This is a genomic window from Bifidobacterium santillanense (genome assembly GCF_018555385.1).
Taxonomy (GTDB): domain Bacteria; phylum Actinomycetota; class Actinomycetes; order Actinomycetales; family Bifidobacteriaceae; genus Bifidobacterium; species Bifidobacterium santillanense.
This window is the reverse complement of the sequence record NZ_JAFEJS010000006.1, coordinates 1-56,841: the sequence shown is the minus strand read 5'-3', so window position 1 is coordinate 56,841 and position 56,841 is coordinate 1. Positions and strand designations below refer to the sequence as shown.

Genomic DNA, 56,841 nt, shown 5'->3' with positions numbered 1-56,841 from the left:
AGCCGCCCTGCGGCCTCTTATTGCGTCCGATTCTGTAGTATCGGACGAAATGCCCTTCCCAGCACACACCCATAACGTCCGTTCCTATAGGATCGGACGTCGGCGGGCGCGTTTGCACACGCTATCGGATTTTGGAATACCCTGATTCGGCCGTGTGCGGTCAGCACGTTTGCGCACTGCTGATCGCACACGGTACTGTGGTGCGCCGTTGGGGAAGTTTCTGATACGCAATGCGTGAATGTGGTGTTATTTGCGCGATTCGAATGAGGGGAAGCGGGCTATGTCGTTCAGCAGTCGCAAGAACACAACGAACACGGGAGACAACGGCGGGCACATTGATGGACACGGCGGTCCGTCATCACATCGGTTCGGCCAGATCAACCAGTCGGGGCAGCTCGACCGATCTGACCAGTTCGACCGACCTGACCAACTCAACCGGTCCGACCAGTCGTGGCGACTCGATCGGCACAACCAGTTCGACCGACCGGGCCAATTCAACCGGTCCGACCAGTCGGGGCAGCTCGATCGGCACAACCAGTTCGACCGACCGGGCCAATTCAACCGGTCCGACCAGTCGGGCAGCTCGATCGGCACGACCAACTCAACCTACCGGGCCAACTCAACCGAACCGATCAGTCGGTCCAACCCAATCGGCACGGCTCGTTCGACCGGCCCGACCAATCCGACCGGGCAAATCACCCCGGTCATCCGCGGATCCTCGCCCGACTGACGCGAGGCGCCGCGGCGCTCGTCGCGGCGACCGCACTCGTCGCGACGGCGGCCTGCGGCACCGCCGGATCGGGAGTAACGGACACCGACCCCGCAGGCGCGGGCGGCACCGCGAACGGCGCGAACCCGTCCGACCGGGCGACCACCGGGCGGGAATCGTCCATCACCGTCGGCACCACCGACAAGGTCGTGAGCCTCGACCCGGCCGGCATCTCGGAGCTCGGCTCCATCCAGACGGCGTACCAGATCTACGCGCCGCTGTTCGCCCAGCGCGGCGGCAAGTCCGACATCACGCCGAACCTCGCCGCGGACGGCGGCACGTGGAACGCCGACGGCACGACCTTCACCGTCAGGCTCAAGCCGAACCTCAGGTTCGCGAACGGCCACGCGCTCACCAGCAGCGACGTGAAGTTCAGCATCGACCGCATCAAGGGCATCGCCTCGCCGAACGGCGCGTCCTCGGTGTTCGCGAACATCGCCGACGTGGCCGCGCCGGACCCGACCACCGTGGTGTTCACCACCTCGGTCAGGAACGACGTGACCCTGAAGCCGGTGCTCAGCATGACGGCATCGGGCATCGTCGACGAGCAGACCTACCCGAAGGACAGGCTCGCCACCGACGCGCAGGTCGTCAAGGCCGACGGGTTCAGCGGCGCCTACGCGCTCAAGGAATACAAGGCGAACGACCACGCGCTGTTCGTGCGCAACGCCGCCTACCGCGGCATCGAACCGGCGCGCAACCGGCAGGTGACGACCGCGTACTACGCGGATTCGTCGAACCTCAAGCTGGCCGTGCAGCAGGGCGACGTGGACGTGGCGTACCGCTCCCTGACCCCCACCGATCTGACCAGTCTCAGGAAGGACGGCGAGCTCAGGATCGTCGACGGCAACGGCGGCGGCGGACGCTACCTCGCGTTCAACCTGCGCACGCAGCCGTACGGTTCGAAGCAGTCGGACGCCGATCCGGCCAAGGCCACGGCCGTGCGCCGGGCGGTCGCGGACCTCGTCGACCGCGAGGCGCTCGCGAAGAACGTGTATCAGGGCACGTACAAGCCGCTCTACTCATTCATCCCCGCCGGCCAGGCCGGATTCGTCGACACGATCAAGGGCGCGTACGGCGACGGCTCGGGCAAGCCGGACGTCGCCAAGGTGCGCGAGACCCTCGCCAAGGCGGGCGTCGAGACGCCGGTGCAACTCAACATCCAGTACAACACGGACCACTACGGGCCGTCGTCCGCCGACGAGTACACGGCGATCAAGACGCAGCTCGAGGACGGCGGGCTGTTCTCGGTGAACGTGCAGCAGTCCGAATGGGTGCAGTACTCGAAGCAGCGCGTCGCCACCGACTCGCAGGACGGCTCCTACCCCGCCTACCAGATCGGCTGGGCGCCCGACTACCCCGATCCGTCCGACTATCTGACGCCGTACTTCGCGTCCGACGGATTCGTCAGCAACGGGTACGCGAACGACGAGGTCGCCGCGCTGCTCAAGCAACAGGCCGGACAGACCGATCCGGCGCAGCGTCTCGAGACCATCAAGAAGGCGCAGGAGGTCGCGGCCGGGGACCTGCCGATCCTGCCGCTGCTGCAGAGCGTGTCCCAGGCGGTGACCGGCGACGACATCACCGGTGTGGTGATGGACACGAACTTCGTGCTGCGCTACCCGTCGCTCGAGCGCAAGTAGCGGTCACTGCGCGTCGGCGAGCAGGTCCGGCAGCGCATCGGCCAGACGCTGCTTGACGCGGCGCACGAGAGCCGGGTCGATGCCCTTGCTGGAGACGGTGAAGATGAGGTTGCCGTGCTCGACGACGGCCACATTGAAGAAGTCCGATTCGCTCGGGTCGCCGGTGTTGTTCACCAGCTGGCCGGGCTCCGCGTCGGCGACGACCCGATGGTTCACGTCCTGGTCGTCGGTGCAGGCGATGACGATGCGCGCGCCGTCGAGGTCGCCGGTCGCGTAGGGCTTGCACCTCCAGTCGATCGCGCCGTCGTCCGCCTCCGCCGCCAGTCGTTCGTCCAGTTCGGGCGCGACGACCGTGACCTTGGCGCCGGCGGCCAGCAGATGCGTGACCTTGCGCGTGGCGACCCTGCCGCCGCCGACCACGACCGCGCGCTCGCCCTTCACGCGCAGGTCGACCGGGTATGGGCTCGGCGCGAAGGCATCGGCCTCGGGCTCGGCCTCGAAGGCCTCGGATTCGAGGGTTTCGTCGGATCCGTTCACATTCATATCGCTCATATCATGCTCCAATCACGCGTCGAGCAGTGAGGCGACGCCGCCGACCACGATCAGCGCGGGGGCGCCGAGACCGGCCGCATCGACCTCGCGCTCGATCGTCTCCAGCGTACCGCCGACCGCGCGCTGGTTCTCGCGCGTGGCCCATTGGATCACGGCGACCGGCGTATCGGCCGGCTTGCCGTTGGCGACGAGGTTCGCGACGATGCGCCCCAGCGACTCCATGCCCATGAGGAATACCAGCGTGCCCTCCATGCCTGCGATGTTCGCCCAGTCGAGCTCGTGCCCCTCGCGCTTGCGATGGCCCGCGATCACATGGAAGCTCGACGCGAAGTCGCGGTGCGTGACGGGGATGCCGACCGCCGCCGGCCCCGCGATCGCGCTGGTGATGCCGGGCACGACCTCCACTTCGACGCCCTGCGCCCTGAGGTACGCGCGCTCCTCGCCGCCGCGTCCGAAGACGAACGGATCGCCCGATTTGAGCCGTACCACGCGCTTGCCGTCCTTGGCGAGGCGCGCGAGCAGGTCGTTGATCTCGCGCTGTTTGACCGGGTGATGGTGCGGGGACTTGCCCACGTCGATCCGCTGCGCGTCGGGCCGCGCGAAGTCGAGGAGCTCGGGGTTGACGAGCCGGTCGTAGACGATCACGTCGGCCCGTTCGATGCGGTCTCTGGCGCGCAGCGTCAGCAGGTCCGGGCTGCCCGGCCCCGCCCCGACCAACGACACCAATCCGCTCATGGTTGTCTCCCCTTCTCGGTCATGTTCCATCACATTCGGGAACGTATCATCATCATTGTGCATGATTCATCCGCCATGACATCGGTTCTGTTCACCATCGAGGGGACGCGCGTCGATGCGGGGACTCGACGCGCGCTGGTCGAGGCCGGGGTCGCACCCATATATTGCCCGTTGCGCGAGCTGCGCGCGGTCGAGCCGGATGCGGACGGTTTGCGCGCGATGCTCGCCGCGGACACGGTGATCGTCACCAGCGGATTCGCGTTGCAGGTCTACCTCGCGCATCCGCGGTGGCGGACGGAAAGCAGGAACCCGAACTCACCCACGTTGATCGTGCTGAGCGCGCGCATGGCGCGGACAGCCCGGGCGGCGGGGATACGGAACGTACTGGTCCCGGACGAGGAGAGCCAGCGCGGGGTCGCGGCGCTGCTACGGAGGATGCAGGGCGTCACGTCCATCGACGAATCGTCTCGCGCGGGGACGGCCGCCCCGATATCGATGACGGACGACAGCCCCAGGATTCCCAAGGTCATAGCCCCCATCGTCGCGCCTCTCGTCGGACGTTGCGCGGTGCATCTGTGCGGCTCGCTGTCGGTGCCGCACGACGCGCTGCCGCCGGGCGTCGCACGCGTGCAGGTGTACGAGAATCATTGGGACACCACGTGCGAGGACCGTGCGTGCGGGTTCATCACCGAATCAATCGCGGGGCGTGGAGGCTCAGATGACATGGCCGGCATGGCCTTCCCCGACATATACGGTCTCCCGACCGATCGCACCGGATGTTCCAAGGAAACGGCGACGGACCCGCACCGCATCGGGCGGATTCTGGTGACGAGTCCGTCGGCGTACCGGCGGCTGCGGGCCATCATGAAGCGGATTCCCGAATGCTTCACGGCCCAGCCCACGTACTACACGCTCGGGCCCAGCACGACGGCGGTCGTCGAGGCCGACGGGAACGTCGCCAAATCGCCGGGGACGCGCACGGATGTCCTGCACGCCGCGATCAGACGGCTGGTCGATGACGTCACCGCCGACTGATTGGGCGGCTCATTAGCGATCGGACGGTCAGCCCGCAACAACGGCCAGCCCCAACCCCACGTCCGGCGCGTCTACAGCATGCCCCAGGAGCGGGCGTATTCGACGTGGACGAGGAAGTCGTCGGCGTCGAATCCGGCGTCGGTCAGGCGCTGCTCGAGCTGCTCGAACGGCTCGCCGTCGCGTTCGGCGCGGATACCGTGGCGGGTGATCGACACCTGCCAGTCGTCGGCGTCGGTGAGGCGTCGCAACGTGGCCAGCACCGCCTGGGCACGGGCCAACCGGGCGGAGCGACGGCGCAGTTCGGCGGCGGCGTCCTCCAGCGTGGCGCCGGTACGACGCAGCGGATCGTTCGCGAACGGGATGTCGACGATCACGTGCCACACGACCGGAAGGCCGGAATCAGAGGATGTTGTGGTCGTCTCCGCCTCGGGCTCCGACGCGCCCCGGACATTCGGACGCACGATAGGCGCGTCATCGATGATGGTGGGTGCAGCGGGGCGACTTGGACGTGGGCGAACAAGCAGGTCGGCGAAGGACATGGGAACTCCTTTACGGGATATGCGGACGAGGTATGCGGACGCGGGACAACGGGGCGAAGCCGCAGGCGTCATTCGACAGGAACGGGAACGGCACCGCACTCATCCGGGATACCCCGGACGGGCCGGTGCCGTTCATGGCGTCAATGGCATGACCGATCGAGCGACCGGGCAATCATCCGGTCGCGGCGGCCGTCGGACCGGCCGTCCGTGGCTCAGGCCGTGGCTCGGGCCGGCGTCAGGCGGCGACGGAGATGGTGGACCAGAAGCCGGGCAGCAGCACGGCGGAGAGGATGAAGCCGAGGATGATGTTCACCACGGCGCCGATGCTGAAGGCGGCGACCGGCTTCCATCCGAGGTTCGACAGCTGCTTGAAGCGGGTCGTCAGACCGATCGAGAGGAACGTGAACGTGAACGCCCAGGTGCGCAGCTCCTTGACCGGTGCGATCAGGTCGCTGGTGATGCCCGCGGAGGCGCCCGCGCCGGCCGACGCGATGACGATCGTCAGGAAGATCGAGGCGACGAAGAAGCCGATCACGAACTTCGGGAAGCGGTGCCAGATCTGTGCGACGTCGACCTTCTGTCTAGGCAGGTCGTTGACGTCGCGGCCGGCGGCCTTGGCCTCGGCGACGCGGTCCTGACGATCCCAGTAGGTGATGGCGATGAACGCCAGGATCAGGCACCACACGCCGATGAAGATGTCGCGGCCGACGACCTTCATCAGGGTGAACGCGGCGATGCCCTGCTCGCCGAAGCTGGCGGCGGCGGTCACGCCGGCCGCGTCGGCGAACTCGGAGGTGCCGACCCACGCGCCGGCCACGCCGTCGGGCAGACCGAACGCCTTGGCCAGGCCCGTGAGCAGGAAGATGGAGATGATGGCCCAGACGACGACGATGGAGATCACCGCGGAGACCTGCTCCTTGCGGGTCTTGACGGCGGAGCCCACGGCGATGCCGGCGGAGACGCCGCAGATCGAACCGCCGGCGCCGAGCGTGGCAGCGAAGCGCTTGTCGAGGTCGAAGCCCTTCGTGGCAACGAAGTAGATGACGAGGAACGTCGAGACGGCGATGAACGTGGCCTGCAGGAACGCGACCGGTCCGGCGGAGATGATCGTGGTGAACGGCAGCGTCGCGCCGAGCAGGACGATGCCGACCTTGACGTACAGTTCGGTGCGCAGCGCGCCGCCGAAGAATCCTTCGGCGTTGACGACGTTGCCGATGATCAGGCCGATGACCAGCGCGACGAGCGGCGCCTCGAGGTTGTACGAGGAGGAGAACTTCGACGTGCTGAACACGTTGACGGCGAAGCTCAGGACGAACAGCGCGACGAACCCGCCGAGGAACGCCGGCACCTTGAGCTTGAGGAAGTACGCGGCGAGCGAGAACACCGCGGCGAACAGGACGAACAGCAGGACGATGTTCGGCCAGCGCTCGGCCAGTCCCGCCGCGTGCGTGGTGGCGCCGTTCTTGGTGACGTCGCCGCCGCTGAACAGGAACGACCAGGAGTCCCAGCTGGGGATCTTCGCGGCGAACACGTTGAGCGTGCTGCCCGCGGCCCACAGCACGAAGCCGAGGACCACGATGCCGAGGCCGATGAACACGGCCCACCAGTCCTCGCTGCCCAGGATCCTGCGTCCCTCGGCGGCCGCCGGGACGGCCTCCCTCACCTTGGTTTTCTGCGCCGAGCCGGCCGCCGCTGCGGTCGTCGGCAAAGTCGATGCGGTCACGATTGCTTCCCTTCTCCTTCCCATCGCCCCGTGGCGTTCCGTGTCGCCGGGACGCTCCCGGTCGTCGGCCGATGACCGGCCTGCGGCGGTGCGTCCTCTCCTGCGACGGGACAGCGGATGCGATGGCACGCAGCACGCATGATGTATGCGTGCTGCGTGATTGGTTGCTGATTGATGGATATGGACCACGGCACGCATCACCGGCCGGCTGGGTTCGCCGACCGCCCCCGATCGGTGCCGGATGTCCCCCGACATCCTCATGGCCCCGATTCGTTCGTCGCGGTGCGCCGTGTTGGTTCGATTGTATGCGATGCGACATGGCGACATCGCGGTCCCATTGAAGACGTTGCTTATGACGGGCTATATCCCGTCGTCTGCCTTAACGTCGAGATACCCCGGTCATCCGCGCCCGATCCTATAGGAACGGACGCGAGGACGCGCAAACCCAGCCTCCCGTTACTCGTGCAGGGGCTGCTTGCGGTCGGGGTAGAGCTGCTCGGCCAGGTGGTTGACGGCGCGCGGGACCTCGCCGAAGCCGGCGGAGATGAGCTTGACCTTGCCCGGGTAGGTGACCGCGTCGCCGACGCCATAGATGCGCGGCACCTCGGTCTCGAGGTACTCGTTCACCTCGAGGTCGCCGCGTTTGACCGGCAGGCCCCATTCCTTGAGCAGGTGGTTGTCGGACGTGAAGCCGTAGTTGACGAGCAGCGCGTCGACGTCGAGCGCGAGCGTCTCGTCGCTCTTGATCTTGGCGAGCTCGATATGCAGGCCGTCGCCATCGGGCACGCCGGTCACGGACGTGAACTTGTAGGGCGTGAGGATCGCGACGGTCGACTCCTTCAGGCGCGCGACGCTCGACTCGAGCGCGCGGAAGTTGTCGCGGCGGTGGATGAGCACGACCTTGCCGGCGATGCGCTCCAGCTCGAGCGCCCAGTCGATCGCCGCGTCGCCGCCGCCGGCCACGGCGACGGTTTTGCCGGCGAAGTCGGCCAGACGTTTGACGAAGTAGAAGACCTTGTGGCCGTCGAGGCGCTCGCGGTCGTAGTCGATGGCGAGCGGGCGGGGCGTGAACGCGCCGGAGCCGATCGCCACGATCACCGAGCGCGTGCGGATCTCGCGCGCGGACGTGGTCAGCGTGAACGTGCCGTCGGCGAGCTGCTCGAGACCGCGCACCTCTTCGTTCACGTGCACGGTGATGCGCTCCGGGAACGTGTCGAGCTGCGCCTTGAGGTTGGCGACGAGTTCGGCGCCGGTGCCGGAGACGAATCCGGCGATGTCATGGATCGGCTTCTCCGGGTAGAGCGCCGCGACCTGCCCGCCGAGCTCGGGCAGGCTGTCGACGAGCGTGACGTCGAGATTGCGCATCGCGGAGTAGAACGCGGCGAACATGCCGACCGGTCCGCCGCCGATCACGGTCACGTCGGTGATGGCGGGCTCGGCGGCCGCCGTTCCGGCCGTCGCCCCGTCCGCGCCGGTCACGCCGGTCTCGTTCGTCCCCACCTGTTCGATCACTGCTTCGGTCATATGGAATCCCCCAGATTCGTCGGACGACGCGGCGCTCGCCGGCCGTCGGATGGTCGATCGATGAATCGCCGCCCGTCGCCGCGGACCGGTCGGATGACCGGAGCCGCGCCCCGATGACGGACGTCGATAGTGGCCAAGTATACGGTCGCGCGCCGTTCGGACGAAGCGTCGCGACAGGCTGGAAATCGGCGGAATACCGCCGATTGATAACGGCTCACAAGGAGAACCATCAACCGGAAATCACGCGGGGTGTCATCCGGCGACGGCCCGAAAACGGCGGAATCGCAACGTTTTCGTCCGCACATGACCGAACGGGACCGGATTGACACCGCAACACGGCGTTTGTAGGCTCCCGACTCATCAGGGGGTACGGCGCTTCGGCGCCACAACGCAGACTTATCCGATTGGGGGAAGCGCTATGAGCGCCGGCTACATCGCCACATGGGCGGATCAGAAGCTCAACGGCAACGAGATCGCCAAGCTCAAGGAAGACGGCCTTGATGTGTTCAAGGATCTTCCGGAGCTGGTGAAGAAGCCGTTCTCGGAGATCGATCCGAGCTACTTCATGTACTTCAAGTACGCGGGGCTCACCGTGCAGAAGCCGCAGACCGACGGCTACTTCATGATGCGCATCAAGATCCCGGGCGGACGCATCACGGTCAAGCAGGCCGACCACATCGCGTGGATCGGCGAGCACTACGGCCACGGCGTCATCGACCTGACCACGCGCCAGGCGGTGCAGTACCACTGGATCCCGTTCGCCGAGCTCGTCGACATCTTCGCCGGCATCGAGAACGTCGGCCTGACGACCAAGGGCGCCGAGGGCGACATCACGCGCAACATCGTCGACAACACGCTCTCCGGCATCGACCCGGACGAGCTGTTCGACACGCGTCAGGCCGTGATGGACGTCTACCACCGCTTCCAGGGCAACTACGACTACTCGAACCTGCCGCGCAAGTTCAAGATCTCGATCAGCAGCAACGTGTACAACTCGGCCGACGCGCAGATCAACGACGTGGCGTTCACGCCCGACACCAAGCGGATCGGCCGCCACACCATCCAGGGATTCAACGTGCTCGTGGGCGGCGGCCTCGGCATGAAGCCGTACCTCGCGCAGCAGCTCAACATCTTCGTGCCGCCGAACCGCGTGGCCGACGTGGCCGAGGTGATCTGCCGCATCTACCGCGACTACGGCTACCGCCGCAGCCGCTCCAAGGCCCGTCTCAAGTTCCTCGTGGCCGACTGGGGCGCCGAGCAGTTCGAGGACAAGGTGCGCGAGTCCCTGCCCGACCTGCAGACCAAGGGCCGCAGCAAGGTCAAGGGATGGAACAGCGGCAACGCACTCGGCGTGCATCGCCAGAAGCAGGACGGCTACTACTACGTGGGCGTCTCCGTGCCGTCCGGGCGCATCTCGTCCGACGACTTCCGCGCGCTGACCGACGTGGCCCGCAACTACGGACGCGACGAGATCCGATTCGACCACTGCCAGAACTTCATCATCCCGTGGATCCCCGAGGACAAACTCGCCGAAGTGGAGGCGCTGCCGATCTTCGAGCGCTTCTCGATCCACCCGCACCTGCTGGCCGACTACGGCAACACCTGCACGGGCGCGGAATACTGCAATCTCGCGAACGCGCACACCAAGACCGTGTTCAAGCCGCTGATCGAGGAGCTCGACAGGCGGTTCGCGTTCGACCGTCCGATCAACGTGACGATGACAGGCTGCGGCAGCAACTGCGCGCACCGATCCATCGCGGACATCGGCATCGAGGGCGTGCACGCGCGCACCCCCGACCGTCAGCACGTGGAGGGCTACAAGCTCTCCGTTGGTGGCAGCCTGCTGGGCGAAGGCCACTTCAACGAGCCGCTCAAGGGCGTGTTCTCCAAGGAACAGCTCGCCGACGCGGTCTCGTCGATCCTGGCCGACTACCGGGACCACCACGAAGGGGACGAGACGTTCTACGACTACTACAACCGTCAGGGAACCGATCATTTCCAGGAAGTACTCAACCAATTCATCGCAACCCTACCGGAGGTACTGAAGTGAGCACCAAGATCATCTACACGAGCGCGACCGGCAACACCAAGGAGGCCGTCGAGACCCTGCAGGAGGCGCTGGAGGATCTCGGCGCGGACGTCGAGGTGTTCGACGCCGAGGACGGCGTGGAGGTCGACGAGTTCTTCGACGGCGCCGACAACTACGTGATCGCCAGCTGGTCCGACGGCGCGAATGGCGAGGTACCCGGCGGCATCGTCGACTTCTTCGACGATCTGGACGGCGCCGACCTGTCCGGCAAGAAGGTCGCGGTGATCGGCACCGGCGACACCAGCTACCCGCACTTCTGCGCGGCGGTCGACATCTTCGAGAAGCTCGTGACCGACGACGGCGCGGAACTGGCCGCACCGAGCGTGAAGATCGAGCTGGCTCCGGACGACGACGCGATCGCGCGCCTGAAGGACCTCGCGAAGACGCTCGCGGCCTGACCCGACCATCATGACCACCGCATATCTGTACGTACTGCACGGCCGCAGGGGCAAGATCCCCGAGTCGAACCTCGAGCTGCTGGCGGGGTTCATCGCCGACGAGGGGCAGCTCGGGCGCATCGCGTTCCTCGAGGGCGACGAGCAGACGCTCGAGGACGGCATCCGCGACCTGCAGGGACGACCCGGAGTCGACCATCTGGCCATCGTGCCGGTGTTGCTGTATTCGGCCACGCACATACGCTGGGACATCCCGGAGCGTTCGGCCAAGGTGCTCGATCCATCGATCACGGTCACGGTGACCGAGCCGCTGGCCGGGACGGCGGCCGTCGAGCGGTATCTGGAGCGCACGCTCGGGGCCGCCGTGACGGCGTTCCCCGGGCGGCGCGTGCTGCTCATCGCGCACGGCACGCCGCACTTCCCGGAGCCGTTCGAGGAGCTCAAGGAGCTCGCGTCCCGCGTGGGGCGCACGATCGGCGTCGAGGTCGTGCCGACGAATCACGTCGGACACCCGACCATCGAGGAGACGCTGGCGGACGAGCACGGACCGTTCATCGTCGAGCGCCTGTTCCTGACGGACGGACGTCTCGCCGCCAAGATGAAGGCGCGCGTCCAGGCAATCGAGTCGGGCGACGTCTTCCTGCCGACGCTCGAGGACGATCCGGTCATCATCAACGCGATCCGCGAGCGGCTCGCCGAGGCCGGCGTCTAGGCGCGCATCACGTCACGTCACATCCGCACGATGCGCGCACCCAACGCCTCGACGATGTCGTGGTGGTGGGTGGAGAGCAGCACCGTCTTTCCGGCCTCGACGTAGGCCTTGAGCACGCGCACGACCAGCGCGGTGTTCGCCTCGTCGAGGCCGTCGGTCGGCTCGTCGAGGACCATGAGGTCCGGGTTGAGCGACATTACGCACGCGACGGCGACGCGCTTCTTCTCGCCGCCGGACAGGCGGTAGGGCGCACGGTCGACGTATTCCCCCAGATCGAACAGGTCGACGATGTCGTTCACGCGACGGTCGATCTCGGCGTCCGGCAGACCCATCTGCATGGGGCCGAACGCGATCTCCTCGCCGACCGACGGGCAGAACAGCTGGGTGTCGGAATTCTGGAAGACGAAGCCGATGCGCTGGTGCAGCGCCTTGGCGAACCGGCTGTTGCGTTTCTCGACGGCGGCCCGCGTGACGGGCTCGCCGCCGAAGCGGTATTCGCCGGCGGTCGGGAACTCGAGCGCGTTGATGATGCGCATCACCGTGGTCTTGCCGACGCCGTTGGGACCGAGCAGGGCGACGCACTCGCCGCGCTCGACGGTGAGGTTGAAGTCGTCGAGGACCTTGCGGCCACCTGAACCAGGCCCGGCAGGCCCAGCGGAGTCGACCGGGTCGCCGGCGCGGTCGGCATCGACGTCCCCATACGTGAAGTCGATATGGCTCAGTTCCACCAAAGGGTTTCCGTCAAACATCATTGCTCCATTCTCGTATGACCCGGGCATCCGGTCCGCCCGCCCGAGAATTCACCGTCGCGTCATTCCACACCGTAGCCCACCACACGCACCACCCGTCCCGTCGGTCATCCGCAGTAGATGGCGAACGCGATCATCGCGGCGACGGCGACGGCGTACACGGCATTGGGCCAAGTGAACAGCCGGTCGCGGCGCACACGATACCGCCCGTCGAAGCCGCGGCAGGTCATCGCCTCGGCCATCTGGCGGGCCTGCGTGTTCGCCCGCAGGAACAGCGCGCCCATCACCCGGCCGGCGGACATGAGTTTGCGCGAGTCGCGGCCGACGCTGCGCAGCTTGAGCGCGTCGAGCAGCGAGACCATCGACCGGCCGAGGATGTCGATGAACTGCACGGTCACGTCGCACACGTAGATCACGGAGTCTGGGCATCCGACGCCCTTGAGTCCGGCGATCAGACGGTTCCACGGCACCGTGCGGGCGAGGGCGATCACCGGCGCGACCGACACGAACGCCTTGACGACGAGCCGCACCGGTGCGTCGGCCTGTCCGATGAACACGGCCGGCAGCCCCAGCACGAGGCTCAGCGCGCACACGACGAGCGTGGGCTTGAGGATCGCTGCGATCAGGCGGGCCGGGCGCAACGCGAGCATGACGAGCACGACGGCGAGCATCGCGTACGCGAACAGCATGTTGCGCGTCGCGTTGACGCACACGATCGCGGCGGGCACGCCGATGATGCGCAGCGCCGGCGCGACCGCGCACAGCGCGCGATCGACCGGACTACGCGCGATCGACAGCGACGAGCCGACCTGTTCCAGCATGCCGCCGACGTGCGCGAGATTGCGCTCGACGAACGACGAGCGGTCATCGAGCGGCTCGTACCGCTCCGACTCCCCCAGCCACGCGGGGATACGGACCGTGGACGCCGTTCCGACACGGCCGGACGCCGCCGTCTCACCCACGTCCGCACCCATCGGCGACCCGTCCGTATTCCGTTCCGTCACGTTTCCCCTCATCCCTATTCTTCCGCGCACCGGTTCATGCCGAACGTCACCGGCCGGCGATTGCACCGGCCCCGGTCGACGACTACCCCCGACGCACCTTCCCGGAACCGGCGCCTCGCACGGCAAGGGCAAGCAGGCGGAAGACGATGGTCGTCAGGGCGATGCCGATGACGGCGGAGAGGACATAGCCGACGACGTCCGGCAGGCCGGCGAGCGAGTAGTCGGGCAGCAGGGTGTTCCACGTGAAACCATGGGCGATGAACTGGGGCACGTAGTCGAGACCGGTCGCGGCCATGAAGTCCTCGGCTCCCCATTCACCCCAGGCGTCGCCGGTCGCCAACAGCCCCAGCGGGGACAGCAGCGCGACGATCGCCAACGCAACCCACAGCGGGCGCCGCGTACCGGATGTTCCACGTGAAACAGACTGCACGACGCCCGTCTGCGTTTCACGTGAAACAGGTCGCGACGTTCCACGTGAAACATTCGCGATGGGGCCCGCGATCTCCCCGACGGACACCTCCCCGCGACCGCGTACGCCGATGCCGGACGTCACGATCTCGGGAGCCGACCGGCGCACGAAGTCGACGACGACCACGGTCGCCAATCCCTCGACCACGCCGGCGACGGCGAGATGCGGGATGAGCATGGCGGGGATCGTCACGGCCAGAGGGAACGGGAAGTAGAGCGCGCGGCCGGCGGCGTCGTGGAACAGCATCGGCTGGACGCCCAGCTCGACCGCGACGCACAGCGCGGCGAGCGTCAGGCCAATGTACCCGCCAAGGAACACGGCGACGCGATCGGCAATCCTCCCTGAGGCGTAGGAACCTGCGGCACGTCCACGACTTCCGACACGGCCCATCGCCGACCCGGTGCCGGCGACATCGTCTCGCCCGCCGGCCGCACCAGCGGATCCCCGTCCGCGGACATCGCCGGACGTCGCGACCGATCCCCCTGCCCGACCGACGCCCCCGACGAACCGCGCGATTCCGCGAATTCCCATGTAGATGCCATACGCCGTGAACGGCAGGACGACGGCCATGTTGAAGCAGTTCGCGCCGAGCGTGATGAGTCCGCCATCGCCGAACAACAGCGCCTGCAGCAGCAGGGCGACCGACACGGCGACCGTCGCGTACTGCGGTCCGAGCAGCAGCGCGATGAGCGCACCGCCGACGCCGTGCGCGGTGGTGCCGCCGGGCGTGGGCACGTTGAACATCATGATGAGGAACGAGAATGCGGCGCCCGCGCCGAGATACGCCATCCTCTCCGGGCCGGCATTGCGGATCATCGACCGGAAGCACAGCACCCAGATCGGAATCATGACCGCCCAGAACACCGCCCCGGTGGACGGCGAGATGAAGTTGTCGGGGATGTGCATCGCCAGCGTCGCGGCCTGCGGTTCGTACAGCTCGTACATATCGGGTCCCTTTCGTCGGTCGCATGGGCCGGCGCGGAGGACGTCGCCGCGGAACCGGGCCGTCGCAGGCCGGAAGCGCGGGCCGCCGGACGTCGGATACCCCCGGTCCGGACCAACCGCGACCGGGACCGCCTCGCTTCCCGGACCCGGAACCACGGCCGTCCTCCGTCACCCGACCTCGCGCGGCGTCCACATTGCGAACACCACCTATAGGCCGACACCGCGACGACGGCGCGATCCGCCGCCCATGCGTTGGATGGATACGTAATATCACAGGCGTGATGCGTTATGTAAACGACGCCGCACGACCGGTTGGAATCGCTGCAAACACGCCGTATGCGACCGGTCCGCGAATCGGTCCGGGACCCACCCTGCCGCCGGCTTCAGCCGGTATTTTCCGAAACACTCGCCACATCGCCGTTACAAACGGACGCATCGCGGACCGTACACTGAAGTCCACACAGCGGACACCATGGGCCGCACGCGGACGTGAAAGGGAGGGTGGATGATCGCCAAGGAGATCACCGGCAACATCATCAGCCAGCAGTATGACGACGGCAAACTCGAGGTGCCGGTCGCCTTCGACTGGTTCGAGACGGACAAGAAGCGCATGATGAAGGTCGCCGAGGACGGCACCGAGATCGGCGTGATGGTCGGACGGACCATCAAGGACGGAGACGTGCTCGCCGAGACGGACGACAAGCGCTACTTCGCACGCATCCGCACCGCGCAGCTCATCGAGATCCCGGTGAGCTCGATGAAGGAGATGGGTCGCCTGTGCTTCGAGCTGGGCAATCGCCACCTGAGCCTGAAAGTGGAGAACGACCGCGTGCTCGTGCCGTACGACCATCCGACGATGGAGTACACGAAGAAGATCGGCTACGAGCCGCACATCATCGAGGGCGGGTTCGACGGCTTCCTCATCGTCAAGGCGCACGCCGGCTCCGGCACGATCATCCCGGGCACCAACAAGACCACGGGTGACGTGGCCGAGGAGGAGCAGGAGGCCGAGGCCGACGCGGCCTTCGCCGACAGGACGAAGACCGACCATCTCGACGTCCACGCGCACGAAACGGGTGCGAAGCACGACCACGACCACGACCACGACCACGACCACGACCACGACCACGACCACGACCACGACCACGAGGATCATCCCCACGGCGAGCACAGTCACCACCATCACCACGTCGTCGAGGAACCCGGCGTCGACGCGGACCATCCGTACCAGCTCAAGCCCGGCGAGTACGAGTCGAACGGCGTGCTGCATCGCCCGGACGGCTCGCACAGCCACGACGGCGGCCGCACCTGGCACACCCACTGAATCGCCGCCGGCCTCGGAAACCCCGTCCCTTCGGACTCCCGGAGCCCAGCGGGTCACCAATGCACCGACCCACCACGCGACGCCACCCGACAGTGAATCGAGGACACATCGATGACCATGAAGACCGCCGACATCGCGGCGCTCAACGACGCCCAGGCGCGGCATCTCGCCATGCTGCAGGTGTGCGACAGCGTCTTCCCGGTGGGTGCGTTCGCGCTGTCCAACGGCATGGAGACGTTCGTGCAGCGCGAGTTCCTGCGTCGCGGCGCCGATTTCGAGCAGTACGTGCGCGACTATCTGGCCGTCGCCCCGTACAAGGAGATCGGACAGATGACGCTGGCCGGCAGGTACGGCACCGACGGGCGTCTCTCCGCGGCCGGGCTCGAGCGCAAGATCGTCGCCCTCGACGAACTTGCCTCCGCCCTGCAGTCGGCGCGCGAGATCCGTGAGGGCAGCGAGCGCATGTGCACCCGTCTGATCAAGCTCGTACGCCAGATGGACGCAGCCGGCGCCAACCGCAGTCAGGCCCCTCACCGAACCAACGCCGGCTCATCGGCCGACACCATCGCCGTCACCGAGGAACGCCCGCAGGCCGGACGCCCGGCACCCGCCGACCGCTCCCCCGATGACGAGATCGTCTCCGTCCACGAGCACCGCACCGAACGGCGCCGGCTGGAGGGCGCGACCGACGCGCTGTACGGATCACCCAAGCTCGACATGTACGCCCGGCTCATCGACGAAGGCCGATGCCGCGGCGTCCACGCGATCGCGATGGGCCTGTACGCCGCCGACCACGCCACCGACGTGCGCAGCGCGGCCGTCACCTACGGCTACTCCCTGCTGAGCGCCCTGACGATGTGCGCCGCGAAGGCGATCCCCCTGAGCCAGTACGTCGGCCAGGTCGCCCTGCACGACTCGTTCCCGCGTCTCGTGCGCGCCGTCGACATCGCGATGACCCTCCACCCCGACGACCTCGGCATCTCCGGCGCCTACCTAGACATAGCCGCCATGCAGCACGAAACCCTCTACTCCCGCCTCTACATGAGCTAATCGCTCATCCCACGCTTAACCCACTCCCCCACGTAGGACATCCCTACGTGATCTTTTGATTCAGCGGAGGCGGGAATCGCGATATACGATGCGCGACCGTAGGCTTGGCCGAGCGGCCTTGAGCGTGTCGCGCATCGTATATCGCGATTCCCGCCGGACACCAGACCAACCCAACAAAGGAGAGCAAACCAATGTCCTACGTACGTATCGGCGTCGCCGGGCCCGTCGGCTCCGGCAAGACCGCCCTCATCGAGCGCCTCACCCGCAAGATGGCCGACGAGTACAGCATCTGCGTCGTGACGAACGACATCTACACCAAGGAGGACGCCGAGTTCCTCATCGAGCACAGCCGCCTCTCCCCCGACCGTATCGTCGGCGTCGAGACCGGCGGCTGCCCGCACACCGCGATCCGCGAGGACTGCTCGATGAACCTCGAGGCGTGCGAGGAGATGGCCCGCACGCATCCGGACGTGCAGATCATGTTCGTCGAGTCGGGCGGCGACAACCTGTCCGCCACGTTCAGCCCGGATCTCGCCGACGCGACGATCTACGTGATCGCCACCGACGAGGGCGACAAGATCCCGCGCAAGGGCGGTCCGGGCGTGACGCGCTCCGACCTGCTGGTCATCAACAAGTCCGACCTCGCGCCGCTGGTCCACGCCGATCTCGACGTGATGGCCCGCGACTCCAAGAAGATGCGCGGCGGCCGTCCGTTCGTCTTCACCGACCTCATGGGCGGCGCGGGCGTCGACGACGTGATCGCGTGGATCAAGAAGAACGTCCTGTTCGAGGGCATGTGATCTTCCGGAGGTGATTCATCCATGGGCAGCAGCACCTTCCGGCTGGCCACCGCGTTCCGTCACGGTCGCACGAAGATCGACGACGTCTATTTCGAGGCGCCGTTCAAGTTGATGACGCCGTTCACGAACGGCCGTCATTCCGATTTCATCGTGATGCTCGCCTCCCCCGGCTTTTTGAAGGGCGACGAGGCGCACATCGCGATCGATTTCGGCCCGGGAACCGATTCGACGATCAAGACGCAGAGCTACGAGAAGGTGCTGGACACGGCCGACGGTTCGGCCTCGCGCACGATCGACCTCGTGACGCGGGGCGACGCGAAGGCCGTGTTCCTGCCGTTCCCGGTGATTCCGTTCCGCGGCAGCACGTTCGAGAACCTGACGACCGCGCGTCTCGATCCGGCGTCGACGTTCGTCTACGCGGACGTGGTCACGTGCGGACGCGTCGGCATGGACGAACGGTGGGCGATGCGCCGGTTCACGAACCGCATGCGCGTGTTCGTGGACGATCGGCTTGCGTTCGCGGATCGCATGCTGCTCGAGCCGGACGCGTTCGACTACACGGGAATCGGGATGTGGCGCGAGTTCACGCACTGCGGAGTGCTGTACGCGCATCTGCCGGAGGGCGGCGAGGCCGCGCGCATCGCCGCCGAGGACGCGCTGATCGACCGTATCCGCGCGCATGCGGATGCGGTCGGGTTCACCGGCGAACTGGGCGCGAGCCGCGCGGTGAACGGCGTGTGCGTGCGTCTGCTCACCACCCGCGGCGACGACGCGTTCGATTTCATCAGGGATATCGCCGATATGGTCTGAAGGTTCCGGTTCCCGATTTTCGACGTCGCGAAATCGGGAACCAGCGGCCTGTTCATACGAACACGAGAATCGTTGGAATATAGCGGAATCGCACGAAACCGCATGTGCGATTCCGTGCGATCCTGGTTCCCGATTTTCCGAGCGTGAAAATCGGGAACCGGCCATCCTCAGAACAGGAAGTACCGCTGCGTCAGCGGCAGCTCATAGGCCGGGTCGGAGTGGACGAGCTCGCCGTCGACCGTCACCTGGAAGGTCTCCGGGTTGACCTGGATGTCCGCCAAGGTGTCGTTGAACTTGAGGTCCTTCTTGCCGATCGTGCGGCAGCCGTGCACCGGCAGCACCTGACGCGCGAGCCCCAGCTTGCCCTTGATGTCGTCGTCGACCGCGGCCTGCGAGACGAACGTCGCGCAGGAGCTCGACAGGGCGCGGCCGAGCGCGCCGAACATGTCGCGGTAGTAGACCGGCTCCGGGGTCGGGATCGACGCGTTCGCATCACCCATGCGCGAATACGCGATGGAGCCGCCCTTGATGACCATCTCCGGCTTCGCGCCGAACATCGACGGCTGCCACAGGACCAGATCGGCCATCTTGCCGACCTCGATCGACCCGACGTACTCGTCGATGCCGTGCGTGATGGCCGGGTTGATGGTGAACTTGGACACGTAGCGCTTGACGCGGAAGTTGTCGTTGCGGTTGTTGTCGTGCTCGTCCTCCGGCAGGGGGCCGCGCTGCTTCTTCATCTTGTCGGCGGTCTGGATCGTGCGGGTGATGACCTCGCCGACACGGCCCATGGCCTGCGAATCGGAGCTCATCATCGAGATGATGCCGAGGTCGTGCAGCACATCCTCCGCGCCGATCGTCTCGGGGCGGATGCGGGAGTCGGCGAACGAGATGTCCTCCGGCACGTTGCGGTCGAGGTGGTGGCACACCATCATCATGTCGAGATGCTCGTCGATGGTGTTGCGCGTGTACGGCATGGTCGGGTTCGTGGAGCTCGGCAGCACGTTCGGGAAGCCGGCCGCGCGGATGATGTCCGGGGCGTGGCCGCCGCCGGCGCCCTCGGTGTGGTACGTGTGGATCGCGCGGCCCTTGAACGCGGCGATCGTGTCCTCGACGCAGCCGCCCTCGTTGAGCGTATCGGTGTGGATCGCGACCTGCACGTCCATCTCGTCGGCGACGCCGAGGCACGTGTCGATGACGGCCGGGGTGGAGCCCCAGTCCTCGTGGATCTTGAGGCCCGCGGCGCCGGCGCGGATCTGCTCGCGCAGGGGCTCGGGGCTGGAGTCGTTGCCCTTGCCGAGGTAGGCGATGTTGACCGGCAGCGCCTCGGCCGCCTCGATCATGCGCGCCAGGTGGAACGCGCCCGGGTTGCAGGTGGTCGCGTTGGTGCCGTCGGCCGGTCCGGTGCCGCCGCCGACCATCGTCGTGACGCCGCCGGCGAGCGCCGTGCGGATCTGCTGCGGTGAGATGAAGTGGATGTGGGTGTCGAGTCCGCCCGCGGTGACGATGAGTCCCTCGCCGGCGATCGCCTCGGTGCCGGAGCCGACCGCGAGGCCCGGCGTGACGCCGCTCATGGTCTGCGGGTTGCCGGCCTTGCCGATGGCCGAGATCTTGCCGTTCTTGAGGCCGATGTCGGCCTTGTAGATGCCGGTCCAGTCGACGATGAGGGCATTGGTGATGACGGTGTCGGGCGATTCGGTGTCGAGCTGGACGCTCGACTGGCCCATGCCGTCGCGGAACGATTTGCCGCCGCCGAACTTCAGTTCGTCGCCGTAGTGCGTGTAGTCCTTCTCGACCTCGATGACGAGGCTGGTGTCGCCGAGGCGGACGCGGTCGCCGGTGGTCGGGCCGAACATGCCCGCGTAGTCCTTGCGTGTGATGGTCTTGCTCATGATGCTGTCCTTGCTCCCGATCCGTCTCGCTCAGATGCCCAGGAATCCCTGGTCGTGCGCCTTCCTGAACGCGGCCTCGCGCACCTGCGGGTCGTCGAGCCGGCCTTCGACGAGCGCGCTGAAGCCGTGGATCTCGCGCGTGCCGCCGATGTCGATGAGGCGCACGCGATGGGCCTCGCCCGGCTCGAAGCGCACGGCGGTGCCGGCGGGGATGTCGAGGCGCTTGCCGTAGGCGGCCTTGCGGTCGAACTTCAGGTACTTGTTGACCTCGAAGAAGTGGAAGTGGGAGCCGATCTGGATCGGGCGGTCGGCGGTGTTGACGACGTCGAGTTCGATGGCGTCGCGGCCCTCGTTGATGGTCAGGTCGTCGTCGGCGAGCAGGTATTCGCCGGGGACGAGCTTCTCGGTCGATTCGATCGGGTTGTGGATGGAGACGAGCTTGGTGCCGTCGGGGAACGTGGCCTCGACCTCGACGACCTCGAGCATCTCGGCGACGCCGTCCATGACGTCCTCGGGCTTGAGCAGCGTGCGGCCGTAGGACATGAGCTCGGCGACGGTCGCGCCCTCGCGCGCGCGTTCGACGCATTCGGAGGAGATCAGCGCGATCGCCTCGACGTAGTTGAGCTTCACCCCCCGCGACTTGCGGTCCTTGGCGAGCTGTCCCGCCAAGTAGAGCATGAGTTTGTCGGTCTCCCGTGGTGTCAGTCTCATCAGGCCCCCATCGTCCTTCGGTCGTTGGTGTGGATGCCGCGGGGCACGGGCGGGCGACCGGCACGGGCGGGGCCGTCTCGCATCGCGTCTCACGAATCGGGCACATTTTACGACCCCAATGGCAACGGGATGTTTCGCGGGCCTACGGAACGGATGCCGGTTACTCATACGGCACCGTCTCCCATCATGTCTTCCAGCCGCATGAGCTGACTCACGATTAACTGACTCACGATGAAGAGTATTACGAGTCACTAATGAGGATCCGCGCCATACCCGCCGAAGATGGGACACCGTCGAAACGGCAGTCCCCCTCACGCCACCGGCAGCAGTCCTCCCTTCGTGGCTTCCCAGTGCGTCCCAGTGCGCCATTATACTTTTTTATAGTTTTTATATCTTTTATAAGTTCTGCCGAGGCGCCGACTCATCTCGCCCCCCCTCCAACGACAAGGAGCATGTCATGCCCAATCCATTCAAACCCACCGCCGGCATGACTCCTCCCGTGCTGGTCGGCCGCGGCGACGACATCGAGGACTTCTCCTACGCCTTGGACGACGGGGTCGGTGCGCCCGGCAGACTCATGTACCTGACCGGCGCCCGAGGCGTCGGGAAAACCGTGATGCTCAATGCCCTTGGCGACCTCGCCCGCCAGCGAGGATGGCTCGTCATCGACGAAACCGCCGAGTCGGGGTTCATCGACCGACTCATCGGATCCCTGTCGGGGAAATCCAAAACGCATCTCAGCTCGGTGACCATGCCGACAGCCTCGCTGTCGGTACCTGGAGCGCCCGTGGCCGCCTCGTTGAATCTGGGATCAGCGCAGTTCGCCCCGGCGGCGGATCGGGCTCTGGACTTTCGCCGAGCCATGTCGGAACGACTCGACAAGCTGGAGCGCAAGCGGCAGGGCATCCTCATCACCCTCGACGAGGTGCAGGCGTCCGGCATCGACGAGATTCGTGCGCTCGCCACGGCGGTGCAGCACCTCATCCGAGAGCAGCGCAACATCGCGTTCATCTTCGCGGGACTGCCCTCGATGGTGGAGGATGTCATCAACGACAACGTCCTGACGTTCCTGCGTCGTGCCGAGCGCAAGCACTTGGGCGACGTGCCCCTCGACGCCGTCCGCCAAGCGTTCGCGGACACCATAGAAGCCAACGACAAGAACGTGGATGACGCGGTGCTGTCGGCACTCGCGCAGGCCACCAACGGATACCCGTTCATGATCCAGCTGGTCGGCTATTGGACATGGCGCGCCTCCGAGACCGGCCCCACGGCGGACGCTCACGTCATCACACCGGAAGCGGCCGCCAAGGGCATAGCCCAGGCGAAAATCAAACTCGGCGACATGGTGCACGGCCCTGCACTGGATGGCCTGTCGGCCATGGCCTGCGACTACCTGCTCGCCATGGCCCAGGACGACGGACCGTCCTCCACCGGCGAGATAGCCAGACGACTGGAGCGCAATCCGATCTACGCGAACGTATACCGCACGCAGCTCATCAAGGAGGACATCATCTACCAGACCTCCTACGGGTTCGTGGACTTCAAGCTGCCTTATCTGCGTGACTACCTGCGCGAACACGGCGCATTCCATCAGATGCGCCGCACCATCGCGAGTCTCGAGTGATTATTCCACCCCGCCCATATGGACCGCCCCTCACGCCACGGGCAGGGCCGCGTGGAGGGCGGTCATCACGACGAGGCTGATGACGGCGGTGACGGTCAGGGAGAAGCCGGCGAGCTTCGCGTTGCCGGTCAGGGAATCGGTGAACTTGGTCGAGAAGATCGTGATCGGGGCGAACGAGCCGAGCACGATGATCTCGCGGATGCGCACGTCGAACGGCAGCAGGAACCACGCGGCCAGCGCGATCAGGACGCCGAACACCGCGCGCCAGGCGATCACCTTGGCCAGTTCGACCTTGTCCTTGCGGTTGTCGGGCACCTCCATCATGAGGCCGATCATCGCCATCGCGCAGAACGCGTTCGCGTTGGCGAACGGCGTGATCAGGGTGACGATCGGCTGCGGGATGGTGATGTGCAGGAACATGAACACGAGCATCAGCATGTAGATGTCGAACGAGATCGAACCCAGGAAGTCGCGCGCGATGTTGCGCAGGCGCAGCGCCAGCGGCAGGGCCTTGAAGTTGTCGTCCATGTGCAGCAGGGTGCGCGTGATCGTCAGGGACCCGGCGGTCGCGACGGTCGCGTTGCCGATGTCGAGCATGATGACCGGCAGACCGGCCGAGGCGCCCATGAACGTCTGCACGACCGGCAGGCAGAACGCGCCCAGGTTCAGGCCGGACGCGTTGAGCATCTGGAACGCGCGGTAGTTGCGCTCGTCGCCGCGCGAGCCGAAGTAGACGACGAACAGCGGGATCAGGCAGGCGAAGAAGCCGAACAGCACGATCCACAGCATGCGCATGTCGTGCTTGTTCGTGGCGAACGACAGGATGATCGCGCACGGCAGGGTCAGGTTGAACACCAGACCCTGCGCGACCTTGTAGTCCCGTTCGCCGAAGACGTGCAGATGCTTGAGCGCGTACGCGCCGACGATGACCAACAGCAGGGAGCAGGCTTGGAACAGCATGTTCCCGTTCTACCTCAGCGGGCGCATCCGAAGCGGTAGAGCGCCCACCCCTTGGCGTAGTCGGCGCGGTCCGCATAGTCGCGCACCTTGACGAGCGTGCCGTCGGCGACGTACTGCGCGATGAGGTCCTCGCGGTGGAACGGATCGTACTGCTGGCGGAACGTGAACATCTTCAGGCTCGGCGCCTGGCCGCCCATGACGAGGAAGTACTCGGGCCTGTCCGGCTCGATCGGGCAGACCGTGTCCAGCAGGGAGGTCCTGTCGCCCGAGTCGAACGCGCGCTCGACGGCGCCGAAGATCGCGCCGTTCTTCTCGGCCATCGGGTTGTAGATCGGGTAGAGCATGTTCATGCCGAACGCGGCCGTGCCGTACATCGAGCCGTTGAGCGGGTCGGAGATGACCGCCGCACCGGGCTCGATCGTGCGCGCCACGTCGGCGAGGATGGTGTACTTCGTGTCGGTGAGCTGTTCGTCGGGCTGGTTGTCGGTGAGCATCATGTTCGCGTACACGTCGCTGGCGAGCCTTGCACGGGTCGAGTTGCCCCAACCGATGAGCGGCCCGTCCGGTTCGTAATAGACGCCGCCGAACTGCGCGCCGACGGCGAGCGCGGCGATGGCCGCAACCAGAACCGCGGAGAGGGTCCGGGAGCACGACATGCGCCGGGTGGGCGCGACGCGGAACGATGCGGACGATGCGGCGGAATCGGCCGGATCGGCGGATACGGAGGTATCGTCTGATTCAGCAGCACCGGCGGTCGCATCCGATATGCCCTTTCCCATCCGACGCCCCGCCGTCGCATGCAGCGCGCTCGCCGCGAAGACGAGCAGCGTGACGACGGCAAGCGGGATCATCGTGAGCGGCCGGGTCTCGGCGCGGTACCACGCGGCGGCCACGATGTTCGGGAACCAGCCGGTCAGCGCGGTCGAACACACGTACAGCAGCGCGAATAGGGCGACGACGAGCAAGACCGAGACCGCGTCCCTGTGCAGGGCGCGGTCCGACGTTGCCGAATAGTCGGCGACCGCTCCCCCGTTCATTTCCGCCGGCACGCGTCGTCCGACTATGGACGATCCGACGACCGTCGCGATCGCGACGGCGAGCGACGCGATGATCATCACCGCCATAGCGATGCCCGCGGGGCCATCGATGTTGTCGGTGACGAACACGCGCAGCGCGTCGGGAACGGTGCGGTTGGGCACGAACGTGTGGAACCAGTCGCCCGGATTGAAGTACCGGCCGGACTTGTAGTGCGTGACCATGTACGCGAAGAACGCGCCGGCGCCGAGCACGCATGCGGCGGCCGCGGCGAGGATGAGTCTCCACGGCAGGCGCAGCAGCAGGAACGGGCCGATGAACAGCAGCCAGGTGAACGCCATGCGCGGGTGGGCGAAGAGGGTCAGGGCGCCGGTCGCCACGGTCCACGCGATCCAGCGGACGAGTTCGGCGCGGGGCGCGCGTGCGGCGATCGCGTCGAACAGTCGCAGCGTCGCGTACAGCCAGAACGGCAGCAGCGAGAACGCAAGTCCGTACGCGACGAGCGGACCGGAGGCGAGCATCTGGAACGGATGGCTGGCCGACGCGACCGACAGGAGAGGCACGACGAGCGCCATCGTGCAGGGGAAGGTGAGCGCGCACGGAACCATGGCGCCGGCCGGAGCCGGGACGACGGATGCGTCATGCGGCTCGCCGCGTCCGGCCCGTCCGGCGCGGGCGTCGCGCAGGCCGCGGCAGGTCCAGTAGGACGCGAGCAGCTGCATCGCGGCCGGCCAGACGAGGCCCGCGCCCGCGATCCATACGACGTTGAACGCCGTGTAGATGGTCACGCCGCAGCCGAACAGGCGCGAGACGGCGACCAGTCCGGCGGCGAGCAGGTGGAACAGCGGCGGGTAGTACGCGTCGTTCGGCCACAGGTGCGTGGCCGCGCCAACGCCCTCGTCGAGGATGCGCCGGATGAAGTAGTAGTGCGCGGGCGCGTCGATCTGATGCAGCGGATAACGCCAGGCCGCGTACCCCTTCGGGAACCACGCGACGACCACGGCGAACGCGAGCGCGACGCCGATCGTCATGCACACGGGCAGGGCGAGGCGCGCTGAAGCGGCGGCCGATCCGGCGACGCGCGACTCGGGTTCGCGCGGACCGAGCGGGTCCTGCGGATCGGCCTTCATCGGGATATGTGACATGACGGCGGGCGGCTCCTTTACGGACCCTTGGGGTCAGTCGTCGAGCACGTCGGGCAGCGGCGCAGGCATCGGGCGCCACGCGTTGTCGTGCAGGAGCTTACGGGAGTCCCACCAGCCCTTCGCGATCTGGACGATGCCGGTCCTCAGGTGCTCGCGGTCGACCATCACGAGGCGGATGAGCTCCTTGGCGGCGGTCGCGGCGGTGCCGAGCGCGAAGAGGAACGGACGGTAGTCGCCGTAGACCATGAAGTAGCGGGCCATGTAGCCGCGGTTGCGCATGATGTGGTAGCGGTTCATGTCGGACGTGGAGTTGAGCTGGCGCACGCCGGCGATGTCCCAGTTGCCGATCTCGCGTGTGCGGCGCAGGACCACGTCGGGCACGACGATCGGCGCGGTGACCTTGCTCGCGCGGTAGCCGTAGATCGTGTCGTCCCAGTAGATGAAGAAGCGCGGGTCAGGCAGGCCGATCTCCCTGACGACGCGGCGGTTGAACAGACCGCCCTCGAAGCACAGCGTGTTCATCGTGCGGTAGCCGGCGCGGCCGAACGCGGCCGGGGCGATCGGGTTCGGGATTCCCAGGCCGATGCGGAAGTCGTACTGCCAGTAGAACGGGCCGCCGTCGTAGTCGAAGCGGCTGCCCTGGATGACCTCGTGGCGTTTGGTCCACGGGGCGAGCTTGGCGATGCCGTCGGGCAGGACGGCGACGTCGTCATCCATCACCCAGAACCATTCAGCGCCGAGCTGGTAGGCCTTCCTGACGCCCGCGGAGAAGCCGCCGGCGCCGCCGAGGTTGGCGGTCTGCGGCGCGTAGACGACGCGGGACTGGTTGCCGGAGCGGTCGGCGACCGTCCTGCCCCACTGCGCGTTGGCCTTGGCCTCGAGGTCCTCGACCATGGTCTTGGTCTCGTCGGACTGCTCGTTGTCGACGACGACGATGCGCCACGGGGCCTGCTCGAGCGCGAGGATCGACTCGAACAGGGTGGCGAGCAGGTTCTGGCGCTTGTAGGTGGTGATGACCATGGCGAGCTTGTCGATGGTCTTCTTGGGGGTCGCGGCCTTGGCGGGCTTGTCTGCGGAAACCTTCACATCAGTCATGTGCCTTATTCTCTCACCATGTGCCGCCACGCGGTAGCCGGAGGGACCGCTGACGCACGGTACCCCACTGTGGCGGTTTGGGAAACCGTTGCAACACAACGCGACACGCCGTACGGTGGCGCTTTTCCAGATCTCTGGTAATGTATGACGAGTTGTGTTCAACGCCTGCTTGTTCAGGGGCGGAGATACGCACATGGAGGATTCGCCTAGTGGTCTATGGCGCACGCTTGGAAAGCGTGTTGGTGTAACAGCCTCACGAGTTCGAATCTCGTATCCTCCGCCATCGCCGGAACCCTTGATTTTCAAAGGATTCCGGCTTTTTTCATGTCTCTCCCACGGGCGCTGGTGTCGTTATAGGGTGCTCGTTCTGGGAGCGCCGTAGTCCGTCACCATGTCATGCTCCCTCTGCACGGCTCACTCACCGAGCCGGCCATCCCCTTGCTGGGTTATTCCGCAGGGGCACCGCAGCGCCCCAGGACCCTCAACCGCAAACGACAATCAAACCGGGCGCATCTCCCGAAGAACCTACGGAGCAATCACAAATAGCCTCACCGCAGGAAACCACTCCGAATTGTCGATTTCTGGTGACTTGCCCATAGCCTGAACGCCTCGGGACAGCCATAACGGCACAGTTATCCACAGGAATGCGACACATCGTCGCATTCGATTGACGGAAAAGCGGTTTCCCGTAGCCGATTACCTCCCTGCCAAGCAGGGCCCCTCTACATCCGTACATCCATCCGCGACAGGTTGGAGTCCGCAGGCCAATGCTCAACCCCAACGCCGACGACCACATTCAACCACTTGCAACCGGCGTCCAGCAGTTGCTCGCCGTCAACCGGAATACATCGAGCCCCACCTCCCGCACAACCTTGGGATTTTATGATTATGTGCGATTCTTTACTGTTCTCCGACTCCCTTCCAGAGTAATGCAGAGGGCGCCTCGGCATGAACCGAAGCACCCTTGAATACCAGGAGCCTTCCCCGATAGCGCGAGTCCACTCCCCTCGGCACAATGCCGCGCCGCACCATCCGAACAGCCTATCGATTGCGCACCATCGCGCGCTGCCGCACAGTGTCGTTTCCTGACACGTCACTTCACAGCAGCGGCGAAACAACGCCGGACGGCTCCCTCACCACATCGGCAAGCCCCACGGTGTGGGCATCCTCGCAGATCAGCGCATCGGCCGAGGCGATCGCCCGGATGATGTCGCGGCATTTGCATTCGCCGTCCGCGTCCAGATGGCGAGCCAGGCAACCGGCACCGACCACCGGCAATTCGAGCACGCACGAGGCCTCACGAATCAAACGGGAAACCACCGCGCCGGTGGATCGCTCGTCATAGACGCCATCCGCCTCGCCCATGCCGTAGAGGCACAGCCGGTCGTCGTCAAAGAAGCGCTCCTCGAATTCGTCAAGACCCACGGCATTGGCGATGGCACCCACGAACATCGACTCGCCCCACTCATTGATGCGGAAGGAATCGGACAGGTACTGCGCGATCGGCGTCGCTTCAAGACCCACCGGCAACGAGACCAGGAATACGCCCGCCTGCCCGCACAGCGACTCCAGCACCCGCTCGAGATCATGCTTGACGGTGCAGCTCAGGCAACACTCCTCGAGCCCGAATGAGTCGGACTCGCCGAACACCACCCCGCTCGCCTGCGGACGCACGATGTTGCGGATGATGTCGAGCCCCGACTCCACGGCACCATTCGGACGCACGTCATAGGAAATCGAACACACAGACGGGCATGAGTCGGCAAGCGAGAACGCCACCGAGTCGGCGCTGAGCCGATCGGCGCCAGTAAGCAGCACCACGGGAGTGCTCCCCTCCGCGTTTCCCTGTGATTGCAATGTCGGATGAATCATGACAGCCTTTCTGATTTGATAATGATTATCATTATGATATAGTCGCAGACATGTCCAAAAACATGTCAAATTCTGGGAACGCGCGCCGGGGTCGGCAACAGCGTCTCCCACTCGCACAGGAAAACACGCCGAACGTTCGCCCCGAACCTGCAATCCAAGCGGTACTGGGTGCCGTCCCTGCAGCGCCACGTCACCCTTACCGTGAGCGCCCGGGGCATAAAGACCATCGACCGCATCGGCATCAAGGCGGCCCTCGCGCGCATTCAGCGCAATCAGGAACTCAACTGACACGCGCAAGACGCGATCCGCACTCCATACCCTGACACCCGATAGAAAGCACCAATCATGGCAAGCAAATCCGCCGCAGCACGTCCGGTCATCACTTTGCGATCCACCGCAGGCACCGGCTTCACCTACACCACCACCAAGAATCGCCGCAACACACCGGATCGCCTCGAACTCATCAAGTTCGACCCGGTGGTCCGCAAACGGGTGCCGTTCCGGGAAACCCGCTGAGAAGGAGCCAGACATGGCCAAAACCAGTAAGATCAACCGGCAATTGCAGCGCGAACGCATGGTCGCCAAATACGCTGAACGCCGCGCCGAGTACAAGCGCGACAGCGTCAACCCGCATCTGAGTGCCGAAGAACGCGCCGAGGCGATGCGCAAACTGCAGGCACTCCCCCGCGACGCCAGTCCCACCCGCCTGCGCAACCGCGATTCCATCGACGGCCGCCCGCGTGCCTACAACCGCAAGTTTGGACTCTCGCGCATCAACCTGCGTGAGAAGGCGCACAAGGGCGAGCTGCCCGGCGTGGTGAAGTCCAGCTGGTGATTCACCGGCGCGGCCACAATCCAATAACCATCAATCACAACCAAAGGTCCATAACCATGCAAGAAGGCATCCACCCCGAATACGGCCCCGTGGTCTTCTATGACCGCTCCGCCGACAAGTACTTCCTGACCAAATCCACACTGGTTTCCAAGGCCAACAGTCTGCCGACCATCGACTGGGAGGACGGCAACACCTACCCGCTCGTCAACGTGGAGGTGTCCAGTTACAGCCACCCGTTCTATACCGGCAAGAACGTGGTGCTCGACACCGCCGGCCAGGTGCAGAAGTTCAACGCCCGATACGGCAGGAAGTAGTCCGAACTCACCCCATCCGCAACAAGAAAGGAACGGATATGAAAGTCAAAGCATCAGTCCGCTCACTGGCTCGCAAAGACGGTTCCTATGTTGTCCGTCGGCGCGGCCACCTGTACGTGATCAACAAGAAGAATCCCCACTGGAAGGCAAGGCAAGGCTGATGGCACTGCCCAAATACAAGACGTCCCGAGCCAACACGCACTCTCGCCGAGCCAATTGGAAGGCCAAAGTACCCCAGTTGGCCACGGTCAGAACGCCCGAAGGCGAAGTGGCTCAGGTTCCGCAGAATCTGGCCGCCGCCGTACGAAAGGGGTATATGAAACCATAACCACCATCGATGGATTCCACATTCACCAAGTCTCGCAACAACATGACAGCGGCGGTTCCGCCCCGAATAGTCACGGCACGTGTTCTTCTCCTATTTCCTCCACATGCCGCCGTTCACGGGCGCGAACCGCCGCTACCATATCGACCGACCACCCGCATATATCCACACGCATTTTCGAGAGAAAAACATTAGGTAGAAAGTCAGAGCATGACTGATCCCAATACCAGCCAGCCCTCAACCAACCACTCCAAGAACCATCAGACCGACAGCCCGATTGGCGGCAGTGCATCCGATAGCACCGCGCGCAGCAGCAATGCATCCGCTGTCACAACCACCGTCTCCAAACGCAACACCATCATCGGCATTGTCGTCGCTTTCGTTATCGGCGCCGTACTAGGCGTCTTGATTCTCGGCGCATTCACCTTCCTCAAGCCAAACGGCTCGACTTCATCAACCGTAGGCAACACCACAAGCCCAGCCGCAGACGCCACCAATGACTCCTGCGACACCACCTTCACCGTGGTCGCCTCAGTCAACCAATGGGGATCCTTGGCCCAACAGCTCGGCGGCTCCTGCGCCACAGTGACTTCGCTCATCAACTCGACCTCCGCCGACCCACACGATTACGAGGCCACCGCATCCGACCTGGCCAAACTCGCCAAGGCGGACATCGTGGTGCTCAACGGCGCAGGCTATGACGGCTGGGCTGAGAAAGCACAGCTTGATACCAAGCGTCAGGCCGTTGTGAACGTGGGCGATCTCATGGGCATCACCGCCACCGAGGAGCACGAGCATGACCACGACCACGCCGACGGCGAGGAAGGACATCATCATCACCACGGTTCCACGAACCCGCACCTGTGGTTCAGCCCCGAAGCCGTGCTGAAAGCCGCCGAGGCCATCAACGCCGCCTATACGGACAAGGCCGGCGCGAGTTCCGCCACCGCCGCCACCGCTCAGCGTCACTTCAACGAGTGGAATGGCGAGTACGCCGACTTCGTGACCCTGGTGAACAAGGCCCGCTCCACCGACGTGCAGCGCCGCTATGTGGCCACCGAATCCATCATCAGCTATCTGCTGGAATACATCGGTGCAATCGACAAGACTCCCGCAACTTACACGAACGCGATGAACAGCGAAGCCGAGCCCTCCGCGGCGGACCTCAAGAACGCCATGGGCATCGTCTCCGGCAATAACGTGGACCTGCTCGTCGTCAATCCGCAGGAAATGAACGGCTTCGCCAAGAAACTCAACGATGCCGCGCAATCCAGCAACAAGACGATCATCTCCGTAACCGAACAGCTGCCGGAGAACCAGAAGACGCTGCTTGGCTGGCTCACGCTGATCGCCAACCAGGCTCTGGCCACCGACACCACCAACGGTTACTTCCTGACCCAGGACGTCAAGGACCGCAGCCTGTCCGACTACGAGGGCGAGTGGCAGTCCGTCTACCCGCTGCTCCAAGACGGCACACTCGACAAGGTGATGGAGGCCAAGGCCAAGAAGGGCGACATGACCGCAGCCGAATACACGAAGTACTACGACGCCGGCTATAAGACCGATGTGGAGAGGATTGCCATCAAGGGCGATCAGATGAGCTTCACCCGAGGCGGCAAGACGGCCACCGCCACCTATGAGTACAGCGGCTTCAAAATCCTCGACTACGCCAAGGGCAATCGCGGCGTGCGCTATCTGTTCACCGCCACCGGCGACGCGCCCGAAGGTGCACCGAAGATCGTGCAGTTCTCGGATCACGGCATCGCGCCAACCAAGGCCGCGCACTTCCACATCTTCATGGGCAATGATTCCCAAGAAGAGACCTTGAAGGAAATGGACAACTGGCCCACGTATTACCCGGCGTCCATGAGCAAGGAGGAAGTAGCCACCGAGATGCTGGCTCACTGATTCCTTCCCTGACCCGGCAAAGGTTGGCCTCGCTCAAGCCCAAAGGCGCGAAGAAACGGCATTGGCGAGATATGCGACCTTCATTGCGCGGTAAAGTCATCGACGCAATCGACGCCATGCATCTTGATCACGTCATCGTGGCCGCCGTGCCCATGGACCGTTGGAATACCGCCGAACGAGCCCGACGCAAATGTTTGGAACATCTTCTCCCCCTGTTGGAAACAGAATACAGCGTGGACACACTCGTGCTCGAACGTCGTGAAGCCTCGCAGGACAGAAACGACATCCGATTCATCGACGGTGACTGACACTGTCAGGCCGTGCTTACTTCAAAGTAAGCCAACCCCGCTGGAGAAATGGAAGTGAGAGCCGGACGCCCCGAGTATCTTGGGGGCCGGCTCTCGCGCTATTCAACCTGTTAGGCCATCAGACGCGCAGCATCGCACGGTCCGGCGTCACACCGCCTGCACGCAGTCTCTTCCACTCCCCACGGAAGGACTCCATCGACAGATGCTGCATCCGGCGCATCATCGCCGCGACGAAATCGCTCTTATCCGAGAAGTGGGAGTAGAACGTGGCGCGGCGCACCATCGCCTCATCGCACAACTCGCTGACGGTGATGTCCTCCAGACGCTTGACGGCCATCAGCCGCTCGAAAGCCCCGAACAGCGACTCGTAGGTGCGCACGACCCGCAAATCCCGATTGTCACGAATGTTCCGCCGATACTCTGCCATATGTAAAGATTCCCCGTGTTGACGGACATCCCATCCCCACATGTCAGTTATCTGCCGGATCGCACCGAAACGTACGTCCCGCATCATTCGCCCGCCGCTAGCGTATATGCCGAAGGCCCATACGGGAACGCAACGAACGGAGAAAACGCATCATGGACATCGCGATGATCAGGCCAGTGCTGATGGCCGTGTCGGGCATCTGCTGGTCGGTGACCTACGTCAGCCTGATCCGCAACGGTTTCAGGGACCGCACCTGCGGCATGCCCCTGTTCGCGCTGGGACTCAACATCTGCTGGGAGGTGCTGTACGCCTTCTACGGGTTCACCGCCGAGCCATCGGGCATACAGACATGGATCAACATGATCTGGGCGTGCCTTGACATCGCCATCATCGTCACCTGGATGCGGTACGGGCGCGCGCTGCTGCCGGCGCCGGCGCGACGCCATTTCATCGCGTTCACCATGCTCACGCTCATCACCTGCGCGATGGCGCAGCTCGCGTTCTATCTGCGCTTCGACAACGCCGTGGAGGCGTCGCAGTACTCGGCGTTCGCGCAGAACGCCGTGATGTCCGTGCTGTTCCTCACCCATCTATGGAATCGCGGCGACGGACGTGGACAGACCATGACGATGGCCGTCGCCAAATGCCTGGGCACGCTCGCCCCCACGATACTGGGCGGACTGATTGAGAGCCTCAACGTCTATATCCTGCTCATGGGAGCGATCTGCCTGATCTTCGACCTGCTCTACATCGGACAGCTGTATGCGCTACGACACAAGACGACCGATGACCTCATCCAGAAGGAACACGATGACCAACATCCCGTACGCCAACGGGCATCCGAATAGGACCCGTTCATCACGCGATCGCAGCAAGGAACGCTCCGGGCCGACCACATCGCACCCGCGTCCCCCATCCGACGGGGATAGATGCCTTCATTACCATCCGGCCCGCAGGCAAAGCGCGCAGCCAGCCCCCGCACAATCCGACGATTTCATTGGGTATGATGGCTGAAACGGTACCGAAGCGGTTGCCCGCCGGCGTCCGGCCCGCAACCTTCCGCGACACGCCGAAAGAGCGGTAAGTTAAGCGGTAAGGCAATTAGGCGGCGCACTAACCTTCGTTGCGATTAAGCCAGTCTGGCGGCTTGAAGTTGCGAATCTCGTATCCTCCGCCATCAGGGTTTTCAGAGCAATCTGAAAGCCCTTTTTTGTTTTCGTTATGGCCGCCGTTTTCGACCGCAACGAAGCGGCGCGTGGGCTGCCGGCGACGTCCGGACTGCGGGCATGTGCGGTAATAGGCTTGTCGCGACTGGTACGGTGGCTCGCATGAGATGTTGCATGATGATTCTGTCATGCGCGATGACGAGGGTTCAGTTTCGTCCGCGCGTGACCGGTGAGCGCGCGTAGCGCGGCTCGCAGTATCTTCTTTTTACCGCTCCGTGATCGGTTGTGATCCTGCGTTGGTATACGCGGATGATGCATTATGTCCGAACGGTTTTGAGTGATCTTATGTGGGCCGTATTCGCGCGCTGTCCGTCGTTATCATCGGAACTCCCGTTCGTCAGTAAACGGCAGTGAATCAATCGTCTGCGTCGTCACGGCATATCGCGTGACGTATGCGACGTTACCCGTCGCTGCATCGCGGGAGCTGGATACATCCAAGGATCATCATGTCAACCAATACCTTAACCAATACGTCAGCTGATACGTCATCATCGAAATCTTCCAACTCAACCGTTTCCCATCCCGAGCCGGCAGCATCGGCACAAGACCCAGCCTGGAAGCAGCGGATCGCGCTGCTGCTGACCGGTCAGACGCTCTCGCTGCTGGGATCATCGGTGGTGCAGTACGCGATCTTCTGGCATCTGGTCATGCGGTCGGACTCCGGTTCGGTCATGGCTTCGGCCATGATCCTCACCTGTCTGCCGCAAGCCGTGGTGTCCATGTTCGGCGGCATCTGGGCCGACCGGTGGAATCGCAAGCTGCTTATCATGCTTCCCGACGCCGTGATCGCGTGCCTTACCGTCCTGCTGGCTGTGGCGTTCGCGACCGGCTGGGCGAATCTCTCGCTCATCATGCTGGCGCTCGCGCTGCGGTCCGCGGGCGCCGGTGTGCAGACGCCCGCCGTGCAGTCGTTCATCCCGCAGATCACGCCCGAATCCAAACTGATGCGGGTCAACTCGGTCAACGGCACCCTGCAGTCCGCCAATCAGATCGTTGCACCCGCACTGGCCGCCGTACTGGTCACCATGCTGCCGTTGTGGGCGATTCTGTTCGTCGACGTGACCACAGCCGTCGTCGGCATCGGATTCACGCTGTGCATACGCGTTCCCGAATCGGCCGGCGTGCGGCAGGGCGACAACGAAACCGACAGTGCGGCTGCGGAAACATCGGAAGACCGCGACGGTGCCGTTGCGCGCATCATCCGCGAGCTGAGGGAGGGATTCGCGTACGCGTGGCAGTCGCGCCGCATCCGCAGCATCATTCTCGGCAATGCGATGGTCTGCTTCATCAACGTGGCGCCGATGAACCTCACACTGCTGCTCATCAACCGTGAGTACCAGCACGACGATCTGAACCTCGGGTTCGCGGTGTTCACCAGCACGTCGGACAAGCTGGCCGCCAACGAGCTGGCATGGAGCATCGGCATGATTCTCGGCGGGCTGCTGATGTCGTCGGTCGGTGCCAAGCGTATCCACGACTGTCTGCGCGCGGTGGCCGTCGGGTTTGTGCTGATCGGCATCACCACGGCGGGGCTTGGTTTCGCGCCGACGCTGCTCGTGTTCCTGATCATTGATTTCCTGACCGGACTGGCCACGCCGTTGGCCGCATCGCCGGCGTTCACGATGCTGCAGCAGGAGGTGTCCGAGGGCATGCAGGGGCGCGTGTTCGGACTGTTGAACGCGTTCTCGACCTTCGGCACGCCGCTGGGCATGCTGGTGTTCGGCCCGCTGGCCGACATGATCGACGTGCGGCTCATCTTCATCATCGGCGGCGCGCTCACCATTCCGCTGGGATGTTGGCTGGCTCACGTCGGCGCCGTCACGCGGCGGGCGGATGCGGCGGGCGGTGACGAAAACCGGTGATGTCCGGCCCGGTGACGTAGCTGACGGCTATTCGGTGTGCTCCTTGTTGTTCCGGTCAACGGCAGGAGCACACGTCAAGCGCCGGTACTTACGCATCACCGGCGAATGAGTCATCTCAGATTCCGCATTTCGAGTTGCCTAGTTTGACCTGCGTTACACTGGACAAACAAATGATTCGGGGGAGGCGACATGAACGCTACGGAACTTTCCGCCGTGCTCGAGCATGGCGAGAACATCTCTGTCGAGTTCAAGCGTTGCGGCGTCCAGCCCGAGGCGGACACATTCGAGACGGTGTGCTCGTTCAACAACCGGTTCGGCGGATCGATCTACCTCGGCGTGCTCGACGACGGCACCATCGAAGGCGTCAATCGGTCGCAGGCCACAGCCATCGAGCGCAATCTGGTGAACGTGGTCGGCAATCCCAAACTGTTCAACGTCGCGCCCGCCATCGAGACCGAACGCATCGAATACGACGGCAAGCTCGTGATCCGCGTGTGGGTCCCCGCCGGTCCCGCCGTCGTCAGCTTCAAGCACGTGATCTACGACCGTGTGGCCGACGTGGATCGGCGCATCACCAGCGAGACGCAGATCGCGCAGATGCACATCCGCAAGCAGAACCATTTCAGCGAACAACGCGTGTACCGGTACTTGAAGCCGTCCGACTTCAGATTCGATCTGCTGCCGCGCGTGCGCAAGCTGGCCGCGTTGAAGACGCCCGGCCACCCATGGGCCGAGATGGACGACATGGAGCTGATGCGCAGCGCCGACCTGTACGGCGTGAACTACGACACCGGCGAAAAGGGCTTCAACCTCGCCGCCGTGATGCTGCTCGGCAAGGACGAAGTCATCTCACGCATCGCGCCCGCCTACAAGACCGACGTGATCGTGCGCCGCGAGAACCTGGACCGCTACGACGACCGGCTCATCGTGGCCACGAACCTGATCGAGGCGCAGGCGCAGATCTCCGAATTCGCGAAGCGATACCTGCCCGACCGGTTCATGCTGGAGGGCGACCAGACCGTCAGCCCTCGCGACATCATCATCCGCGAGCTGGTCTCGAACCTGATGATTCATCGCGAGTTCGTCAGCCCGTACCCGGCCAAGTTCCTCATCCTCAACGACGGCATCCACACGGAGAACGCCTCCAAGGCGATTTTTCAGGGCCAACTCGCCATCACGAGCTTCAAACCGGTGTCCAAGAACCCGTTCATCGCGAAGTTCTTCCGCAACATCGGTCTGGCCGACGAGCTCGGCAGCGGCATGCGCAACCTGTACAAGTACTCGAAACCCTACTCCGGCAAGGATCCCGTGCTCGACGACGGCGACGTGTTCGAGGCGTTCGTCCCCGTGCGCTGGGTGGAAGGTGACGTCGCTGCGGGTGATTTATCTGTTCACAGCGAGGACGAGCATAACCAAGATGAGACTGCAAACGACCCAAGTGAGCAGATAAATGACCCCGATGGGACTGTAAATGGGACTGTAAATGGGACTGTAAATGGGACTGTAAATGGGACTGTAAATGGGACTGTAAATGGGACTGTAAATGGGTTGACGGAAAGGGAGCGGTTGCTTCTGAACCTGATTGGAGACAATCCGTCGCTCACTTACCGGCAAGCAGCATCCGCGCTGGGCGTGTCTTATAACACGATATGGCGTGCGCTTCAGACGATGAGGAAAAACGGGCTCATCACTCGCGAAGGCTCGGACAGACGCGGCACATGGCGCATCCTCACCCCATCGCAACCATCCCGTGAATGACGTGAAGACCCGTCACGATACGTCGCGGACGTGGTAACGCAGGTGGTACGGCGAGCGCGCGAATCCCGCATACCTCAATCGGCAGTAAGGCGGAGTCGCCCTGAAGGTCGATTCCTCGCATCCTCCGCCATCGCCGGAACCCTTGATTTCCAAGGGATTCCGGCTTTTTCATACCGTCCCCGAGAGTGCCGAGGTCACCATGGAGCCCCACGGCCCCAATCTCGAATCGCCTCACGGCAACGCATCGATATTGCTTCGCAGGTGCTCGATGAATCGTCTGGCCGCCAGAGGAAGCCTGTCGCGGTCGGCGTAGGCGATGGCGATGGTGCGTTCCACGGGCGGGTCGGTGGGACGCAGGGCGAGCCGGTAGTTGGCGCTGGTGCGGTGGAGGATGAGTTCGGCGAGGATGCTGAAGCCCAATCCGGCCTCGACCATGGTCATGATCGAGTAGTCGTCGTGGATGCGCAGCCGCACGTTCGGTTTGAGCCCGACCGACGCGAACGCCTCCAACGGCTCGGAATAATGCCCCTCCTCCAGCAGGATCATGGGCTCCTTGGCGAGCGCGGCCAGCGGCACCCGGTCGAGTGCGGCGAGCGGATGAGCCTGCGGCAGGACGGCGAGCATGGTGCCCCGTTTGATGGTGACGGTCTCCACGTCACGCGCGGCGGCGGGGTTGATGAACCCGAAGTCGATGGTGCCGTTGTGGATCCATTCCTGGATAGTGGTGTAGTCGCCCTGATGCAGGACGAACCGCACGTTCGGATGACGCCGCTGGAATCCGCTGATGAGTCCGGGCAGCCAGTGGGCGGAGATGCTGGCGATGGTGCCCATGCGGATCACGCCGGTGTCGAGGCCGAGGATCTCGTCGGTCCGTTCCCGGATGCGCAGGCCGTCCTCCACATAGCGTTCGATGAGCGGGTAGAGCTGGCGCCCCTCCTCGGTGAGCGTGCATCCGCCGCGCTGCCGGTTGAGCAGGGTGACGTCGAGTTCCTTCTCCAGCGAGGCGATCATCTGGCTGACGGCCGACTGGCTGCATCGCAGTTCGTCGGCGGCCGCGGAGAAGCTGCCGTATTCGACGATGTGCCGCAGGGCGAGATACCGATTATCCATGACCCTCATCATAGATGAATGTATAAGCATTGCTTATTCGTTCATTAGCGAAGTTGATTGTACTTATCGCATATGCCCGCCATACGATGGCCGCCATCGGACACGTCCAACGCAGTTGGATCGTTCGACGCACACGGGAACATCAATGAAGGAAAGGATCCCCCGATATGGCGTTGTTGCGTACGGCGTTCCGCGCCGCGTTGCCGCCCACGCTACCGATTGCCGCCGGCTTCCTGTTTTTCGGCGGATCCTACGGACTGCTCATGCATGCCAAGGGATTCCCGATCGTGTACCCGCTGGCCATGGGCTATGTCATCTTCGCCGGGTCGATGGAATTCGTCACCGTGGATCTGCTGCTGTCCCCGTTCGCCCCGTGGTCCGCGTTCCTGTTGGCGATCATGGTCAACGCGCGTCATCTGTTCTACGGCCTGTCGATGCTGGACACATTCCGCGGCCTGGGCTGGAAAAAGCCGTATCTGATCTTCACGATGATCGACGAGACGTTCGCCGTCGATTCCAGCGTTCATATTCCGGCGTCGGTCGACCGGGGATGGTTCATGGTGTTCATCTCCGTCCTCTGCCGCTCCTACTGGTTCGGCGGCATAGCGTTGGGCTGGCTGGCCGGCGGCGTGCTTCCGTTCGACACCAAGGGCATCGAGTTCGTGCTCGCCGCCCTGTTCCTGTCGATCCTCCTTGGACAGTGGGATGACGATCGGGATCGGAGGGAGGACGACGGCAGTCGCCCGCGTCCACGCCCGGCGATCGTGGATCTCGCGGATTCGGCGCGCCCTCATGCGTCTGCGCTGGTCGGGTTGTCGGCCTCCGCGATCTGTCTGGCGCTGTTCGGCCCGGACCGGTTCATGATCCCGGCCATGGCGCTGATGCTGGCGACGTTCCTGATATTGCGTACGAGATTGGAAGACGCGGACGACGGGCGCGGCACCCGGAACGGGGAGGAACGATGATGACCATGACCACATGGCAGGCCGTCGTGACCATAGCGGCGGTCTCGTTGGGCACCATACTCACCCGCTTCCTGCCGTTCATACTGTTCCCTGATTCGCGTCGCCCACCTAGGGTCGTGACCTATCTCGGCAGGGTGCTGCCGCATGCGATGACCGGCCTGCTGGTGGTGTACGCGCTCAAGGACGTGTCATTGTTCTCCGGATTCCACGGGGCGCCCGAGGCGATCGCGGTCCTTGTCATCGTGCTACTGCATCGGTGGCGTCACAGCATGCTGGTGTCCGTCGCCGGCGGAACCATCGTGTACATGATGCTCGTCCAGCTGGTGTTCGCGTGACGGGCCTGCGGCCTCCCGCCTCGCTGCTTTGGGAGGGGATTCATGGCGACGAACATCCGACGGTAGACGACGAAGGCAATGGGAGATACGTATGACTATGCGGCAGTATGTGGTGGACGCGTTCACGGACACGGTGTTCAGGGGTAATCCGGCGGCGGTGTGCATGCCGGAATCGTGGCCCTCGGACGAGCTGATGGCGGACATCGCGATGGAGAACCGGTTCTCCGAGACCGCGTTCATCGTGCGCGAACCGGAAGAATGGCATCTGCGCTGGTTCACGCCGGGCGGCGAGATCGACCTGTGCGGGCACGCGACGCTCGCCTCCGCGTATGTGGTGCTGCGGTTCGTGGAGCCGGACACCGACGTGGTGCGGTTCCGCACGATGAGCGGCGTGCTGACCGTGATCCGCACGCGCGGAAGCGCCGGCGCCGACGTGTTCACGATGGATTTCCCGGCCTTCGACCTGAGGCCCACGCCGGTCACCGACGCGATGGAGCAGGCCCTGGGCGCACGTCCCATCGAGGCGTGGCTCGGCCGCGATCTGCTGTGCGTGATGCCCGACGAACGGACCGTACGCGACCTCAACCCCGACCAAGAGCTAGTCAAGGGCCTGCCCGGTCTGCTGGCCAACGTCACGGCGGCCGGTGACGCGGGTTCGGGCTTCGACTGCGTGTCCCGCTCGTTCGCGCCGAAGCTCGACGTCCCCGAGGACCCGGTCTGCGGTTCCGGTCACTGCCACATCCTGCCGTACTGGAGCAGCCGCCTCGGCACAACCGCGCTCACCGCGTATCAGGCGTCGACGCGCGGCGGCATCATCCACGCCACGGTCAACAACGGTCGCGTCGGTCTCGGCGGCAGCGCGGCGCTGTTCTCCGTCGGCACCATCCTGCCCGACTGACGCCGGTGACGTGATGACGGGGGCATGAATATCATGGGTGAAACGCATCTACGACAAGCCGGAACCCGAAGACGGCTACAGGATTCCGGTGGATCGGCTGTGACCGCGCGGCATAAGCCGGGAACGTACCGCCCTTGACCTGTGGATGAAGGACATCGCGCCGTCACCCGGTCTGCGCACACGGTTCGGACACGACCCTTGGCGCGCGACGCGGAAAATTCCGTAATCCGCGCCGCGTTCCGAGGACATATCCGAGGAGACATGCCGGCGAGACATGCCGGCGACGACGCGATTTGCACAATCCGCGAAGTCGTGACATAATGCTCAGGTTGCCTTGACGAGGTCAAGTTCAACGACTTGGTCGCGAAGGAAACAGACTGGCGGATTTCCCAAGCGGTCAAAGGGAGCTGACTGTAAATCAGCCGCTTCGTGCTTCAGTGGTTCGAATCCACTATCCGCCACGCCCCGATAGCTCAGTGGTAGAGCACTTCCTTGGTAAGGAAGAGGTCGTGAGTCCAATTCTCACTCGGGGCTCTCTTTTCTCCCATCGGTTATGCAATCACCATCCTTCCCGTTCCCCCACCGCCGTCGTCGACGACGAGCCGCGGCGAACGGAACAGTGACGCAGACCACCATCCACCTCAAAAAACGGTCTTCCGCACACGACGTCGATTCCGTATGCTTGGCCCCATGACCGAACGCAACACGACGACCGACCAGACGACCACGACGCCGACCATCACGGACGCGCAGCTGCCCCAGGCCGACCGCGACGCCGAGCACATGCAGGGCCACTGGGTGCTGGCCCGGCTCGGCAAGCGCGTGCTGCGCCCGGGCGGCGAGAAGCTCACCAAACGCATGCTCGCGCACGCGCCGCTCGCCGGCAAACGCGTGGTGGAGTTCGCGCCGGGCCTCGGCCGCACCACCCGACTGATCCTCGACGCCGCACCGGCCGGATACACCGGCGTCGACCGCGACCCGCAGGTCGTGGACATCATCACCCCGCTGGCGAAGTCCGTGGGCGGCAGGTGCGTCGAGGCCGACGCCGCACACACCGGTCTGCCGGACGGCTCGGCGGACGTGGTGGTCGGCGAGGCGATGCTCACCATGCAGTCCGAACGCGGCAAGCGCGCGATCATCGGCGAGGCCCATCGCCTGCTGAAGCCGGGCGGTCTGTACGCGATCCACGAGATGGGACTCGCCCCGGACGATCTGGCCGATACGGTCAAGGACGCGATCCGCAGGGACCTCGCCCAGACCATCAGGGTCAATGCGAGGCCGCTGACCGCCGCCGAATGGCGGGAGCTGCTCGAATCGGAGGGATTCGAGGTGCTGTGGACCGGCGTCGAGCCGATGGCGCTGCTGAAGCCGCGCCGCAATCTGGCCGACGAGGGCGTGCTCGGCGCGCTGCGCATCATGCGCAACCTGCTGACGCACCCCGACCTGCGCGCGCGGGTGCTGAGGATGCGCCGCGTGTTCAACACGCACGGCGACCAGCTCACCGGCATCGCGTTCGTGGCGCGCCGCAGGGACTGACCGGCGCACGCCGCAATCCGTACGCGATCAGCGGTTAAGCTGGTACGTAGGACGCGCGTCCGCCCTCACACGGGCGACGCACCGGCATCGCAGCCGGCAACGACGACGCACGTATGACACATATGACAAGGAGCATGATATGACCGACCACACCTCGACCACCGACTCCCGCGACGATCAGCCGATGGCGATGGAGTTCATCGACGACCTCGCCCCGATGGTCGCGATCCAGCCCGAGGCCACCGTCTCGCGCACCGTGATGCAGGTGGAGGGCGCCAACGTGGTGCTCTTCTCCTTCGACAAGGGCCAGGAGCTGAGCGAGCACACCGCCGCCATGCCGGTGCTCGTGCAGTGCCTCGAGGGCCGCCTCAAGGTGACCGGCGGCGGCAAGACCGTGGACCTCGTGCCGGGCGGCATCCTGCACTTCCCGACCCGACTGCCCCACGCGGTCTACGCCGAGGAGGCCTCCAAGATGATGCTCATCATGATGCGTCACTAGTCGATTCGTTCGATCAACCGGGCGACCGCCGGATTGACCACATATTGAGATGGCGTGTCGCCCGAGTTGCGTCAATCAAAAAGTGGTGTATATTAGTCACTCGTTGCAAGGAACACTTCAACATCTGACCAACGCCCCTGTAGCTCAGTTGGTTAGAGCAGCTGACTCTTAATCAGCGTGTCCAGGGTTCGAATCCCTGCGGGGGCACAGATAAGGCCGGAACCGAAAGGTCCCGGCCTTTTGCATTCTCCAACCCGGCCCATCCCCGGAAACCGTACGCCGAAGGACCCAACCCGCACCATGACCTCGCATCTCGCCGAAGCCGGACGCACGCTCATCCCCCGCAAGGACGACAAGTACGGTCTGCTCTCCCCCGCACTGGTGATTCTGACCTTCGTCGCCGGTCTCGTGGACGCGCTGAGCTACCTCGCGCTGGGGCACGTGTTCGTCGCCAACGTGACCGGCAACATCGTCTTCCTGGGATTCTCGATCGCGCACGCGCAGGGCTTCGTGTGGTGGACGTCGGCGCTGACATTGGTCGCGTTCATGGTCGGCGCGCTCATCGGCGGGCGCATCATCCACCATTTCGGTGCGAACCGCGCGCGGCACCTGCTCGTATCGACATGCGTACAGACAACGTTCGTCGTCGCGGCGCTGGTCGGCACCACCCTGCTCAACCGATTCGCCGCCGAACCGACGATGGGCGGGACCGGCAAACCGGCGAACATGGCGACGGCGGCCGCACAGGCCATCGCCACCGCACAGGTTCAGGCCGCTCAGGCCGCCAACTCCCCGAGCCTCAACTTCCCTACCGCCAACCACATCGACCTGCACATCATCCTGCTCATCGTGCTGCTCGCGCCGGCCATGGGCATCCAGAACTCGACCGCGCGTAAGCTGTCGGTCCCGGACCTGCCCACGACGGTGCTCACGATGACGCTGACCGGCGTCGTCGCGGACACCTCCGCCCACGGCCACGAGCAGTCGAAGCTGGGCCGGCGCGCGGTGGTGATGGTCGCGCTGGCTGCCGGCGCGCTGACCGGCGCGCTCCTGCAGACGAACGGCCACGAGGACGTCATCCTGATGGTGATGATCGGCTGCCTGCTCGCGGTCATCGCGATGATGGTCCCCTGCGTACGGTCCGACGCGCGCTGGGTCACCGGCAGGTAGCCGTCACCCGCACGCGCCGTCAGACGCGCATGGCCTCCTTCGCTGCCTCGACCTGATCGGCGCCGCCCTCGCCGGACGCGATGAAGCGCCCCGACGCGAGCACGTAGTAGCGGTCCGCGCGTTCGACCGCGAATTGCACCTTCTGTTCGACGAGCACCACGCCGATGCCCTTCTGCTCGGCCATCGCGCGGATCGCGCTCTGGATCTCCGCGACGATGTTCGGCTGGATGCCCTCGGTCGGTTCGTCGAGGATCATGAGCTTCGGCCGCGTGATCAGGGCTCGCGCGATCGACAGCTGCTGGCGCTGGCCTCCGGAGAGCAGGCCCGCGCGACGCCCCGCAAACTCCTTGAGCACCGGGAACATCTCGACGGCTTCGTCGTAGCGGGCCTTGGCCTCGGCGCCGTAGCGGTCGGCGACCACGTGCAGGTTCTCGTCGACGGTCATCGTGCCGAACGACTGCTGCCCCTGCGGCACGAACGCCATGCCCTTGCGGATGCGCTGGTTCGGCGCGATCTTGGTGATGTCCGCGCCGTCGAACGTGATCGAGCCGGACGAGACCGGCAGGAGTCCCAGCAGGGCCTTGAGCAGCGTGGTCTTGCCGGCGCCGTTGTTGCCGACGATGCTGACCCACCGGCCGGCCTCGACGTCGAAGCTGATGTCGTTGACGACCGTCACCTTGCCGTAGCCGGTGCTGAGGTCCTTCACTTCAAGCATTGCCATGTTCCCATTCACCCTTTCGCCGCCGTGGCCGCATCGTTCATCGTGTCCATGCTGATATCCAAATGCGCGAATCCACCTTCGATGCGCACCGAGAAGACGCACTCCCCGGCGACGCCCGCGGCACCCGTATCCTGTTGTCCGTTCGTCATCACTGATCACCACCCAGATAGATCCTGACGACTTCCTCGTTGTTTTGAATCTCCTCGACCGACCCCTCGGCGAGGATCTCGCCCTGATTGAGCACGGTGACGGAATCGGCGAACTGGCGCATGAACTCCATGTCGTGCTCGACGATGATGACCGTGCGGTTCTTGCTGCATCGCTTGAGCAGCTCGCCGGTCTGCACGCGCTCGGCGGGGGTCATGCCGGCGACCGGTTCGTCGAGCAGGAGCAGGTGCGCGTCCTGGACGAGCAGCATGCCGATCTCCAGCCACTGCTTCTTGCCGTGCGGGAGGATCCCGGCGGGCGTGTTCATGTCGTCGGTCAGGTTGCACACGTCGAGCATGTACTCGATGTTCTGCGAGACGCCGCCGACCGTGCGGAACAGGTCGCGGCCCTTCTTGCGGAAGCCCTCGGCCAGCTGCAGGTTCTCCAGCACGGACAGCTCCTCGACCACGGAGGCGGTCTGGAACGTGCGTCCGACGCCGAGCTTGACGATGTCGTTCGGCTTGCGTCCCAGCAGCTCCTCGCCGCGGAACTTCGCCGATCCGCTGGCCGGGACGAGGCCGGTGATCGCGTCGATGATCGTGGTCTTGCCGGCGCCGTTCGGTCCGATGAGGAAGCGCAGGTCGCCGTGCTCGACGGTCAGGTCGAGGCTCTTGACCGCGACGAACCCGTCGAACTCGACGTGCAGTCCCTTGATCTCCAGATAGTCGTTCCACTGGCCGCCGCGATCGTCGAGCACCGCGAGCTGATCGTGCAGCCGGGTGCGCTCCTCGGCGATCTCGGCCTTCATCGCCGCGGCCTCGTCGCGCATGCGCTTGGCCTCGTCACGCATCTGCACCATCTCGGCGCGCAGCTGCTCCAGTTCCTCCCTGGACGCGGGGGTCGTCGTCATATCCTTCTCCTCGCTCATGCCTTCACCGCCTCGGCCTTGACGGGCCCGGAAACCCCGATGCCCAGCTTCTCCTTGATCCACGGCCACACGCCCTTGAACTGTCCCAGACCCATCGGCACGAACGCGATGACCAGAATGAAGATCAGGCCCTCGAGATAGGTCCACGCGGACGGGTACGCCTCGGACAGCTGCGTCTCCGCGAAGCGGATGATGAGCGTGCCGACGAGAGGCCCGAGCAGCGTGGTGCGGCCGCCGATGACCACGCCGGCGAGCATCAGGATCGACGGCGTCACGCTGATGTCGGACGGCGAGATGATGCCGACGACCGGCACGAACATCGCGCCGCCGATGCCGGCGAACATGGCAGCCACCGAGAAGGCGAACACCTTGATCGACGCGGGGTTGTAGCCGAGGAACTTCATGCGGTTCTCCTGGTCGCGCACGCCGATGATCAGGTTGCCGATGAACGAGCGGCGGATCCAGTAGACGATGAGCACCATGGCCAGCGTCAGGAACGCGCAGATGTAGTAGATCATCCGCTTGTTGGCCGGATCGGTCAGATCGTAGCCGAAGAAGCCCTTGAAGTCGTTCAGGCCGTTGGTGCCGCCGGTCGTCTTGGACTGGCCGATGAGCAGCACGGCGAACGCGGCGACGAGCGCCTGCGACAGGATCGCGAAGTACGCGCCCCTGACGCCGCGGCCGAACACCGCGAGGCCCAGGACCGCGGCGACGATGCCCGGCACCGCGGCCACGCCGATCACGGCGATGACCGGGTTGCGGAAGAGCTCCCAGAAGCCCGGCACCTGCGTGATGCCGTACTGGGACATGAAGTCGGGCACCTGGTTCGGGCCGATGTCCTCGAGCTTCATGTGGATGGCCATGACGTACGCGCCGAGGCCGAAGAACAGGCCCTGGCCGAGCGTCAGCATGCCGCCCTGGCCCCAGGCCAGCCCGATGCCGATGGCGACCATCGCATAGCACAGGTACTTGGACAGGAGCCCCAAGCTGTACACGCTCATCACCGCGGGCGCGAGGAAGATCAGCGCGATGGCGATGACGGCGCCGACCAGCGGCTTGTACTTCGTCGCGAATTCGTTTGCAGTCAGATGCTTCATGATCGTTACGTCCCTTCCCTAGCGCCCTACGCGAGGTTCCTCGAACGGATGGAGACCAGTCCCTGCGGACGGAACTGCAGGAAGACCACGACGATCAGGAAGATCGCCATCTGGCCGATTGATGCGGAGGTCGGCAGCTCGATCGCGGACTGGGCGAGGCCCAGCACGAAGGAGGCGATGACCGCGCCCTTGAGCTGGCCGACGCCGCCGGCGACGACCACGAGGAACGCCTGCACGATGAACGTGGTGCCGAAGTTGAAGCTGATGGAGTTGAGCAGGCTCAGCGCCACGCCCGCGATGCCGGCGATGCCGGAGCCGAGGAAGAAGGTGATGTGGTCGACCGTCTTCGTGGAGATGCCGGACACCTCCGCCAGATCGCGGTTCTCGGAGGTCGCGCGGATCTGGCGGCCGAGCGGCGTCAGCTTCAGGACCGCGTACAGCGCGGCGACGCACACGATCGACAGGATGAAGATGAACAGTCGTCCGGCGGAGAAGCTGTAGCCGAACACGGTGACCGGGTTGGTCAGGGCATCGGGCGCCTCGGCGTACACCGGGGTCGCGCCGAAGATGTCGCGGGCGAGCTGCTGGAGGACCAGCGAGACGCCGAACGTGACCAGCAGGGTGTCGAGCGGACGGTTGCGCATGCGCTCCAACAGCAGCACATCGAGCAGCAGACCCAGCAGACCCGCCACGACGAATCCGACGACGAGCGCGACGCCCAGCGAGACGGCCTTGTTGCCGATGATCGTGCTCGTCACGTACGCGGTGTACGCGCCGGCCATCATGAACTCGCCGTGGGCGTTGTTGATGACGCCCATCTGGCCGAACGTCAGCGACAGACCCAGGGCCGCGAGCAGCAGGATCGATCCGTTGGACAGACCCGCCACGATCTGAGGAAATAGCATACCCATTGTTTCGTGTCCTTCTCTTCTCTCGTCAGTTGCTCTCGACGCCGGCGCTCAGGCTCTTCGCCCAGTCGTAGGTCTTCAGGTACGGGTCCGGCTTGATCGGGCCGTCCGACTTCCACACGGTGTGGATGAGCTTGTCGGAGCCGATCTTGCCGATGTACGAGGTCTTGTAGATGTGGTGGTTCTCGCCGTCGACCTTGACCCTGCCTTCGGGGGCGTCGAACGTGACGCCGTCGGCGGCCTTCTTGACCGCGTCCACGTCGAACGACTTGGCCTTCTCGACCATGCCCTTCCACAGGTAGACGGAGGTGTACGCAGACTCCATCGGGTCGGAGGTCGGACGGTTCTGCCCGTACTTGGCCTTGAAGTCCTTGACGAACGTCTTGTTCTGCGCGTTGTCGAGCGTCTGGTAGTAGTTCCAGGCCGTGAGCTGGTCCTTGACGTTGTCGACGCCGATGGCGGAGACCTCCTCCTCGGCGATGGACATCGAGATGACGGGCACGGTGTCGGCCTTGAGGCCCGAAGCCTTGTACTCCTTGAAGAACGCGACGTTGGAGTCGCCGTTGAGGGTGTTCACGACCGCGTCGGCACCGGAGAACTTGAGCTTGTTGACGATGGTGGTGAAGTCGGTGGAGCCCATCGGGGTGTACTCCTCGCCGACGACCTGCATGCCGTTGCCCTCGGCGTACGCCTTGACCACGCGGTTCGCGGTCTGCGGGAACACGTAGTCGGATCCGACGAGGAACAGCTTCTTGTAGCCCTTCTCCTTGAGGTAGTCGAGCGCGGGCACGATCTGCTGGTTCGGGGCGGCGCCGGAGTAGAAGATGTTCGGGCTGGCCTCCATGCCCTCGTACTGCAGCGGGTAGAACAGCAGCGCGTTGTCGGCCTCGAACACCGGCAGCATGGCCTTGCGGGAGGAGGAGGTCCAGCCGCCGAACACCGCGGCCACGCATTCCTTCTCGATCAGGGTCTTCGCCTTCTCGGCGAACACGGCCGGCTCGGACTTGCCGTCCTGCTGGACGACCTGGATCTTCTTGCCGAGCACGCCGCCCTTCGCGTTGATCTCGTCGACCGCCATGTGCAGCGAGTCGGAGACCGTCTGCTCGGAGATCGCCATCGTACCGGACAGCGAGTTGACGAATCCGACCTTGATGGTGTCGCCCGACGTGTCGACGCACGACGCGGCGTTCGTCGAGCCGTCGGAGGCGGCGTCGGCGGCCTCCTTCTCGGCCACGGTCCTTCCCCAGCCGCAGCCGGCGGTGGACAGCACCGCCGCGAGGACGCACGCGGCGGCCCCCAGCCTGGCCCCTATTTTCCTGGCACGTGATGTAGTCATACGGTCCCTCTCTCTGCGTACGACGTGATTGACGTTCGCTCGCGTTCGGTTGCCGCGTCCGAAGACGCACCACGAGAGATCCGCGACCGATGGACGCCGTCCCCCGCGTACCACCCTGAACGCTTGTAGGTGACAGCATCACATTCCGTGCTTTCCCCGCCGTTGCCCTCGTGTTTCGTTTTCGTCTCATTGATGTCCAACAGGTAAACGACTTCGTTTCGCATGGTGGTTTCGGTGGGCGGCCGGTGTGGGATGCCGTACGCGATGCTCGACACACTCAAGGCTTCCAGCCTTCGCTGGAACTTCGCAGCGTAGCTGCTCACTTCGCCTAGGAGCGATCCACTGGATCGCTCCTCTAACGGCTCAGCAGCCAAGCCTACGGTCGAGCATCGCGTACGGCATCCCACACCTCCGTTACGCATGAATGTTGCGGATCGTCTTTTCCGTTTTCTTGGTGAAACTGCGATAATGGGGGTTATGGCAACACATTCTGATCTTGATAATGAGACGGTTCGCACGCTGCTGAACCGTCGTTCCATCCGCAAGTTCAAGGACGATCCGATCGACGACGACACCCGTGCCGTTCTGGAGACCGTCGCGCAGCGCGCCGCTTCGAGCCAGTACCTCAACGACTGGTCGGCGATCCGTGTGACCGACCCCGAGCTCAAGGCGAAGTTCGCCGAGTTCGGTCGTCAGCCGTACATCGCCGAGGCGCCGCTGCTGTACCTGTTCATCATCGACGAGCAGCGCAACGCCCGCATCGCCGAACGCAAGGGCGTGGATACATCCTCGCCGGATTGGTGGCTCACCGCCAGCTACCACTTCACGCAGGCGCAGAACGACGCCGTTCTGGCGCTGCACGCGATGGAGACGGCCGCGTATTCGCTGGGACTTGGTTGTGTGATTCTGGGGTCCGTGTTGAACGACGTCCCGGGACTGATCGAGGCGTGCAAGCTGCCGAAGTACACGTACCCGGTGCTCGCCCTCGCGATCGGCAAGCCCGATCAGGAGCCGGCGCTGAAGCCGCGCATGCCGCGTTCGATGCAGTTCTTCGAGAACGAGTACCCGTCCGATGCCGACGCGGCGCTGGAGGGGCTCGACGAGTTCGACGCGACCGTGCACCAGTACTACGATCTGCGCAACACCGACCGCCCGGTCGACGCCTTCAGCGAGCAGATCGTCAAGGTCAGCGGCCAGGACACCAGCAGCAAGCCGCTCCTGCCCAACGCTGAGGCCCAAGGTTTCCATCTGGAGAAGTAACTCATTCCTGCAAGCCATGGCCCGTTTGGGAGCGCACAACCGTAATGGTTCATGCCGTTGACCACGGATACGCGATCGTGCGCTCCCGAATGCAAACCAACCTACCGCTTGGGCACCATCATCCGCTTATCCCAGGGGATATCGGCGTGCAGTATCCAGAGCTGTCCGTCAAGGTTGGTGTCCAAGATCCCGCCAAGCCGCTTGATTTGTTCACGATGCATAGCCAAGCCCCGACCGGAGCGCTCTGCCTCGCTTAGCACCGTTCGACTGACGTCATTGGTTTCGAATATCTCCACGCCTTCGGCTGTGACATCAACATTGAGTATGTAGGACTCATCACCGGGAACGGCATGACGCTGGATGTTGGTGCCGATTTCTTTAAGCAAGGCCAATATCTCTTCCTCGGCATCATGTGTGGTGACCAACGCCTCGCCGTGGAGCTCCGGAACGCCGTGGTATCCAAGGAAATCGAGATATTTGCCGTCCTCATCCAATTGTTGTCTCAGCCGTTCCATGAATGGACCGCCATCTCCTTCCCTGATGCCGCGGCCGGATAGGTAATCGATGACAGCATGCGCCTGAACGAATGCAGATTGACTCCGCCGGAGTATGACGTTCCACTCAGGATCATCGGGATGCTGATGCGCAATGGCGGAAATGCAACTGAGATCGTTGGTCAATGTATCGTGCATGCGTACGGCGATCTTGGCATTGGCCTGCAAACGCTCGTTTTCCTTTTCCGCGGCGAGATGCTTCTCCGCAAGTCGCTGCATGTGGATGCTCTTCTGATGAAGATTGGCGGCATAACCGCATACCCATGCGGTGGCCAACGGCAATATCACTCGAGCGAATGCGGCGATATCGAAAAACGACGACTGACTATAAACAACCACGGCATTGATCTGGCCGCCAATCGTTGCCACGACTACAGCGGCGACTCCATCCGTGAATGGGTATAGATAGGCCAATATTCCGATTGCAATAGCCAACGAGACATCCTGCACGACGGTATATCCCAGTGGCAGCAATGACACGCAGTAGCATCCGATCACCAACCATTGCGACAGCCGGGGCATGACGGGCGTGGCAGCGATACAAGCGATCAGCACTACGGATACGATCGTCATCAACGATCCCGATGGAGGTGAGGACACCCACTCCAAAACGACGAACAGGAGATCAGCCAAACAGAGTGCGGTGATACCCGGATGGGACCGTATACGATTCATCAGTGTCCGAACAGCCGTGTGCATAATATGCGGCATGATATCGGTCAACGGCTGCGCAGCCGCAGCCAGGCGCCGATGAGTTCCTTGCGGCTCGCACAACCGAGTTTCTCCGAAGCACGCGCCAGATAGGTGCGCACGGTGTTCTCGGACACGTCCATGTGCTCGGCGATCCGAGCGGCGGTCATGCCCCGGCTCCACGCATCCACGGCCTCAATTTCACGCGCGGATAGATCGTTTCTCCTATTGGCCCTGACATGCTCGTAGGCCAAGGCAGCATCCTCGAACACGACACCGGAACCTCCATCCCATACACGACCATCCGCGATGGTCCGCAGGGCCTGAGACATGTGCTGGACATCGTTCTTGCTGATGATGCCCTGCGAGCCGGCGTCGGCCGCTTCACACGCATAGTCCGCAAGGGTGAACGACGTCATCGCCAAGATGCGTATCGCACGGTTCTCTCTCCGAATGGCCCTGATGGCCATGGGACCGTTGATGCCGTTCATCGACATATCGATGAGTAACACCTCAGGTGGGTTGAACACGCTCGTGCACTGTCGGATGGCTTCATCCCCTCTATCTACGGGAGGCAACAGGCTGAAGTCAGGCAATGCCTTCTCCAAAAACGAACGCAGTGCCATTAGGGTGATGCGGTCGTTATCCACGATCAGCAGGGTATTGTGCTCGTTTTCCATGACTGCACAGTATAGCTCGGCGCGCACCGCTGTCATTGGTTTCGATGGCATTCGATGATTCTTGTCATCGCTTCCGATTACAAGGCCTTCTCACGGCCTTTTCTCGAACCTATCGTTCTTTTCGGCTCCTCGAAGAACTGCAATCAGCACAACGAAAGGCATCATCATGAATATCTCCAAACGGAACGGCGCTTATGCCGCGCCGGGCGCGTGGTCACGCGCATCGGCTTGGGTCACGTCCGGTACGACTCGAGCTTTCTATGAAGTCTTCTAACCATCGGGAAACCCGATGAGTAAACATGCGTGACGGCTCTATGGCCGTCGCGCTTTCGTTATGAAAGGAACATCACTCCAGTGCATCGACTGTTGAAGATTGCCATCCTGTTAGACGTGATGGTGACCATACTGACCAGCGCATTATTCGCCGGAATGGTGGGATCATGGTTCCCGTTAAGCGGCACGGGCGCAGTACAGGTGACGAGCGCAAACGATGCAAACGTGTCCACACTGGGAACGGTAGCCGGAGAACATCATGTCGTGGCGGCCAAGTTGGTTTCAAATTCAGCGGATGCCGGCGGAGGCGATGTACTGCTGGTCACCGACGCACGAGATATGACTCATATACCGGGAGCACCCGTGGTCGGTGATACCGCACGTAGTTACGTATTCGGCGATCGGATCATCGTACGCAAAGCGGACGAACTCACCGCACCGACCGGCCGATGGATCGTCTATGGAGAGTCGGATGACGTACGCGACTTCGTCGCAGCACTGAACGTGAGAGGATTGAAAACGGATACACCGGAAATCGCATCAATCCGTTATCTGATGGGGCAGTTCGCACAGACGCCGTTGGCTGTACTGCCGTTGTTCGTGTTCTTTCTGACTCTGGCCGCTGGCTTGGTGTCCTCATCGGCGATGATGAAACGCCGTGCGATTCAGTCGTTCCATGGCATGCCCCGGTTAACGGCAGTTGCCCGTGAGATCTGCGGAAACTGGCTCATCGAGTGCACGGTCATGGTCGGAGCCATACTCCTGCTGATCCTGATATCGGGTATGGTATGGGGTGTTCGAACGAACCGACTGCCGTTTCTGACCGCGGCGGCCACAAGCATGGGCTCTCTATCTGTGATGCTGATGGCCTCTCTGCTGGCTTCGTTGTCGGTCTCGGTTTTGGTGACGCGCATACTTGACCAGATCAAGGGAAAACGACCACTGCGTGTCATTATGGCTGTGTCCGTCATAGCGTTGTTGGCAGGTGCATCGGCCACATCGGCCACATCGGCGATCGCCATGGATTCAATCGGTCAGGCATCCGCCGCGCATCGTGCTGCCGTTCTGGCTTCCAAGGCACCCAATGCCTATTCCTTGTCGTTCTGGAGCATGACCAGCAAGGAAATGGACCAGTACACATCGAGATGGCAGTCATTCACCGACGCCCTTGATCGACACGGCAAACTGGAGATCATCGACTACGAACCTCAATGCATGCTCGACCAGCTGGACGGGCACACACCCGAAACGAGCCGTCCTTGCCTGATCGTCAACCCGACCGCAGCTCGGCAGCTTGGCATCCCCTACGACCATGAAGCCGAAGACAAAGCACAACTGCTCTTGCCTTCGGGCATGCGGAAAGAAGGAACCTATCTGACTGGCGCACTGGAAAAGCTCGTCAGCATGGAACGTGATCTCGCCGACAAGGTCGATGGCACCCGCTTGGACGATACCAAGACCACATCTGGTTCCCTCCCCGACGATCTGACGATACGCCTGTACACACCGTCCGCGATTCAAGCCAATGCCACACAGTTGCACGCGACAACGATGATCGTCGTCCTACCCGCGACCGCGATATCGCCGTCGAACAGGCTTGCCTACGCCAGTCAGGGCAGCGTCTTGTTCGCCGCCGGAACCGTCAGGCAGCTCGACGGATGGCTGCAATCATACAATCTGACGGGTCTGGTTGCTTCGGCTCAGAATACCGTCGAACAGGCACAATCTCAGGTTGCACAGGCACAGCAGACAATTACAGAGTTCGGGCTCATGGCCCTGTCCACCGTCATGGGACTGGCCATCGTAGTTGCGACTTTGAGTGACGGCTACTGCGAACGCCATCGTCAGAGGTTATTCGTCCAGTACATCCACGGCGCGACCGTCATCAGACGATACGGGCCGCACGCTCTCATCGTCCTCGTCTGTCTGGTCTCAGGCAGCATCGCCGTCGCACCATGGCACAGTAGCGGGCAATGGACTCTGACCACTGCCCTCATCATCTTGGTAGGCCTGGCAGCGGCATTCCTTACCTGCGCCGTGTGGGACCGGAGAATGCGCGCCGACACCATCAAACAATCATGAACGCCAACGATAACAAGCTGCCCACAAATCCGAAGAACACTACCATGAATGACAACATCAGTATGAACCACACGCCCAAGATGATCAAAACCAACAGCCCAGCTTCGCTTGATGCAGCGGGACTGACGAAAAGCATCAATGGTCGCATTCTATGGCACGATCTCACCTTTCACATCGACCCCGGCACCATCACCGCAATCACAGGTCCCTCCGGTGCGGGTAAGACCACCCTGCTCAACGCAATCGGGCTGCTCGAACCTCTCGATCGAGGTATCATCACTTACGGTCATCAACGTCTCGATAGACTGGGGCGAGGTCGGATCCGCCAACTCTACCGCAACGCGTACGGCTTTCTCTTCCAGAATTACGCACTTGTCGACCAATGGACCGTCAACCGCAATCTTGACCTCGCCATGTCCAGCGCGGGTATCCCACGTTCCCAACGCAGTCGACTCGCCTCCTACGGACTTGACCAAGTCGGACTTTCCGACAAACGCAATGCCAAGGTATACACGCTCTCAGGAGGTGAACAACAGCGTGTCGCCATCGCCCGACTGCTTACGCGCAGTCCACGCATCGTTCTCGCCGACGAGCCAACCGCAGCCCTCGACCCCGACAATGTTTCCCGCGTCATGAACCTCCTGCGAAGCCTCGCCGATCAAGGTTCCATGGTCATCATGACCACCCATAATCCCGACATCGTCTCCCTAACCGACCAGCACATCACTCTCGTCCCCAACCGATGACTGTTGTCCCCCCCACCGACAGAATGCACCTGATGGGAACAAGACCGTAAGGCGACTCCTCGCAATCACACAGTACGGCACGAAGACAAGTGATCCGAAGTCCGGCCTAGACCGACTGTCCTCGAAACGGTCGCGGGCCGGACACATACCGCATCCATTCCATGTGTAAATATCCCAAAGCTGACCTACAGCGCCTCGGTCTCAAAGTCAAACCGCCCGGTCGACGCCTTCAGCGAGCAGATCGTCAAGGTCAGCGGCCAGGACACCAGCAACAAGCCGCTCCTGCCCAACGCCGAGGCCCAAGGCTTCCATCTGGAGAAGTAGACTGCGCAGAGAACCGTTCTCAATAGCAAACGTGTGAGCCATCCGCACGGAACCGCACAACCGAACATCCGCCGTTCCCTTGGAATTCCGGGGAAATGAGCGTTCCGATGTTCGGTCTGCGGTTCATCGGGGCTCACACGTTTGTCGTAGGGTGTGATTCCGTGCGCGGGCGGACGTGCCGCACACCACCCCGTCGGTCCGAAACGCCGACGGCGGACGCGATATTGACGTTTGCGTGGATATGCGACAAGCCCCGGGAGCTTGGCTCTACCGGGGCTTGTCTGATGTTTGGTAGCGGCGACGTGCTACTCTCCCACATCCTCTCGGGTGCAGTACCATCGCCGTGCAAGGCCTTAGCTTCCGGGTTCGGAATGGGACCGGGCGTCTCACCTTGGCTATGGTCGCCGCAAATCTTCTG

The 56,841-nt window shown here is 64.0% G+C and carries 55 protein-coding genes, 4 tRNA genes, 1 rRNA gene and 1 pseudogene; 36 read left to right on the top strand and 25 right to left on the bottom strand.

Features of this window, described 5'->3' with window-relative positions:
• Positions 1-280: 280 nt before the first annotated feature.
• A complete protein-coding gene (locus JS528_RS06875) occupies positions 281-730 on the top strand; it encodes a hypothetical protein (protein WP_214358409.1) in 450 nt (149 codons plus the stop codon).
• Positions 727-2,412: an ABC transporter substrate-binding protein gene (locus JS528_RS06870; RefSeq protein ID WP_214358404.1), complete on the top strand. Its 1,686-nt coding sequence runs from the start codon at positions 727-729 to the stop codon at positions 2,410-2,412. Before JS528_RS06875 ends, JS528_RS06870 begins: the two co-directional genes overlap by 4 nt.
• A 3-nt stretch (positions 2,413-2,415) precedes the next feature.
• On the opposite strand, the gene JS528_RS06865 is transcribed toward JS528_RS06870, so the two are convergent.
• Positions 2,416-2,964 carry a precorrin-2 dehydrogenase/sirohydrochlorin ferrochelatase family protein gene (locus tag JS528_RS06865; protein ID WP_214358344.1) on the bottom strand — a complete coding sequence of 183 codons (549 nt, stop codon included), beginning with the start codon at positions 2,962-2,964 and terminating at the stop codon, positions 2,416-2,418.
• A 12-nt stretch (positions 2,965-2,976) separates the two neighbouring features.
• Positions 2,977-3,699 (bottom strand): uroporphyrinogen-III C-methyltransferase, encoded by a 723-nt coding sequence (gene cobA, locus JS528_RS06860; RefSeq protein WP_214358343.1) that lies wholly within the window; start codon positions 3,697-3,699, stop codon positions 2,977-2,979.
• A 75-nt stretch (positions 3,700-3,774) separates the two neighbouring features.
• Here cobA and JS528_RS06855 point away from each other — a divergent pair, with 75 nt between their 5' ends.
• On the top strand, positions 3,775-4,734 hold the full coding sequence (locus tag JS528_RS06855; protein ID WP_214358342.1) for a hypothetical protein: 960 nt from the start codon (positions 3,775-3,777) through the stop codon (positions 4,732-4,734).
• Positions 4,735-4,805: 71 nt separating this feature from the next.
• Here JS528_RS06855 and JS528_RS06850 read toward each other — a convergent pair whose 3' ends face one another.
• From JS528_RS06850 to JS528_RS06840, 3 genes are all read right to left on the bottom strand, one after another.
• Entirely contained in the window at positions 4,806-5,108 is a 303-nt protein-coding gene (locus JS528_RS06850) for a hypothetical protein (RefSeq protein ID WP_214358341.1), read from the bottom strand.
• 400 nt (positions 5,109-5,508) lie between these two features.
• On the bottom strand, positions 5,509-6,996 hold the full coding sequence (locus JS528_RS06845) for a YeiH family protein (RefSeq protein ID WP_214358340.1): 1,488 nt from the start codon (positions 6,994-6,996) through the stop codon (positions 5,509-5,511).
• Positions 6,997-7,452: 456 nt separating this feature from the next.
• Complete coding sequence (locus tag JS528_RS06840) at positions 7,453-8,520, bottom strand: NAD(P)/FAD-dependent oxidoreductase (protein WP_214358339.1); 1,068 nt, start codon at positions 8,518-8,520, stop codon at positions 7,453-7,455.
• 418 nt (positions 8,521-8,938) lie between these two features.
• Between JS528_RS06840 and JS528_RS06835 the strand changes: the two genes are divergently transcribed.
• Genes JS528_RS06835 through JS528_RS06825 form a run of 3 tightly spaced genes read left to right on the top strand, consistent with a single transcriptional unit; the run spans position 8,939 to position 11,716 of the window.
• Positions 8,939-10,570: a nitrite/sulfite reductase gene (locus JS528_RS06835; protein ID WP_214358338.1), complete on the top strand. Its 1,632-nt coding sequence runs from the start codon at positions 8,939-8,941 to the stop codon at positions 10,568-10,570.
• Positions 10,567-11,007, top strand: a complete 441-nt coding sequence (locus tag JS528_RS06830; protein ID WP_214358337.1) for a flavodoxin domain-containing protein — start codon at positions 10,567-10,569, stop codon at positions 11,005-11,007. Before JS528_RS06835 ends, JS528_RS06830 begins: the two co-directional genes overlap by 4 nt.
• 10 nt (positions 11,008-11,017) lie before the next feature.
• Positions 11,018-11,716, top strand: coding sequence for a sirohydrochlorin chelatase (locus JS528_RS06825; RefSeq protein WP_214358336.1), 699 nt, complete (start codon positions 11,018-11,020; stop codon positions 11,714-11,716).
• A 17-nt stretch (positions 11,717-11,733) separates the two neighbouring features.
• On the opposite strand, the gene JS528_RS06820 is transcribed toward JS528_RS06825, so the two are convergent.
• From JS528_RS06820 to JS528_RS11590, 3 genes are all read right to left on the bottom strand, one after another.
• Positions 11,734-12,444 carry an energy-coupling factor ABC transporter ATP-binding protein gene (locus JS528_RS06820; protein ID WP_214358335.1) on the bottom strand — a complete coding sequence of 237 codons (711 nt, stop codon included), beginning with the start codon at positions 12,442-12,444 and terminating at the stop codon, positions 11,734-11,736.
• A gap of 128 nt (positions 12,445-12,572) precedes the next feature.
• Entirely contained in the window at positions 12,573-13,469 is an 897-nt protein-coding gene (locus JS528_RS06815) for an energy-coupling factor transporter transmembrane component T (protein WP_214358334.1), read from the bottom strand.
• 82 nt (positions 13,470-13,551) lie between these two features.
• Positions 13,552-14,883: an energy-coupling factor ABC transporter permease gene (locus JS528_RS11590; RefSeq protein ID WP_214358333.1), complete on the bottom strand. Its 1,332-nt coding sequence runs from the start codon at positions 14,881-14,883 to the stop codon at positions 13,552-13,554.
• 505 nt (positions 14,884-15,388) lie between these two features.
• On the opposite strand from JS528_RS11590, the gene JS528_RS11585 reads away from it, so the two are divergent.
• The 4 genes from JS528_RS11585 to JS528_RS06785 all read left to right on the top strand — a co-directional run bounded on the left by JS528_RS11585 (position 15,389) and on the right by JS528_RS06785 (position 18,867).
• Positions 15,389-16,207 carry an urease accessory protein UreE gene (locus JS528_RS11585; RefSeq protein ID WP_240541384.1) on the top strand — a complete coding sequence of 273 codons (819 nt, stop codon included), beginning with the start codon at positions 15,389-15,391 and terminating at the stop codon, positions 16,205-16,207.
• A 111-nt stretch (positions 16,208-16,318) separates the two neighbouring features.
• Positions 16,319-17,257, top strand: a complete 939-nt coding sequence (locus JS528_RS06795; protein WP_214358332.1) for an urease accessory protein UreF — start codon at positions 16,319-16,321, stop codon at positions 17,255-17,257.
• A gap of 191 nt (positions 17,258-17,448) precedes the next feature.
• Positions 17,449-18,057, top strand: coding sequence for an urease accessory protein UreG (ureG, locus tag JS528_RS06790; protein WP_214358331.1), 609 nt, complete (start codon positions 17,449-17,451; stop codon positions 18,055-18,057).
• A 21-nt stretch (positions 18,058-18,078) separates the two neighbouring features.
• Positions 18,079-18,867 (top strand): urease accessory protein UreD, encoded by a 789-nt coding sequence (locus JS528_RS06785; protein WP_214358330.1) that lies wholly within the window; start codon positions 18,079-18,081, stop codon positions 18,865-18,867.
• 167 nt (positions 18,868-19,034) lie between these two features.
• Here the strand turns inward: JS528_RS06785 and ureC are convergent, their stop codons facing one another.
• Both ureC and ureA read right to left on the bottom strand, forming a co-directional pair.
• Positions 19,035-20,759, bottom strand: a complete 1,725-nt coding sequence (ureC, locus tag JS528_RS06780) for an urease subunit alpha (RefSeq protein ID WP_214358329.1) — start codon at positions 20,757-20,759, stop codon at positions 19,035-19,037.
• A gap of 30 nt (positions 20,760-20,789) precedes the next feature.
• On the bottom strand, positions 20,790-21,470 hold the full coding sequence (gene ureA, locus JS528_RS06775; RefSeq protein ID WP_214358328.1) for an urease subunit gamma: 681 nt from the start codon (positions 21,468-21,470) through the stop codon (positions 20,790-20,792).
• 457 nt (positions 21,471-21,927) lie between these two features.
• On the opposite strand from ureA, the gene JS528_RS06770 reads away from it, so the two are divergent.
• Positions 21,928-23,094: an ATP-binding protein gene (locus JS528_RS06770; protein ID WP_214358327.1), complete on the top strand. Its 1,167-nt coding sequence runs from the start codon at positions 21,928-21,930 to the stop codon at positions 23,092-23,094.
• A gap of 30 nt (positions 23,095-23,124) precedes the next feature.
• Here JS528_RS06770 and JS528_RS06765 read toward each other — a convergent pair whose 3' ends face one another.
• The 3 genes from JS528_RS06765 to JS528_RS06755 are packed head-to-tail and all read right to left on the bottom strand — an operon-like array spanning position 23,125 to position 27,329.
• Positions 23,125-24,054: an AEC family transporter gene (locus tag JS528_RS06765; protein WP_214358326.1), complete on the bottom strand. Its 930-nt coding sequence runs from the start codon at positions 24,052-24,054 to the stop codon at positions 23,125-23,127.
• A gap of 14 nt (positions 24,055-24,068) precedes the next feature.
• Complete coding sequence (locus JS528_RS06760) at positions 24,069-26,234, bottom strand: DUF6541 family protein (protein ID WP_240541383.1); 2,166 nt, start codon at positions 26,232-26,234, stop codon at positions 24,069-24,071.
• Positions 26,235-26,267: 33 nt separating this feature from the next.
• Positions 26,268-27,329 carry a glycosyltransferase family 2 protein gene (locus tag JS528_RS06755; protein ID WP_214358325.1) on the bottom strand — a complete coding sequence of 354 codons (1,062 nt, stop codon included), beginning with the start codon at positions 27,327-27,329 and terminating at the stop codon, positions 26,268-26,270.
• 195 nt (positions 27,330-27,524) lie between these two features.
• On the opposite strand from JS528_RS06755, the gene JS528_RS06750 reads away from it, so the two are divergent.
• A tRNA-Ser gene (locus JS528_RS06750) sits at positions 27,525-27,612 on the top strand.
• A gap of 815 nt (positions 27,613-28,427) precedes the next feature.
• On the opposite strand, the gene JS528_RS06745 is transcribed toward JS528_RS06750, so the two are convergent.
• Complete coding sequence (locus JS528_RS06745; RefSeq protein WP_214358324.1) at positions 28,428-29,201, bottom strand: hypothetical protein; 774 nt, start codon at positions 29,199-29,201, stop codon at positions 28,428-28,430.
• A gap of 69 nt (positions 29,202-29,270) precedes the next feature.
• Between JS528_RS06745 and rpmB the strand changes: the two genes are divergently transcribed.
• The 8 genes from rpmB to JS528_RS06705 all read left to right on the top strand — a co-directional run bounded on the left by rpmB (position 29,271) and on the right by JS528_RS06705 (position 32,891).
• The gene (gene rpmB / locus JS528_RS06740; RefSeq protein ID WP_214358402.1) at positions 29,271-29,489 is read left to right on the top strand and encodes a 50S ribosomal protein L28; all 219 of its coding nucleotides are present in this window, start codon (positions 29,271-29,273) and stop codon (positions 29,487-29,489) included.
• Positions 29,490-29,546: 57 nt separating this feature from the next.
• Entirely contained in the window at positions 29,547-29,717 is a 171-nt protein-coding gene (rpmG, locus tag JS528_RS06735) for a 50S ribosomal protein L33 (protein WP_214358323.1), read from the top strand.
• Positions 29,718-29,730: 13 nt separating this feature from the next.
• Positions 29,731-30,036 (top strand): 30S ribosomal protein S14, encoded by a 306-nt coding sequence (rpsN, locus tag JS528_RS06730; RefSeq protein WP_101625380.1) that lies wholly within the window; start codon positions 29,731-29,733, stop codon positions 30,034-30,036.
• A 56-nt stretch (positions 30,037-30,092) separates the two neighbouring features.
• The gene (locus JS528_RS06725) at positions 30,093-30,350 is read left to right on the top strand and encodes a type B 50S ribosomal protein L31 (protein WP_163230094.1); all 258 of its coding nucleotides are present in this window, start codon (positions 30,093-30,095) and stop codon (positions 30,348-30,350) included.
• A gap of 38 nt (positions 30,351-30,388) precedes the next feature.
• Positions 30,389-30,511: a 50S ribosomal protein L36 gene (gene rpmJ, locus JS528_RS06720; RefSeq protein ID WP_012578244.1), complete on the top strand. Its 123-nt coding sequence runs from the start codon at positions 30,389-30,391 to the stop codon at positions 30,509-30,511.
• Positions 30,511-30,678 (top strand): 50S ribosomal protein L32, encoded by a 168-nt coding sequence (rpmF, locus tag JS528_RS06715; protein WP_101625382.1) that lies wholly within the window; start codon positions 30,511-30,513, stop codon positions 30,676-30,678. The genes rpmJ and rpmF overlap by 1 nt, the downstream gene beginning before the upstream one ends.
• Positions 30,679-30,885: 207 nt before the next feature.
• The gene (locus tag JS528_RS06710; protein WP_214358322.1) at positions 30,886-32,583 is read left to right on the top strand and encodes a metal ABC transporter substrate-binding protein; all 1,698 of its coding nucleotides are present in this window, start codon (positions 30,886-30,888) and stop codon (positions 32,581-32,583) included.
• Positions 32,584-32,606: 23 nt separating this feature from the next.
• A complete protein-coding gene (locus tag JS528_RS06705; protein ID WP_240541382.1) occupies positions 32,607-32,891 on the top strand; it encodes a hypothetical protein in 285 nt (94 codons plus the stop codon).
• A 118-nt stretch (positions 32,892-33,009) separates the two neighbouring features.
• Here the strand turns inward: JS528_RS06705 and JS528_RS06700 are convergent, their stop codons facing one another.
• A complete protein-coding gene (locus JS528_RS06700; RefSeq protein WP_214358321.1) occupies positions 33,010-33,318 on the bottom strand; it encodes a TetR/AcrR family transcriptional regulator in 309 nt (102 codons plus the stop codon).
• A gap of 164 nt (positions 33,319-33,482) precedes the next feature.
• On the opposite strand from JS528_RS06700, the gene JS528_RS06695 reads away from it, so the two are divergent.
• The 3 genes from JS528_RS06695 (at position 33,483) to JS528_RS06685 (ending at position 38,164) form a co-directional block, all read left to right on the top strand.
• Positions 33,483-34,166, top strand: a complete 684-nt coding sequence (locus JS528_RS06695; protein WP_214358320.1) for a transmembrane-type terpene cyclase — start codon at positions 33,483-33,485, stop codon at positions 34,164-34,166.
• 824 nt (positions 34,167-34,990) lie between these two features.
• On the top strand, positions 34,991-36,406 hold the full coding sequence (locus JS528_RS06690; protein WP_214358319.1) for an MFS transporter: 1,416 nt from the start codon (positions 34,991-34,993) through the stop codon (positions 36,404-36,406).
• A gap of 189 nt (positions 36,407-36,595) precedes the next feature.
• The gene (locus tag JS528_RS06685) at positions 36,596-38,164 is read left to right on the top strand and encodes an RNA-binding domain-containing protein (protein WP_214358318.1); all 1,569 of its coding nucleotides are present in this window, start codon (positions 36,596-36,598) and stop codon (positions 38,162-38,164) included.
• A 231-nt stretch (positions 38,165-38,395) separates the two neighbouring features.
• On the opposite strand, the gene JS528_RS06680 is transcribed toward JS528_RS06685, so the two are convergent.
• Positions 38,396-39,274: a LysR family transcriptional regulator gene (locus tag JS528_RS06680; protein WP_214358317.1), complete on the bottom strand. Its 879-nt coding sequence runs from the start codon at positions 39,272-39,274 to the stop codon at positions 38,396-38,398.
• A 167-nt stretch (positions 39,275-39,441) separates the two neighbouring features.
• Between JS528_RS06680 and JS528_RS06675 the strand changes: the two genes are divergently transcribed.
• The 10 genes and pseudogenes from JS528_RS06675 (at position 39,442) to JS528_RS06630 (ending at position 44,677) form a co-directional block, all read left to right on the top strand.
• Positions 39,442-40,239: an AzlC family ABC transporter permease gene (locus JS528_RS06675; RefSeq protein WP_240541381.1), complete on the top strand. Its 798-nt coding sequence runs from the start codon at positions 39,442-39,444 to the stop codon at positions 40,237-40,239.
• Positions 40,239-40,574, top strand: coding sequence for a branched-chain amino acid transporter permease (locus tag JS528_RS06670; protein ID WP_214358316.1), 336 nt, complete (start codon positions 40,239-40,241; stop codon positions 40,572-40,574). The genes JS528_RS06675 and JS528_RS06670 overlap by 1 nt, the downstream gene beginning before the upstream one ends.
• Positions 40,575-40,665: 91 nt before the next feature.
• Positions 40,666-41,472 (top strand): PhzF family phenazine biosynthesis protein, encoded by an 807-nt coding sequence (locus tag JS528_RS06665; RefSeq protein ID WP_214358315.1) that lies wholly within the window; start codon positions 40,666-40,668, stop codon positions 41,470-41,472.
• A gap of 28 nt (positions 41,473-41,500) precedes the next feature.
• Positions 41,501-41,677 (top strand): annotated as a pseudogene (locus tag JS528_RS06660) (DUF488 domain-containing protein); the annotation flags it as partial.
• A 174-nt stretch (positions 41,678-41,851) separates the two neighbouring features.
• A tRNA-Tyr gene (locus tag JS528_RS06655) sits at positions 41,852-41,933 on the top strand.
• 1 nt (position 41,934) lies between these two features.
• Positions 41,935-42,006: transfer RNA gene (locus JS528_RS06650), tRNA-Thr, on the top strand.
• A gap of 156 nt (positions 42,007-42,162) precedes the next feature.
• Positions 42,163-43,008 (top strand): class I SAM-dependent methyltransferase, encoded by an 846-nt coding sequence (locus tag JS528_RS06645; protein ID WP_214358314.1) that lies wholly within the window; start codon positions 42,163-42,165, stop codon positions 43,006-43,008.
• Between the two features lie 139 nt (positions 43,009-43,147).
• Entirely contained in the window at positions 43,148-43,507 is a 360-nt protein-coding gene (locus JS528_RS06640; RefSeq protein ID WP_240541380.1) for a cupin domain-containing protein, read from the top strand.
• A gap of 133 nt (positions 43,508-43,640) precedes the next feature.
• Positions 43,641-43,714: transfer RNA gene (locus tag JS528_RS06635), tRNA-Lys, on the top strand.
• Between the two features lie 93 nt (positions 43,715-43,807).
• Positions 43,808-44,677 carry a YoaK family protein gene (locus JS528_RS06630; RefSeq protein ID WP_214358313.1) on the top strand — a complete coding sequence of 290 codons (870 nt, stop codon included), beginning with the start codon at positions 43,808-43,810 and terminating at the stop codon, positions 44,675-44,677.
• A gap of 19 nt (positions 44,678-44,696) precedes the next feature.
• On the opposite strand, the gene urtE is transcribed toward JS528_RS06630, so the two are convergent.
• The 6 genes from urtE to urtA are packed head-to-tail and all read right to left on the bottom strand — an operon-like array spanning position 44,697 to position 49,814.
• On the bottom strand, positions 44,697-45,398 hold the full coding sequence (gene urtE / locus JS528_RS06625; RefSeq protein ID WP_214358312.1) for an urea ABC transporter ATP-binding subunit UrtE: 702 nt from the start codon (positions 45,396-45,398) through the stop codon (positions 44,697-44,699).
• 8 nt (positions 45,399-45,406) lie between these two features.
• Positions 45,407-45,547: a hypothetical protein gene (locus JS528_RS06620; protein WP_214358311.1), complete on the bottom strand. Its 141-nt coding sequence runs from the start codon at positions 45,545-45,547 to the stop codon at positions 45,407-45,409.
• On the bottom strand, positions 45,547-46,455 hold the full coding sequence (urtD, locus tag JS528_RS06615) for an urea ABC transporter ATP-binding protein UrtD (RefSeq protein WP_240541379.1): 909 nt from the start codon (positions 46,453-46,455) through the stop codon (positions 45,547-45,549). Before urtD ends, JS528_RS06620 begins: the two co-directional genes overlap by 1 nt.
• A 14-nt stretch (positions 46,456-46,469) precedes the next feature.
• Entirely contained in the window at positions 46,470-47,570 is a 1,101-nt protein-coding gene (gene urtC / locus JS528_RS06610) for an urea ABC transporter permease subunit UrtC (protein ID WP_214358310.1), read from the bottom strand.
• A gap of 26 nt (positions 47,571-47,596) precedes the next feature.
• Positions 47,597-48,481 carry an urea ABC transporter permease subunit UrtB gene (gene urtB / locus JS528_RS06605; protein ID WP_214358309.1) on the bottom strand — a complete coding sequence of 295 codons (885 nt, stop codon included), beginning with the start codon at positions 48,479-48,481 and terminating at the stop codon, positions 47,597-47,599.
• A 25-nt stretch (positions 48,482-48,506) separates the two neighbouring features.
• Complete coding sequence (gene urtA, locus JS528_RS06600; RefSeq protein ID WP_214358308.1) at positions 48,507-49,814, bottom strand: urea ABC transporter substrate-binding protein; 1,308 nt, start codon at positions 49,812-49,814, stop codon at positions 48,507-48,509.
• Between the two features lie 477 nt (positions 49,815-50,291).
• Between urtA and JS528_RS06595 the strand changes: the two genes are divergently transcribed.
• Positions 50,292-51,074, top strand: a complete 783-nt coding sequence (locus tag JS528_RS06595; protein ID WP_214358307.1) for a nitroreductase family protein — start codon at positions 50,292-50,294, stop codon at positions 51,072-51,074.
• Positions 51,075-51,175: 101 nt separating this feature from the next.
• On the opposite strand, the gene JS528_RS06590 is transcribed toward JS528_RS06595, so the two are convergent.
• Together JS528_RS06590 and JS528_RS06585 are read right to left on the bottom strand one after the other, a co-directional pair.
• A complete protein-coding gene (locus JS528_RS06590; protein ID WP_214358306.1) occupies positions 51,176-52,201 on the bottom strand; it encodes a sensor histidine kinase in 1,026 nt (341 codons plus the stop codon).
• A 146-nt stretch (positions 52,202-52,347) separates the two neighbouring features.
• Complete coding sequence (locus tag JS528_RS06585; RefSeq protein WP_214358305.1) at positions 52,348-52,998, bottom strand: response regulator transcription factor; 651 nt, start codon at positions 52,996-52,998, stop codon at positions 52,348-52,350.
• A gap of 366 nt (positions 52,999-53,364) precedes the next feature.
• On the opposite strand from JS528_RS06585, the gene JS528_RS06580 reads away from it, so the two are divergent.
• Both JS528_RS06580 and JS528_RS06575 read left to right on the top strand, forming a co-directional pair.
• Positions 53,365-55,353: a hypothetical protein gene (locus JS528_RS06580; RefSeq protein WP_214358304.1), complete on the top strand. Its 1,989-nt coding sequence runs from the start codon at positions 53,365-53,367 to the stop codon at positions 55,351-55,353.
• A complete protein-coding gene (locus tag JS528_RS06575; RefSeq protein ID WP_214358303.1) occupies positions 55,350-56,099 on the top strand; it encodes an ATP-binding cassette domain-containing protein in 750 nt (249 codons plus the stop codon). The genes JS528_RS06580 and JS528_RS06575 overlap by 4 nt, the downstream gene beginning before the upstream one ends.
• A 616-nt stretch (positions 56,100-56,715) precedes the next feature.
• Here JS528_RS06575 and rrf read toward each other — a convergent pair.
• A 5S ribosomal RNA gene (gene rrf, locus JS528_RS06570) occupies positions 56,716-56,832 on the bottom strand.
• Positions 56,833-56,841 lie beyond the last annotated feature (9 nt).

Excerpts from the sequence above, each read along its gene's own strand:
- JS528_RS06875 (WP_214358409.1), top strand. The coding sequence starts at position 281 with ATGTCGTTCAGCAGTCGCAAGAACACAACGAACACGGGAGACAACGGC.
- JS528_RS06865 (WP_214358344.1), bottom strand. The coding sequence starts at position 2,964 with ATGAGCGATATGAATGTGAACGGATCCGACGAAACCCTCGAATCCGAG.
- cobA (WP_214358343.1), bottom strand. The coding sequence starts at position 3,699 with ATGAGCGGATTGGTGTCGTTGGTCGGGGCGGGGCCGGGCAGCCCGGAC.
- JS528_RS06855 (WP_214358342.1), top strand. The coding sequence starts at position 3,775 with ATGACATCGGTTCTGTTCACCATCGAGGGGACGCGCGTCGATGCGGGG.
- JS528_RS06840 (WP_214358339.1), bottom strand. The coding sequence starts at position 8,520 with ATGACCGAAGCAGTGATCGAACAGGTGGGGACGAACGAGACCGGCGTG.
- JS528_RS06835 (WP_214358338.1), top strand. The coding sequence starts at position 8,939 with ATGAGCGCCGGCTACATCGCCACATGGGCGGATCAGAAGCTCAACGGC.
- JS528_RS06825 (WP_214358336.1), top strand. The coding sequence starts at position 11,018 with ATGACCACCGCATATCTGTACGTACTGCACGGCCGCAGGGGCAAGATC.
- JS528_RS11590 (WP_214358333.1), bottom strand. The coding sequence starts at position 14,883 with ATGTACGAGCTGTACGAACCGCAGGCCGCGACGCTGGCGATGCACATC.
- JS528_RS11585 (WP_240541384.1), top strand. The coding sequence starts at position 15,389 with ATGATCGCCAAGGAGATCACCGGCAACATCATCAGCCAGCAGTATGAC.
- JS528_RS06795 (WP_214358332.1), top strand. The coding sequence starts at position 16,319 with ATGACCATGAAGACCGCCGACATCGCGGCGCTCAACGACGCCCAGGCG.
- ureG (WP_214358331.1), top strand. The coding sequence starts at position 17,449 with ATGTCCTACGTACGTATCGGCGTCGCCGGGCCCGTCGGCTCCGGCAAG.
- JS528_RS06785 (WP_214358330.1), top strand. The coding sequence starts at position 18,079 with ATGGGCAGCAGCACCTTCCGGCTGGCCACCGCGTTCCGTCACGGTCGC.
- ureC (WP_214358329.1), bottom strand. The coding sequence starts at position 20,759 with ATGAGCAAGACCATCACACGCAAGGACTACGCGGGCATGTTCGGCCCG.
- ureA (WP_214358328.1), bottom strand. The coding sequence starts at position 21,470 with ATGAGACTGACACCACGGGAGACCGACAAACTCATGCTCTACTTGGCG.
- JS528_RS06770 (WP_214358327.1), top strand. The coding sequence starts at position 21,928 with ATGCCCAATCCATTCAAACCCACCGCCGGCATGACTCCTCCCGTGCTG.
- JS528_RS06765 (WP_214358326.1), bottom strand. The coding sequence starts at position 24,054 with ATGCTGTTCCAAGCCTGCTCCCTGCTGTTGGTCATCGTCGGCGCGTAC.
- JS528_RS06760 (WP_240541383.1), bottom strand. The coding sequence starts at position 26,234 with ATGTCACATATCCCGATGAAGGCCGATCCGCAGGACCCGCTCGGTCCG.
- JS528_RS06755 (WP_214358325.1), bottom strand. The coding sequence starts at position 27,329 with ATGACTGATGTGAAGGTTTCCGCAGACAAGCCCGCCAAGGCCGCGACC.
- JS528_RS06745 (WP_214358324.1), bottom strand. The coding sequence starts at position 29,201 with ATGATTCATCCGACATTGCAATCACAGGGAAACGCGGAGGGGAGCACT.
- rpmG (WP_214358323.1), top strand. The coding sequence starts at position 29,547 with ATGGCAAGCAAATCCGCCGCAGCACGTCCGGTCATCACTTTGCGATCC.
- rpsN (WP_101625380.1), top strand. The coding sequence starts at position 29,731 with ATGGCCAAAACCAGTAAGATCAACCGGCAATTGCAGCGCGAACGCATG.
- JS528_RS06725 (WP_163230094.1), top strand. The coding sequence starts at position 30,093 with ATGCAAGAAGGCATCCACCCCGAATACGGCCCCGTGGTCTTCTATGAC.
- rpmJ (WP_012578244.1), top strand. The coding sequence starts at position 30,389 with ATGAAAGTCAAAGCATCAGTCCGCTCACTGGCTCGCAAAGACGGTTCC.
- rpmF (WP_101625382.1), top strand. The coding sequence starts at position 30,511 with ATGGCACTGCCCAAATACAAGACGTCCCGAGCCAACACGCACTCTCGC.
- JS528_RS06710 (WP_214358322.1), top strand. The coding sequence starts at position 30,886 with ATGACTGATCCCAATACCAGCCAGCCCTCAACCAACCACTCCAAGAAC.
- JS528_RS06700 (WP_214358321.1), bottom strand. The coding sequence starts at position 33,318 with ATGGCAGAGTATCGGCGGAACATTCGTGACAATCGGGATTTGCGGGTC.
- JS528_RS06695 (WP_214358320.1), top strand. The coding sequence starts at position 33,483 with ATGATCAGGCCAGTGCTGATGGCCGTGTCGGGCATCTGCTGGTCGGTG.
- JS528_RS06690 (WP_214358319.1), top strand. The coding sequence starts at position 34,991 with ATGTCAACCAATACCTTAACCAATACGTCAGCTGATACGTCATCATCG.
- JS528_RS06685 (WP_214358318.1), top strand. The coding sequence starts at position 36,596 with ATGAACGCTACGGAACTTTCCGCCGTGCTCGAGCATGGCGAGAACATC.
- JS528_RS06680 (WP_214358317.1), bottom strand. The coding sequence starts at position 39,274 with ATGGATAATCGGTATCTCGCCCTGCGGCACATCGTCGAATACGGCAGC.
- JS528_RS06675 (WP_240541381.1), top strand. The coding sequence starts at position 39,442 with ATGGCGTTGTTGCGTACGGCGTTCCGCGCCGCGTTGCCGCCCACGCTA.
- JS528_RS06670 (WP_214358316.1), top strand. The coding sequence starts at position 40,239 with ATGACCATGACCACATGGCAGGCCGTCGTGACCATAGCGGCGGTCTCG.
- JS528_RS06665 (WP_214358315.1), top strand. The coding sequence starts at position 40,666 with ATGACTATGCGGCAGTATGTGGTGGACGCGTTCACGGACACGGTGTTC.
- JS528_RS06645 (WP_214358314.1), top strand. The coding sequence starts at position 42,163 with ATGACCGAACGCAACACGACGACCGACCAGACGACCACGACGCCGACC.
- JS528_RS06640 (WP_240541380.1), top strand. The coding sequence starts at position 43,148 with ATGACCGACCACACCTCGACCACCGACTCCCGCGACGATCAGCCGATG.
- JS528_RS06630 (WP_214358313.1), top strand. The coding sequence starts at position 43,808 with ATGACCTCGCATCTCGCCGAAGCCGGACGCACGCTCATCCCCCGCAAG.
- urtE (WP_214358312.1), bottom strand. The coding sequence starts at position 45,398 with ATGGCAATGCTTGAAGTGAAGGACCTCAGCACCGGCTACGGCAAGGTG.
- JS528_RS06620 (WP_214358311.1), bottom strand. The coding sequence starts at position 45,547 with ATGACGAACGGACAACAGGATACGGGTGCCGCGGGCGTCGCCGGGGAG.
- urtD (WP_240541379.1), bottom strand. The coding sequence starts at position 46,455 with ATGACGACGACCCCCGCGTCCAGGGAGGAACTGGAGCAGCTGCGCGCC.
- urtC (WP_214358310.1), bottom strand. The coding sequence starts at position 47,570 with ATGAAGCATCTGACTGCAAACGAATTCGCGACGAAGTACAAGCCGCTG.
- urtB (WP_214358309.1), bottom strand. The coding sequence starts at position 48,481 with ATGGGTATGCTATTTCCTCAGATCGTGGCGGGTCTGTCCAACGGATCG.
- urtA (WP_214358308.1), bottom strand. The coding sequence starts at position 49,814 with ATGACTACATCACGTGCCAGGAAAATAGGGGCCAGGCTGGGGGCCGCC.
- JS528_RS06595 (WP_214358307.1), top strand. The coding sequence starts at position 50,292 with ATGGCAACACATTCTGATCTTGATAATGAGACGGTTCGCACGCTGCTG.
- JS528_RS06590 (WP_214358306.1), bottom strand. The coding sequence starts at position 52,201 with ATGACGATCGTATCCGTAGTGCTGATCGCTTGTATCGCTGCCACGCCC.
- JS528_RS06585 (WP_214358305.1), bottom strand. The coding sequence starts at position 52,998 with ATGGAAAACGAGCACAATACCCTGCTGATCGTGGATAACGACCGCATC.
- JS528_RS06575 (WP_214358303.1), top strand. The coding sequence starts at position 55,350 with ATGAACGCCAACGATAACAAGCTGCCCACAAATCCGAAGAACACTACC.